The sequence below is a fragment of the Halovenus amylolytica genome (genome assembly GCA_004015825.1).
In the GTDB taxonomy this organism is placed as follows: domain Archaea; phylum Halobacteriota; class Halobacteria; order Halobacteriales; family Haloarculaceae; genus Halovenus; species Halovenus amylolytica.
Map to the genome: position 1 here is coordinate 1 of SAYS01000006.1, position 54,847 is coordinate 54,847.

Genomic DNA, 54,847 nt, shown 5'->3' on the forward strand with positions numbered 1-54,847 from the left:
CCGGTTCGCCCCCGCCTGTGGGCCGACGACGGCAAAGCCGTTCGACGGCTCCGCAAAACCTACTTCACCGCCAAGAGACGCCTTCAGAAGCGTGGCAGTGAACGAATCGCAGAATCATACGGTGACGAACTGTGGGATCAGATTGACGATGTGTTCCACCGTGTGACCCGCGAGGTCGTGGAGTACGCCGAGTCCGTCGAGAATCCAGTGCTGGTGCTGGAAGACCTGACGTACATCCGTGAGAACATGGACTACGGCGAGTACATGAACCGGCGGTTGCACGGATGGGGGTTTGCCAAGCTCCACGCACAGATTCGCTACAAAGCCACCGAAAAGGGGATTCCCGTCGCGACGGTGAATCCCCGGAACACGTCGAAGGCGTGCCACGCTTGCGGTGAACACGGCTACCGGCCACGACAGGCAACGTTCAGATGCTCGAACGACGGCTGTTGGGTCGGTGAGTATCAAGCCGATGTAAACGGGGCGATAAACATTGCAGACCGCTACCGTAGTGGAGAGAGTCACCGCCGAAGCGACCGGACTTCCCGGCAGAAGGCCGGTGACGATGTCGAGAAAAATCAAAGATTTTTCGACCGTTGGAAATCTCCGATTTCCAAGAACTCGGCTACGGATGGGGCCTCTTTGACCGGGCCACAAGACAGCCACGCCGATGCTGAAACCCAGCAGACGACGCTTGGAACGTATGCGTCTTGAGACCAACAGGCCGCTACACTCGGCCTGAAATCCCGTGGTGGGATTCCTCCGCGTTCACGCGGAGGAGGAGGTCAATTACAGTAATATCACTCCGTCATACGTACGATAATCGAACGGCCTTTCTTGCGTCGTGCCAACCTCCGGTATGGACGTACTCGTCGCTCGCGACGTGTTCCGGCAGTACGGCGAGACGGTTGCAGTCGACGGTGTCTCGCTCGCTGTCGGTGCTGGAGAGATATTCGGGCTCGTCGGCCCGAACGGGGCTGGCAAAACGACTCTCGTTCGTGCACTGACTGGCACGACCGACGCCGAGGGAACCGTCGAGTTGTTCGGTAACCCACCCCGGGCAGTCGACGAGGAACGACTCGGCCTCCTGCCCCAGGATTTCGATCCACCAGCACGGCTGACCGCCAGAGAGCTGATCGAGTACTACGGCGGGCTCTACGACGAGGCTCGGGACACCGACCAGCTGCTGGCCGACGTGGGGATGACCGACAGTGCAGACGTCTACTACGAGAATCTCTCCGGCGGGCAGCAACGCCGGACCTGCGTCGCGACGGCGCTGATCAACGACCCCGACCTGCTCGTGCTCGACGAGCCGACGACCGGGATCGATCCCGCGGGACGGCGACAGCTCTGGGGGCTGTTGACCGACCTCGCAGACGCCGGGACGACGATTTTCATCACGACACACTACATGGAGGAAGCACAGCAGCTCGCAGACCGTGTCGGGCTACTCGCCGACGGTGAACTCGTGGCACTGGCGACGCCCGACCAACTGATCGAAACCTACGGCGGCGATAGTCTCCTCTATATCGACGGCGAATTCACAGACGACGCGACGACACTCTTCGATCATGAGGTCACCGTCGACGACGGCCGGCTCACGATCCGTAACGTCTCGCCCGAACAGATCGCCGAGATCACGAACACACTCGACGCCGAGGGTGTCAGCTACGACTCGCTGACCTGGACCGAGCCCGACCTCGAAGATGTCTATCTCGAACTCACCGGGCACGCCGTCACGGCCGACGGCCGGATCCGGACGGAGGTGGAGGTATGAGCCGTCGATGCCTGCAGGGGGGGCAGCGATGAGCCGCATCCGCCGTATCCTCGCATCGACGCGGGCAGGCTGGCACAGCTTCCTGCGCCGCCGGACGGCAGTCTTTTTCACCTTCTTTTTTCCGGCGATCATCGTCGTCATCTTCGGCCTGCTGGTCGAGACGCAGCCGACCGACGGCGGGCTGTTCACCGAACCTGCGGGCTGGTACGTCGCCGGCTATCTCGCGGTCGTCGTCCTCTTTACGCCACTCTCCCGGGTCGGTAGCGAGGTCGCGCGCCACCGCACAGGCAGCCAGTTCGAGAAACTGGCGACCACACCACTGAAACGCTGGGAGTGGCTGCTCGCCCAGACGATCGTCAACACGGCGATTATCGGGCTGGCGTCGATCCTGCTTCTGGGGTTGCTCTTCGGCGCGACCAGTGCAACGCTCGCCATCTCGGCGGAACTCCTCCTCGTCATCCCCTTCGTCGCGGTCGGTGTCGCACTGTTCTGTGCTGTCGGGGCGATCCTCGGCAGTCTCGTCGACTCACAGGACGGGGTGATCGCCGCGAGTAACGGGATCGCGATCCCGCTGCTCTTTCTCTCGGAGGCGTTCGTCCAGCAGGAACTGCTGCCGGGCTGGCTCCCGCTCGAACTGTCGCCGCTAACCTACTTCACCCGTGGCGTCCGTGCGGTCACGTACACCCACACCGCCGACGGCGCGTTGATCCTCGCACGGTTCCCGGAACCGACGCCGGTTCTGGATCTGCTCGTTCTCTCCGGGTTCGCGGTCGTCGCCTTCGTCGTCTCGGCCCGTCTTATTCCGCGGACGGACTGATTGTTCCACTCGTTCTAGTATTCCTTCGAAGGTATCGATGGGCTACAGTGGTGCACCGACGAGTACGAGCCTCGCGCGCTCGTCGCCGGTGTTGTGGATCTTCCGGGTCTCGGACGGATCGAGCCTGATCGCTTCGTCCGGACCGAGCGCAACTGTTTTTGCGCCGACCGAGACCTCGACGCTCCCCTCGACGACGTAGTAGATCTCTTCCTGTCCACTCTCACTTTCGTCGTGTTCTTTCCCCGTGCCGCCCGGCTCCAGTTCCAGTACTGTGAGACCGATAGTGTTCGCCTCCAGTGACTCTTTGAGAAACCACATGCCGCCGAACTCTTCTGGAATCACTGACTCTGCATCTGTTTTCGCCGCGATATCGTATCCCATACTGCTAGTTCGACTGCCAGCCTGAAAATTACTGCCACGATCGTGGGGGCGCTGTTACGGAGACAGAGTTCAAATGCCCGGGCTGTCGGAGTGTTTTTGCGTCGACAGCGAGTACCAGTCGTTGATGAACAGCAAGGGGTTCGATCGGCAACTTCTCGGGTATCTCGGTGGTGTGCTGGCTCTCGCCGGGGCCGTCGTCTGCATGCTCGTCTGGCTGTTTTTCGCCCGCGTCCCGGCGTTTACCGATGCGGTTGTCCGGAACCCAGTTGCAGCGGTACAGGAGTTTCCGATCGCGGTGCTATCGCTCGTCGGTGTGTTCGTCGGCACACTCCTGTTGATCGGCCTCGTCGTCGGATTTGGTGCCCGGTACGGAGCCGACGACTCCTGGTCTGAATCCGGCGAGAAACAGTAGATCTTTGCGCGCGCTTTCCCTAGCTGTCTCCGTGCAAATTGTCGGCTACGAGACGGCGGCTGGCGCTGAGCGAGACCAGCCTGCGCTGTTGGTAGCCGGCGACGGAGCGATCGAGCGTGAGTCACTGGCTCCGGGCCGTCAGCTCGGTTACAGCCTCGGTCGGCGCCACTGTGCCGGGACGATCGACGACACGGGGCACACAAGCTGTGAGGCCGACGGCGCACCGTACTGTCCGACACACACCAAACGGTGGGCCTGTGCGCGGTGCCGGGGCGACTGTGACCGCCCGTTGCCGTCCTGTCACGAGGAACACGCCGTCTATCTCGCCGCCTTCGCGCCGGCGACGTTCAAGGTCGGCGTCACCCGTTCGTGGCGACTGGAAACACGGCTTCGCGAGCAGGGTGCCGACCGGGCGGCACATCTACGGACCGTCGCCGATGGGAAGATCGCCCGCCAGATCGAGGCCGAGATCGCTGCCGACGTCGGTGATCAGGTCCGGGTCCCGACGAAAATTCGTGGTCTCCATCAGGGCGTCTCGACGGAGGCCTGGGAGACACTCCTCTCGGAGTACGACCTTCTCTCGACGTACTCGTTCGACTACGGGCTGTCCCTACAGGAGCGACCGGTCGCAGAGACGATGTTGACCGGCACTGTTCGTGGGGCCCAGGGCCGGGTGCTGGTACTCGAACGCAATGGGACAGTCTACGCGGTGGATCTGCGTGATCTCGTCGGCCACGAACTCACGGACGGTAGCACAGACCGTGCGCTGCAGTCCAGTCTGGCGTCGTTCGAGTAGTCAGGTCTCGCGTTCGATCACGAACATCGTGAAATCACGGAGATACTGCTCCTGTTCGTCGGCCAGATCCAGATCGTCGAGCTGGTGTTGCGCACTCTCCGAGAGTTCGTGTGCCCGCTCGCGGGCGTACTCGACCGCGTCGACGCGTTCCATGATCTCGATGGCTTCCCGGATCTCGTCTTCGGTGTTGTCGTCGGCCCAGAGGATCTCTTCCAGTCGGGCGACCGCCTCGGGATCGGCGTGCTGGGCCGTGTAGATGACCATCAGCGTCTTCTTTCCTTCCCGGATGTCGTTACCGAACTCCTTGCCGAACTCGCCAGCCTGGTCCAAGGTGTTCTCGATATCGAGGATGTCGTCGCCGATCTGGAAGGCTATCGAAAGCTCCTCGGCGTAGCGGGCGAGTTGCTGTTCCACGTCGTCGGGCTGGCCGGTGACGATCGCTGCCAGCCGGGCGACGATCCGGGCGAGACAGCCCGTCTTGCAGGCACACATCTCGTAGTATCTGTCCTCGTCGACGGTGACTTGCTTCTGGTTGTGCCAGCAGATGTCCATCCCCTGGCCGAGGTGTGTCCTGTTGAGTTCGTGAGTGAGCATCTCGTAGGCCGCGAGTCGCTGGCTGTCGTCGATCTTGCCGTACTCGCGGTTGATGACCTTCAGCGGGATGAAGTACATCGCGTTGCCCGCGTTGAGCGCGATATCCGTCCCGTGGGCGTGATGGAGCGCGTCGCCGCCGCGGCGCATCCGCGCTTCGTCTTCGACATCGTCGACGATGATCGTCCCGTTGTGGAGAATCTCCGGCACGCAGGCGTACGGGAGATACTCGTCTGGGTCCTCACCGAGCGCTTCCACGATGATCAAAAAGAGGACTGCCCGCCAGCGTTTCCCCCCACGATCTAGCAACGTCCAGATCGGGTCTGCGAGTGCTTGCTGGATTGCCTCGGGCTGGTACCGGTACGATGGCTCGCCAAAGAAATCGATCAGATAGTCGTCGTCGATCCGACGTGGCAACAGCTCCTCGATGGTCTCGTCGATGAGCGGTCGCCACTCGGCCAGTACGTCCCGCATATGCGGATTCTCGACGCCAGCAACCAAAAAACCACCCATACTGTTGCTGTCAACTGACCCGGACTCACACCGCGCGCTGTCCCAGAAACTGGGGTCTACCATCTAATACCATTTGCTACCATCAGATGGTATCAAACGTAACATTTATGTTCTCGAGGGTAGTATACAGAAGTAGAGGCAAATCACAATGGCAGACTACACAACACCACTCGAAGCAACGTTCGAACTACAGCGACAGACACTCAAGCAGGGCCACGACGCACTCGTCCAGGGCGTCGACTTCCAGAAGCGGTTCAGCAACGCAGTCCTCGACACACTCGACACGCAGGAACAGCTCCAGCGACGCGTCGTCGAACTCCACCGCGAGACCGTTCACAACACCCTCGACGCAGTCGAAGGGCTCCCAGCTGCGGAACTCGCAGCTGACGACGTCCGTGCGAACATCGACGACGGCTACGACGAACTCCTCGACGGCCACGCGGAAGCCTTCGAAACTGTCGCCGCCGAGTTCGAGAACAACGTCGAATCCTACGACGAGCTGACCGACGAATATCTCGCCGCAGTCGAGGAACAGCTCGACGCGCTGGTCGAGGCACACGAAGAACTCGAAGCCCAGTCAGTCGAGGCAACCGAAGAGGTCGCCGGCCAGGTCGAAGAGCTGCAGGATCAGGTCGAAGAAGTGCAGGAGCAGATCCAGCACGTCTCCGAAGAAGCCGCCGCAGCCGTCGAAGCCTAACTGACCTCCCCACGCACCAACGTATCCCCTCATTTCCCCACTGCGGTTTTCTCTTCTCTTTTCCTGTTGACTACGCCCCCTAGTCCTCACTCACCGTCGACAGCCGCGGCCGTCTCCCGGAACAGTCCGTCGAGAATCTCCGGCGTCGTCGGATGGTAGGCCCGATCCGGAATCTCGCGGACGTCGAGTCCGAGTTCGACGATGACCTGGAGTGTCTTCGCCATCGCATCGGCGTGGAAATGCAGCCCCTGGTAGCCGAGCACTGTCCCGTCGTTTCTGTCGACGACCAGTTTTGCGAGTCCTGCTGCGACGTCTTTTGCCTCGAAAACGCCGTCGTCGCTGGCCTGCCGTGTTGCGGTGACGACGTCGTAGCCCGCTTCCTGCGCGGTCGTCTCGGTGTGGCCGACACGAGCGAACGGATAGACACCCAGCCCCGAGAAGATGACGTGGTGGTGGACGTTCTCGTACTCCTCCAGGGCGTCACCGGCAGCATCCGCGAGAATATTTTCGGCGGTCAGAAACCCCTGTTCTTTGGCGACGTGGAGGATCGGTTCCTTGGCGTTCGCGTCGCCTGGCACGAAGATGTGGTCGCTGTCGCGGGCCTGCATCGTCTCTTCGACCCACTCCCCCGTCGGATCGATTGCCGTCTGTTCCAGTCCGACACGGTGGATCGACGGCTTGCGGCCGGTGAAACAGAACAGCTGGTCAGCCTCGACGATCTGGTCGGTGCCGTTCTCGTCTTCGAGATAGAGCCGGACACCACCATCGTCGGTCCGTTCGAGCTGTTTTTCGTAGACTCTGGTGGGGACTGTAACGTCGAACTCCTCACGGTACAGTTCGAGTGCAGCGTCGCCAAACGGTGGCGCTGCCTCGTCGATCGGCCGGCTGTCGTGCTCGACGACGGTCAGCTCCATCCCACCCGCCTCCGAGAGATACGGCACCAGCTCCATCCCGACGTAGCCAAAGCCCATGACGATCCCCGTCTCTGGGAACTCCGTCGCGTCGAGGACGTCGGCGCTGGTCATGTAATCTACTTCGTCGATGCCGGGTGTCTGCGGGATGTTCACGCTCGATCCGGTCGCGACGACGACGTAGTCGGGCTCGTACTGCTCGCTACCCGCCTCGATTCGCCGGTCGTCGATGAAGCGCGCCGTCTCCCTGACGAAGGTCACGTCCTCCCGTTCGGCCAGCTCGTCGATACTCTCGCGGCGGTGGCCTGCCCAGCTCAGAGTGTGTTCGTCTTTCCGTTCGACCACCCGTTCGAGGTCGATATCCGGGACCTCTCCGACGAGCCGGTCGTCGTGGCGCGCCTGGTATCTGTGTGCACCTGCAGATAATATCTCCTTCGAAGGCATACAACCTCGAAGGATGCAGAGCCCGCCGCCGGGTTCGCCGTCGTCGAACAGGAGGAGTTCGACGTCGGGGTGGTCGACGAGCTCGCCGGCGACGGCACTGCCGGCACTCCCGTACGCACCGATGATCGCGACCTGAAGACTCATATCGGTGGGTGTAGCCGTGTACAAATAACAATACCGGGCAGTTGTCCAGCCAGGTTCAGACCGGTGGCTCATAGTAATTATTGCGGTAATTTTCGGCACGGCTACGAAAACTACGATTCTCCGGCTCTGACAGAGTGGATTTCTCTCTACCCGGCGGTAAAGACTCGCAATAATCACTATCAGCCGGGATGGCGACCGATGTTCTGAAACGCCTCTTCGAGGCTGTCGAACTCGTCGAGCAGATCGGACATCTCCGCTTCGAGTTCGTCTGCACGGTCGCGTAACCGTGCCAGCTGGTCGTTGTCTTCGAGCTCTTGGGGCGGTAGCTCGGATTCCAGCAAGGCGAGTTTCGAGGTTACCTCGAAATACTCCGAGAGTTGCTCGTCGTGCTCCTGGATCTTGAGCTGTTGGTCGATCGCGGAGACGAGATCTTCCTTCTCGACCGGTTTACAGAGGTAATCGTCGAAACCCATCTCGAGGATATCCAGCCCCGGATCGACCGCAGTGAGCATGATAACACGACAGTCGTAGCCTTTCTCGCGGATCTTCGCGAGCACTTCGTCACCCGAGAGATCCGGCATCCGGCGGTCGAGCAACACCACGTCGACGTCGACGTCGATCGTTTCGAGTGCGTCTTCGCCGCCGTATGCGACTCGTGTATCGTACGCTGTCTGGAGTCGCAGTGCGTAGACATCTGCTACCTCCTCCTCGTCGTCGACCAGTAGTACTGTCGCTCTATCGCTACCCGATGACACGTATGAACCTCGGTACCCCGTTCCTAATAAGTCTGTAGGAAGCTGTGGTACACCACGGCAAACTTAATCAGTCCCCAGTGTAACTGTTCGGTATGGCTGGTGCGGTCCGGGGGATTACTGATGAGTGACGAGACACCCGACGACGATGTGGACTGGTTCGAACAGGGGCTCTCGGACGACGAGAGTGACGAAGCCGATTCTGATGCGTCGTTCGAGCTCGATACTGACGACAGCGACGAAGCGTCACCGTTCGACACTGACGATGACGGTGTGTTCGGGACTGGCGGTGACGAGGGTGGTGCGTTCGGCGAGGACAGCGACGACCCCTTTGGCGGCGGGGGCGGCGAGAGTCTCTTCGACGACGAGGGGTTCGCGAGTGCGTTCGAGGGTGACAGCGACTCGGAGTTCGAAGACGAGGATTTCGACTCGGAGATCCCGCGGATCGATCTCGGGATCGAGGGACTCGACAATATGATACAGGGTGGTGTCCCGGAGCGCCACCTGATGGTGACCATCGGGGGTGCCGGCACCGGGAAGACGACCTTCGGCCTGCAGTTTCTCAACCACGGGCTCGAACAGGGTGAAAAAGCCGTCTTCATCACGCTCGAACAGAGCCACGAGGCGATCCTGGCGACGGCAAACGAGTTCGGCTGGGACTTCCAGGAGTTCGAGGACCAAAACCGTCTCGCTGTCGTCGATCTGGACCCCGTCGAGATGGCAAACAGCCTCGACAACATCCAGGCGGAACTCCCCGAACTGATCCGGGATTTCGGTGCCGACCGACTCGTCCTCGACTCGGTATCGCTGCTCGAAATGATGTACGACAACCAGTCGAAACGCCGGACAGAGGTGTTCGATTTCACCCGGTCGCTAAAAAAGGCAGGCGTCACGACATTCCTCACGAGCGAGGCCAGCGAGGCCAGCCAGTACGCCTCCCGCCACGGGATTATCGAGTATCTCACCGACGCTGTGTTCGTCCTCCAGTACGTCCGCGGGGAAACCCAGGAGACCCGCCTCGCTGTCGAGATCCAGAAGATCCGAAACGCCAACCACTCCCGGGAGAAGAAACCCTACGAGATGACCGAGGGTGGACTCTCCGTGTATCAGCAGGCGAATATCTTCTAGACCCGACAAACGTCGAGATTCAGCAGTTGGATCGAGACGTTTTTTCACTCTCAGCCCCAACTGCGTGATATGACGATCCGAGCGGGTGTAGTAGCTGTCCAGGGTGATGTGAGCGAACACGCCGTGGCGATCGAGCGAGCAGCAGCCAGACACGGAACCGAGGCCGACGTCGTCGAGATCCGCGAGTCGGGGCTGGTCGAAGACTGTGACGTGTTGCTGTTGCCCGGCGGTGAATCGACGACCATCTCACGGCTCGTCCACCGCGAGGGGATCGCCGACGAGATCGCGGCCCACGTGGCGGCCGGTAAACCCCTGCTCGCGACCTGTGCTGGACTGATCCTCGTCAGTATGGACTCGGGGGATGGTCGTGTCGAGACGCTGAATCTCCTCGATGTCACCGTCGAGCGCAACGCCTTCGGCAGGCAACGCGACAGTTTCGAGGCCCCGCTTCCGGTGACGGGACTGGACGAACCGTTCCCATCTGTGTTCATCCGCGCGCCGGCCATCGACGAGGTCGGGGACGATGTCGACGTGCTCGCCGAGTGGGATGGCAAACCGGTCGCCGTCCGGCAGGGCCCGATCGTGGGGCTGTCCTTCCATCCGGAACTCACCGACGACTCGCGGATCCACGATCTCGCACTTTTCGACGCGCTGAAAAGCGTCCGGGCTGACACTCAGCCATGACCGACGAACCCGAATCGGCGTCGACGGACGAAATTCTCGACGAACTCTTTGCTGTTATCGAGGATCGCAAGGAGACACTGCCCGAAGAGTCCTACACTGCCTCGCTTTTCACCCACGAGAAAGGCGACAACGCCGCCCTCGAAAAACTCGGCGAGGAGACGACCGAGTTCCTGCTCGCGGCCAAAGACGAGGACGAAACGGAGATGGCTCACGAGGCCGCCGACATCGTCTATCACCTGCTCGTCGTCCTCTCGATGAAGGGGTTGACAGTCGAAGAGTTGCGCGAGGAACTGGCGAAACGCCGCGGGTGACCGTCGATCTCGCCACAGCAACCCGTTAGACTGGCACGGCCTCGATTTCCGTGACGTCGACTGCCTGTTCTTTCTGCTCGATCTCGGCGAGGAGTGTCTCATACTGTTCGTCCCCGCTCGTCGGTGAGCCTGCATTTTCGATAGCTGCCCGCTTCGCTTCGAGTGCAGCGTACTCTCGGATCTCGTCGCTGTATGTCTGTATTCTGGCCTGCCGTTCGATCGTCTCGGTGAGTTCACTCGGACCGACCGGCTTCTGGAGATAGCCGTCGATTTCGAGTGGAACGATATCGGCCCCTGGAACGACCGCAGAACAGAGTACGACCTGGCAGTCGACGCCCTGGTCTCGGATCTCCGAGAGAATCTCTTCGCCTGACTGTTCTGGCAGCCGCCGATCGAGCAGGACGACGTCCGTCTCGGGGCTCAGTTCCGCGAGTGCGTCCTCGCCGGTTGCTGCGGTTCTTACCTGGTAGTCCATCGAGAGCATCGCCGCGTAGGCTTCGAGCAACGCATCTTCGTCGTCGACGACGAGAACCTCTATCGACTCACTGTCTGTCATGCCAGAGTGTAGGAGTTGCCTGGATAGGAGTGCTGTCCATAACTAGTTAGTATATCGTCTGTAAAATATAGGAAACTGAGGAGTAGTGTCGGGTCGCTGCATCGGCAACGAACGGTCTTTTACCTGCTGGGGCTGTAGAGAGGGCTAATGAGCCAGCCATTCGAATCTCTTCCGACGACGCCCCGGAGCGAGGAGCTGATCGATCAGGCCTTCTCGCGTGCGGCGCGCTCGGGTCGGGCCAAATCCGGCACCGAGGCCCAGCAGTCGATGCTGATGACTGCCGCCAACATCGTCTCGGATAACCTGGAGAACGTCGTCACGGCGTGGCCGGATTTCGACCGTCTCGATCCCTTCTACTACGGACTTGCCGACGCCATCGTCGACGCCGACGAACTCCGCCAGCACCTCAGCGAGATCGGGTGGGCGAGCAGCAAGGCGACGGATATCCGCCACGAGTACGAACCCCGCCTCTCCGGCGACGCCGACACCGCACGGAAGTTCCGCAAGCAGGCCTTTGCCCGGATCGCAGACGTGGTCGAAGAGGTCGAAGACGACCTGCTCGCCGTCGCCGACGCCCGCGAACAGCTCCGCGGTCTGCCGGATATCCGCCCCGACGAGCCGACGATCGTCGTCGCCGGCTATCCCAACGTCGGGAAATCTTCCTTCGTCAACGCCGTCACTCGTGCGAGTAATGACGAGGCCTCCTACCCCTTCACGACGACGCAGATCCACGTCGGCCACGTCGAGCGCAACCACATCCGCTACCAGCTCGTGGACACGCCGGGGCTGCTCGATCGACCTCAGGCAGAGCGAAACGACTCCGAGTCACAGGCCGTCAGCGCGCTGGAACACGCCGCCGATGCCGTGCTCGTCTTGCTCGATCCCACTGGTGAATGCGGCTATCCACTCGATGTCCAGCGAGCACTTCGAGACGACATCGAGGATCGGTTCGAGGTCCCAGTCATAACTGTGTACAACAAGATGGACCGGTTCGACGGCGAGCAAGCCGACCTCGACGACGGTGAGCATTTCATGAGTGTCGTCGAGGGCGACAACGTCGATTCGGTGCTCGGTGCGATGATCGATGCGGTGGATTACGAACCAGGGCTGCCGATCGACGAGAACCGGTAGTGTCGGTCTCCCTTCACTGATTCAGAGATCACAGCCTTCTTCGCAGTGAAATCAAAAAAGGTTCGAGTTACTGTTTCGCCTTGGCGGCCAGTTCGTCGAGGTTCTCGCCGCGTGCGACGAGCACCAGGAGGACAGCAACGGCGGCCGTAGCGAGGATACCGACGAGCTGGATCACTGCGACGACTCCGCCTTGGGCGGTCGACCAGGGCTGTCCGAGTACCATTCCGACGACGGTGAACAGAATATACGCGCCGACGAGTACCCCGAGGAGTTCGAGTCTGTCCTCGACTGTGGGGACGTTCATACACAGGCCCATGTGAGCTATTGTAGTAAAGTGTGCGGTTTTCGGTCAGTTCCGGACGTTCGCGAATGTGATTCGTGACGCAATACCACAGCAAGAACGATCGGCCCCTTTGAAAGAGGCGAGGCGGCTCTGTTACGACCATCCGGCTTCGACGGGCGAGCTGCATACAGGGCACCTGTGTCGTATCCGGGCCACCAGTTTCCACATACCGAGAATTTCAACCAAACTATATATTGAGGCATGATCAATCATTATATATGGAGGAAAACTTCCTGGTTCCGGTAGACGGTTCAGACCCGGCGATCGACGCACTTGACTACGCAGTCGAGAACTATCCCGATGCCAGCATCACGGCGTTGCACGTCGTTGATCCCTCGGAGTTCAGCAGTGCGTCAAGCATCGAGGGGGCCGCCACGTACGCGGACATGGTTGAGAGTTACGAGAGCACGGCCGAGGACCTCCTTGAGGAGATGAGTAAACGGGCCGCCGAAGACGGTGTGAGCATCGAGACGGATCACGTCGTCGGGAAGGTTGCTCGATCGATCGTGGACTACATCGACGAACACGATATCGACCACGTCATCATTGGAAGCCACGGCCGGAGCGGGGCAACTCGTGTGCTGTTGGGGAGTGTCGCCGAGTCGGTCACCCGCCGTTCGCAAGTGCCCGTGACGGTCATCCGGTGAGTGGCCGACCAGACCAATCAGCGTCGTTCCCGAACGCAGCAGAAGGTGACATCTGACTATCGTGGCGTGCTGAATCTGTGCTCTGTATTCCGCACGCCGATCCTCTCTCTTTTTTGAGGCTTGCTACGAGTTTGTCTCGGGGCTTTCTTGCTGTTTGGAGCTGTGGTCTCGAATTCACGCAATCAAACACCCAGATAGTACCCTGCAATCAAACATAACCATTCCACGGCGCCGTAGATTTATACGAATCCACCACTTATCACTCGATTGTGAGTGATCGCACGGCTGCCCTCGATGCAGTTATTTTTGGCGTCGACATCCAGAGTGGGGACGTCCGTGGTGATGCGCCCTCGTATGCTCTCGTCAAATTCGACGGCGAGGAGCTCGAACGCGACGTCGTGACCTACCGGAAACTCCGGCGGCTGATCGACGACGAACAGCCGGCGATAATCGCGACCGACAACATGTACGAGCTGGCCGAGAACAAGGACGCTCTCATCCATTTCCTCGGCTCGCTTCCGGCCGGGACACGACTCGTCCAGGTAACCGGCGGCCACGAACCCGAACCGCTCTCCCGGGTCGCCTCCCGCCACGGCGTTCCATACGGGAAAGATCCGATGAAAGAGGCCGAGGCCGCCGCCCGACTCGCAGCCGCAAACGTCGGACAGGTGGTGAGTGCTTTCACCGATACGACGGAGCTGAAAGTCGCTCGCGGGCGCTCGACCGGCAGCGGCGGCTGGAGTGAAGACCGCTATACCCGGCGGATCCACGGCTCCGTGAAACGCCGGGCCCGCGAGGTCGAATCCGAACTCGACGACGCCGGTCTCTCCTACGAACGAGACGCGACGGAGAAGTACGGCGGGTTTTCGAACGCCATCTTCACTATCGAGGGCCGCCCCGAGGATATCCCCGTCTCGACGGAGCGATCCGGTGACGTCCGGATCGAGATCGAACGCCAGCGACGCGACGGGGTCGAGTTCGAACCGCTGGCGAAACGCCGCGATCACGTCATCGTCGGCATCGATCCCGGCACCACGACTGCTGTCGCTATCGTCGGCGTCGAGGGAACCGTCTTCGACGTGTTGAGCACCCGGACGGCGGACACGGCCGAGATCATCGAGTGGATCATCGAGCGCGGTCGGCCGCTGATCGTCGCGGCGGACGTGACGCCGATGCCCGAGACTGTCGAGAAGATCCGCCGGAGCTTCGACGCTGCAGACTGGGTTCCGGACCGGGATCTGCCGGTGGATGTCAAACAGCACCGAACCCGCGAGGAGGCCTACGACAACGACCACGAACGCGACGCGATGGCTGCCGCGCTCGGTGCATTCGACGCCCACAGAGACCAGTTCGAGCGGATCGCGACCAAGGTGCCCCCGCGGCAGGATCTCGGCCCCGTGCTCGCACGCGTCATCGGCGAGGAAGAGTCAGTGGAGACGGTCCTCGCCGACCTGTCCGAGGACGACAGCACAGAGGACGAGGAGCACGAACACGTCGAGCGGGAGTTGACCGAGGACGAGCGACGCATCCGTCAGCTGGAAGGGCAGGTCGAACGCCTCCAGGATCACGTCGAAACGCTGGAAGGGACGATCCAGCAGAAAGACGACCGGATCGAGGAGTTCGAGGAGAAACTCTCCGAGGCCAGAAGCGAACAGCGCCGGAAAGCCAGGCAGAACCGCGAGGTGACGCGGCTCGAACGCGAAAACAACCGACTCAAGCGTGAGATCGACCAGAAAGACGAGAAAATCGAAGATCTGGAGGGAACACTCGAACGGCTGAAAGCCCTCTGGAAGCTCGACCACTCGAATTTCGCCGACGTCTCCGAAAAGAAGGCCGGACTGGTTCCGGTGAAAGTTATCGAGCAGTTCACGAAGGGTGCGATCAAGACCGCCGACGAGAAGTTCGGGCTCGCGGAGGACGACGTCATCTTCCTCCGGGATGCGAGCGGTGCCGGGCGGTCGACGGCACAGCTACTCGCCGATGTCGACCCCAAAGTCGTCCTCCGGAACGGTCAGTTCTCGGAGATGGCCGATCAGGTCCTCTTCAGTAACGGGATTCCGGTCGCGCCAGCCGATCTGGTCACGATTCAGGAGGTCGACGAGCTGGCGGTCGCTCGCGAGTCCGAGGTCGAGGATGCGATCGTGGACTGGGAGCGCCGCGCCGACGAGCGCGAGCGCCAGCAGAGTGCGGAGATGGTCGATCGGTTGATCAGCGAACACCGTGCGAACCGGCCGGAGGATATGCAGAACTCCTAGACCTGCGGTGGCCCCATCAGTCCCATCGACTGCATGAATCCCGAGACGAGCCCGTAGATTATCATTCCCAGGCCAGCGACGACGAGTGCCAGCCCTGCCGCGATGATTGGTTCGACGACCGCGACGAGTGCGACACCACCGAGCAAGAAGAGGATGCCGAGGATGCCGACGACACCGAGTTTCTGGAGCATAGCTACCAGTTTCTGCGGGGTGAATAAAACCTCGGTGACTTCGTTCGATGGTGTGTGGGATCTGGTTGGTAGCTTGATAGTAACACCTCAATTTTGTGCTCTCGTGGGATTCCTGCGGTTGCAGACACTCTCATATACCGCTCAGATTTTCTCGCAGCAGTTATACGTCTCCCAGACAAACTGGCGGATATGAGCGACAACGAGGGACGCAAGGACCTCCGAATGCCCGATGACGACGAGGTGTTCGCCGTCGTTACCAATATGCTCGGAGCCAACCGCGTCCGCGTTCGCTGTATGGATGGTGTCGAACGAACCGCCCGGATCCCTGGCAAGATGCAAAAACGCATCTGGATCCGCGAGGACGATGTCGTCCTCGTCGAACCGTGGGACTGGCAAGACGAGAAGGCTGATATTGCCTGGCGCTACGAGAAACAGGAAGCCGATCAGCTCCGCGAAGAAGGCCACATCCAAGAATAGTACCGTTTTGTACCTCGGGTTTCCTCGCTTCGCTCGGAACCGCTCGGTACAAAAATCTACGCTAAAAAGGCTGCCTCCGCGGGCTCCGCCCGCTCCGGCAGTGAACCGCTCGCTTCGCTCGCGGATGCTTGTTTTACTTTTTACGAGCGTATCATGGAACGCTACGCAGACTCTGTCGATCCACGTCTTGTCTGGCATTCTGTGCAAGATAGAAAACGCGTATCTTGTGTAGAGTTGCGATTAGTGTCCGCCAGATCGATTCGGCAGTACTGGCTGCCACACAACTCTTCAATTATCAGATATATCCAGCTGTACTGAACTGACCACCGCTGAAACCGATGGATACATTCGCTTTCAGCTGGAATCTGTTAATCCAAAAACTATTATTAATCTGATAAACACTTATATGCTTAGTAGCATACCACTTGTATGAATGGATCGCACTCATACTGTCGGCCGACGAAGATTCATAGCAGGGTTGGCGACAACATCGACAATTACAGTAGCTGGATGTAACGGAGATGATACCAGTAGTCTTGCACCGGATGAAAATGCCAATCCAGAGGAGTTACTCCCTGATCCACCAGAGGGTTGGGAAATGACATTTTCTCAGGAGCAAGCCGCCGGTATGGTCGGTGCTGAAGCTGGATATGCAGCAGACTACGAAGATCCAGATGGCAATCAATACGATGTAGAAATCCTTCGATGGGGTTCAGAACGTGAAGCAGAGAACGACGAGTACCCGAGTCAATGGTCAGTGCATGTCGCAACTGGAAACTTCACGTTTGCTGGAAAGGGGTCAGATATTAATAAACTAACAATGCTCCTGTCTAATACTTCTTCACTGACTGAAGAATATATCAGAAAGAATAATAACCAATAATAGTATGGGTATCTCAGTTGTTTTCCAACTGTAGAACTGATCGATTTTCACTCCAGATGTGCCCGCAGTGCCTCGTTCATCGCGTCGACCGGCGCATCTTCGCCCGTCCAGCGCTCGAACGCCTCCACACCCTGATACAGCAGCATCCACGCGCCGTCGACCGTCGTTGCACCGGCAGCGGCTGCCTCCCGGAGGAGTCGTGTCTCGATGGGTGAGTAGACCGCATCGAGGACTGCCAGATCGCCGTGGAGCGCGTCCTCGGGGACTGGCGAGCGGTCCTCTTCCATCCCGACGCTCGTGGCGTTGACGAGCACGTCTGCATCGGCGAGTAGCTCCGACAACGTATCGAGGGCATGTCCCGATGCTGTGCCGTCGACTGCCGACTCCGTCACGTCGGCGGCGAGATCGACTCCCTTCTCGACGGTCCGGTTCGCGATGCCGACGGTCATCCCCTCGTCTGCGAGCGCGAAGGCTGCGGCGCGGCCGGCACCGCCAGCGCCGACGAGCACCGCTTGCCCCTCCAGCGAGACACCGTGGTGTTCGAACGCTCGAACGAGTCCAGCGGCGTCGGTGTTGTAGCCCGTCGGCGGATCGGTCGAGAAATCGATCGTATTCACTGCGCCGATCCGTGCCGCGATATCGTCCGGTTCGACAGCGTCGAGTACGTCCTGTTTGAACGGGATCGTCACGTTGAGTCCGGAGACGCCGAGCATCGCCGCGCTCTCGACAGCCTCGGCTCCTTTCTCGACGGGTGGTTCGAAGGTGACATAGCGTGCGTCGATATCCAGTTTCTCGTAGCCGGCCTCGTGCATCGGCGGCGACAGCGAGTGGCCGACCGGATTGCCGAGCAGTCCGTAGACGTCCATATTCCCAGTCTCGGTTCCGGCATACAAACATCGACCGGTCCTAGTTGTCTGGGGTGGTGTCTGAGTAATAGCTGGCTTCGGAGTTGGTCTCGGGAACAGCAAGAAAGCCCCGAGGGTCTGAACTCCCACGACTCGCTGCGCGCGCTCACTCCGTTCGCGTGCTTACGTCGTCGGGGTTCGTTCAGACCCTCGCCCCTTTCAGTCCCGCCCGGCCTGGAAAGCTACATAGGGCGGACTGAAAGGGGCGAGGCTGTCGAGGAAGGCGGGCGACGCAAGCACCTGCGGAGCGCAGCGAGCCCCCCGACTCGACAGCCTCGGGGCTTTCTTGCTGTTCGAAGCAGTGGTCTTGAGTTCGCCGTCTCGTAGGACTTTCCTGCTGTTTGCACTGATATTTCGCACCGTCACAACCCAAATCCCACAGAAACAATCACCCGCTGTAGGAACTCGATACGACCTCCCGAATTCGCTCGGCAGTCACCGGGCCGATACCCTCCACTTCCAGCAACGCCTCTTCGTCGGCGGTCATCACCGCCTCCACGCTGCCGAGGTCCGAGAGCAACGCCCGGGCAGTCACCGGTCCGACCTCGGCAATCGAGGCGACGACGTACTCCTGCTGTTCGGTGAGTGTCTTCGACTGTTTCTCACCGTGGACGCTGACCTCCCGATCCTCCTGTTCCTGTTCGCGTGTCGCGATCACTTCCAGCAGATCTGCAGTCTCCGCTTCGTCTGCACTCTGCATCACGCTCGCGCCGAAATCGATGGCCAGGGAGGCCAGCGCGCCGTGGATCGCCTTCGGATGGACGTTGCGCTCGCCGTAGAGATCGCCGCCCTCGACGATCACGACCGGGCGGCTGTAGTTCCGCGCGGCGTCACCGACCTGCTCGAACATCGACCGATCGCCGCCGGTCAGCGTATCCAGGAAGTCCTCGACGGTCTTGCGCTCGACGACGACCCGATCCGAGAGGACGTAATCCCCGACTGCGAGCGTTTCGAGTCGCGTCTCGATCCCTTCCCGTGTCGAGAGGTCCCGGGCGATCGTCGAATCCAGTTCCCGCTGATCCGCGACGATTTCGACGTTCTCCCCGTCTGCGTCGCCGGCTTCGGCGACGACTTCTTCCTCGCGTTCGTCGTCTTCGTCCTCGGAGTCTGCCGTTTCTTCTGCTGTGTCGTCCGCTTTCGCGTCGCTTTCCTCTGTCGCACGGTCGTCTTTCTCTGATCCTGCGAAGGCATCGAGCCCGGTCTGTCCGTCGGACTCCTCGCCATTCGCTTCGGCGCCGGAATCGTCTGATCCGGCGGCTCCTGACTCACCGTCGCCATCTGAATCCACCTCGACAGCATCGAGTTCGACCTGCTGGCTCAGTGCGGATTCGATCTCCCCGACGGACTCTTTGAGTCCCCGGAGTTCCTGTTTCATCTTCTTTTGATCCTGCCGGGCTTTCCAGAAGTAGGCCTCGTCGCGGGTATCCTCGGCCAGCAACACCGTCACTGCGCCCTCGGTCTGGCGACCGGTCCGGCCCTTCCGCTGGATCGCCCGGATCGCCGTCGGCACTGGCTCGTAGAAGAGTACCAGATCGACCTCGGGGACGTCCAGCCCCTCCTCGGCGACGGAGGTGGAGACGAGCACCTCGAACTCGCCACTTCGAAACCGCGCCAGTGTATCCTGTTGTTCGGTCTGAGTCATCCCGTCACTTCCGTCGGTGTCGGACTGGCCGACGAACCGCTCGGCGGTGAAATGGTCATCGAGGAATTCTGTCAGGGTCTCCGCGGTATCGCGGGACTCGGTGAAGACAATCACGCGCTCGCCGTCGTTGATGCCGAGCGTCTCGGCGATGCGCATCCGGGCCCGCCTGAATTTCGGGTGGAGATCGTCGTACTCCTCGGCCTTTCTGGTCGCTCGCTTCACGTTCGGGTCGGAGACCATCCGCTGGTCGGCCTTCGATGCGCCCGAGGAGCGGGCAGCCTCGTACTGGCGGTCCATGTACCGCCGGAAGGATTCGACACTCTGGGTCTCGATGTAGGTCATCGCTGTCCGGAGCTTCCGGACCTCGGCGAGGAAACTCATCCCCTGATACCCCGCCGAGTCGTCGCTGTTCATCAACTCCTGGACTTTGCCCTGGATCTTCTGGATCTCTCGCTCGGAAACGTCGGGCTGTGTCGTCCGCGTCACGCCGAGATCCTTGAGTTCGACCAGCCGATCCTGAATCACCTCCTCGATCAGGTCACGGATCTCTTCGACGGCCTCGGGGAGTTCGAGTCGCTCCCAGTCGACGGACGTCTCGTGTGTGTACGCGGAGACATCGGCGTCAGATTCGGTCATCACCTCCACGTTCCGAATGCCGAGATTCGCACAGACCTCCAGGATCGCCTCCTCGTCGTCGCCCGGTGAGGCGCTCATCCCGGTTACGAGGGGATCGGTCGCATCCTCGTGATACCGTTCTGCGATGTAGTTGTAGGCGTAGTCGCCGGTCGCACGGTGACACTCGTCGAACGTGCAGTGGGTCACGTCGGCGAGTGAGATCCGGTTGCCGACGAGGTCGTTCTCGACGACCTGCGGCGTCGCGAGGACGACCGTCGCATCCTCCCAGAGGTCGGCCCGGTCCTCGGGTGACGTTTCGCCGGTGAAGACGACGACCTCCTCGTCGGGGATCGTGAGCGCCTCCCGGTAGAAGTCGGCGTGCTGGGAGACCAGCGGCTTCGTCGGTGCGAGTAGTAACACTTTGCCGCCAACGTCGTGGAGCCGTCCCGCCGTAATCAGTAGCGAGACGGCCGTCTTGCCGAGTCCGGTGGGGAGACAGACCAGCGTGTGCGTGCCCGACGCCCGCTCCGCCAGCGTCGTCTGGTAGGAGCGGTCTTCGAGTAGCCCCTCCGTCAGGAGTGGCCCGTCGATCGTCTCTCCCCGCTCAGTCGCAGCCATTCGGCCCGATATTGCGCCTGGCTGGGGTTAAGCGTTCGTGTCCCGGAGTGAAAGTGGTCGAAATGGTTGCTGTGTCACACATATTTTTGAGGACTGTTCCCATACTGTGTACAAATGAGTCACTTTTCCCCTAGAATTCGTCGGGCACTCCCCACGGCACTGGCAGTCGCCTGCCTGCTCTGGGTCGTCTCCGGCAGCGCGCGAGCACACGAGCAGTACGTCGTCGACGGTGAACAGGATGTTTCGGTCAGCGAGTTTCTCTCGGCAGTGCTGTCCGATCCAGTGAGTGTGGCGCTCCTGGCCGGCGGGGCCGTCTCTGTCGGGCTGGTGATCGTCGGCTATCTGTTCGTCCAGCCCTTCGACGCGGATATCACGGCGTTCCGGCTCGCGATGCGTGAGTACGCCGAGTACGTCCCCTGGCTGTTGCGGATCTCTATCGGGATCCCGTTGATCGGTGCGGGGTTCAGCGGCTACTTCATCAGCCCGGCAGTCGGGGTCGAACTCCGCCTGGTCCAGGTTTTCCTCGGCTTTATGCTGCTGTTCGGGCTGGCGACACGGGTCGTTGCGGTTGCGACGTTCGCGGTCTACGCCATCGGTGCCGTCATCTATCCCGACCTCCTGCTCCAGCTCGAAGTCGCCGCCGGATCGGCCGTCATCGCCCTGATCGGCAGCGGGAAACCGAGCGCCGACCACGTGCTCTACCGACTCTCCGAGGCGAGGGGGACGGTGTACGGCCGCGTGGATTTCGTCCACGACTGGGCGCGGAAACAACAGGACAAGTTTCGGCACCTAGAACACTATGCGCCCACTGTCGGTCGCATCGGGCTCGGTCTCGGATTCATCTTCCTCGGTGTCTCCGAGAAGATGCTCAGCCCGGGGCTCGGAATGGAGGTCGTCGATCACTACGATCTCACGTCGGTCATCCCGGTCTCACCCGAACTCTGGGTGTTCGGGGCCGGAATTTCCGAGATTGCACTCGGGACGCTGTTGATTCTCGGGGCCTTCACCCGTGCGAGTGCGATGACGGCGATTTTCATGTTCACGCTGACGCTGTTTGCGCTCCCCGACGACCCTGTTCTCGCTCACGTCGGACTCTACGGCCTCGCATCGATGCTGATTATCACGGGCAGTGGCCCCTACGCCGTCGACCGACAGATCACGACTGTGCTCAACGACTGGAAACACCAGTTCCAAGCCAGAAATACAGCAGATTAATGTATTAGATGAAACCCCTGTCAGCGGATCTTTTTTTATATGAGTTGATGAATCCTTCCGTTCAGACCCCGCTCACCCGCGCTCGGAGACTGGCAAAAAATGCCTTCAGATACTATACGATTCAAGTAGTTATTTCGACAATTATTTCTTATTCAACGAATCGGAACGAGTTTAATTTCGTTTCCCTCGCAGTATCCTCCTTCACTCTCGTCGTTTTTAATTTGTCAAAAGGTGGGTTTCGTGTGCCAAAACCGACTACCCCCTCAATTACTCAAATACCCCATACTACTTGATTATATAATACAGTTAACCAATTCGTCTGATTTTAATCCTTCCCCTCTAAAAACCTAAAACGCTGAAGTTGAGGCTTCAAGCTCGTAACGTGCGATCTCTTCAGCGTCTGTAAGGACAGGAATCTCGAACCCCCACCGTTCACCATCTGGCAAGTCAGTCGTGTTTGTGAAAAAGTCATCAACACGTACATCATCTTCGTCGTAAACCGTTGATTTAACCTCAACATATGACTGTTCTTCTCCTGTGTCATTCAAGAGTATTCCCTCAATCTGTACTGAGAATTCATCTTCAACTAGTTCGTGTTCTTCAATAACTAATCCCTCGCCGCTGTCATCGCTTCCACTGTCATCATCGCTTCCACTGTCATCTCCGTTGCCTCCATCATCGGAAGACGTAGTAGTTGTTTCTTCTTCTCCACATCCAGCAATTGATATGGTACTTGCCCCAACCATAGCTGCTATGAACTTTCTTCGATTCATCCATAAGACATTACAGAAAAGGTGGTTAAAAAAGTATCTACATATATCTTACTCTCTACGTAATTTAAATTCCCTCGGAAGAACCCTCTCCGCTGTCTACTATTTGTTGTATTTATGGGGTTCTAGCAATTTAAATCTTTCGATTTTGTCATAATTTCTAGTATGTTAGATATCCAATCATTTGCAAGCTAGCGGTTATGCGGCGACGAGTATTGTCAAATTGAGAACTTGCGAGATTCCTCAACGTAATCTTCTTCTGCGATTTTCAGATATATCTCGGTGTTGCTCAAATCCTCGTGCCCCATTAATTTCTGCAAGGAGCGTAGATTAATTCCCGACTTAATCGCTTGGACAGCATACGAGTGTCGGAGAACGTGAGCCGAGATCTTGTGTCCCTGCCTTCCGTCAGAATACTCGTGTGTATCTTCTTGGAGACCAGCATTCTCTGCAGCTTGAGTAACAATCTGATTTACCTGCTTACCAGAGATATGCTCTCTCGTGTCAGTCGGAAACAAGTAATCAGAGTCATGCTCTCTGGCGTAGAATACTGCGTCTCTGTAACCAGCGTCAAGCCATTCGTCCAACATGAATCCCACGTACATTGGACTGTACGTTACCTTTCTTGGTTCTTTCGATTTAATTGCCGGAATATTAATCGTCTGTGAATTCCTATCTAGATTGTCAAGGTGAATTGACGCAAGCTCTCCTCGACGTAGCCCACAGTTGTACAAAATTTTCACGATTAAAGAATTTCTCGTCTTTGGAGCAGGCACGTTGTCCACCAGTTTCCGAATGTCGGAAGACTCTAAGTAGTAGATACCACCCCGTGACTTAATCTCTTCAGATTGAGATTTCTTGGTCTCCGTACTCCACGATTGATTCAGCTCTACGGCTGGATTCCCTTCAATCGAAAAATCCATCTCGTAATCTTCACAAACCTCTCTGCCAAGTTGGAAGAATTGGGAGAGTGCCGCCCTCTTGCGTTTAATCGTTGAGCCAGAGTACGGTCCTCTGTCCCTCGACGGTGTTGCCAACTCTTCCAATCGGATTCGAATGTCAGAGATAGTTGCCTCATGCAAATCGCTCTCACGGTCCTTCGAGAGCCAGTCGTCAAATTTTGAGATCTCCGTCAAGTATCGTTCAGCCGTATTCTCTGAATTACCTCTCGACAGGACTTTTTGAACAAATTTCTCTTCGAAGAACTCACTGATTACAGGACGGCTCATGGCTCTCTCCAGAAATACGCCGTACCGTCACTCGTCGTATGAGTCGCAACCTGCGGGTGATTCTCTGACACTGCAATCAGCGCGTTGAGTACCTCTTCAGGATTCCCGTCAATCTGATTGGCAACAGCGCCAGCAGTCAGTAAATCTTCAGCCCTCTCTCGTACGAGATTCTCCTTCGGCGGAACAGCCACCTCTGGCAAGAGACGTAGGACAACCTTCTGTAAATTCACTGTCTCCGATTCACTCGAAACACGGGACTGCTCTTCAATTCGACGCATACGCTCCTCTACGTCTTCGAGAGACGATTGAATCGAATTAAGGGCTCTCTGCACATCTTCAGATTGAACCGCGTGAGCGCCCTGCTGTGTCGATCGAGTAGGATTATGGTGTCCTTCGAGTTCTCGATTGACTGACGTTCTGATTAATTCGCTGACAGATTGAGCAACTGCCTCGTCTTCGACTGCTCTGAACCAATCCTCGTATGTCGATTCTGGCACGGTAATGTTCAATCTCTTCGAGTCTGCCATATCTTGAGCATTGGTGCCCCAATACATTAAACTTATGTATTCTGAATTTGGAAACACCAGTTTCAGGAGCGCAGACGAACTACCAGCGGGAGCGACTGAGCACGACGACGCGCTCGCCAATTACCAGTTTTCCCCGGAAAGTAGTTGTACGTAAGAGGGGATTTTATGACCTATTACATCGTATATCTCCCTGGGTGCTACCAATGAGCAAAGACATCCTGATGATCGTCGGTGATTTCGGCGAGGATTACGAGATAATGGTACCGTTCCAGGCACTGGAGATGGTGGGACACAACGTCGACGCCGTCTGTCCCGACAAAGAAGCTGGGGAGACGATCAAGACGGCGATCCACGACTTCCGTGGTGACCAGACCTACATGGAGTCCCGTGGTCACAACTTCGAACTGAACGCGACGATGGACGAGATCGATCCGAGCGACTACGACGCGCTCTGCGTTCCCGGGGGCAGGGCACCGGAGTATCTCCGGACACACGACGAAGTGATCGAGGCCGTACAGCACTTCTTCGAGGAAGACAAGCCGGTCGCCTCGATCTGTCACGGGCCACAGATCCTGGCTGCCGCCGACGTCCTCGATGGCTACGAGATAACCGCCTATCCGGCCGTCCAGGCAGAGGTCGAGGCCGCCGGCTGTTCGTGGGTCGACGGGGTCGTCCGGGACGGCAACCTCGTCACTGGACAGGCCTGGCCGGACCATCCGGAGTGGCTCGCCGAGTTCATGGAACTGCTCGGTGACGATATCAGCCACGGCGAACCGGTCCCAGCCGACGACTAACGCGGTCCGTGACCTGTTTGCCGGATCAGCAACGCTGACCCGGCCTGGCACTGATGTGACCACCTCCACATTCATCTAATTCTGATCACATATCGTGGGACAGTACGATATTCTTACCTGTTTCATACGCTGACTACCCCGAGACGGGCGCTCGACTGGTCCGGCTGTTGTGTTACAATCAGGTCCCGCTTCAGTTCCGGTTCGAACTGGTCATCGAACTAGTCGGTGGCCTGCAATAATTAAGTACTCCGCTACGTAACAGTTCGAACATGAAGGCGCTAACGCGAATGATCAGGAGTCTTTTCGGTCTCTCTTCGGACGAGACAGAGACTGAATCTGGGCCCCAGAAAAGCGAGATTACAGTCGAGCGCGAACCCAACACTGCGAGCGAGGATGCAGTCAAGGGGACGGCGACCGATGCCGGGGACAGTGATGTCGCCGAGTCGTCCGAGGTGTCCGAGCCGGGGACCGGGTCCGTGTCGGATGCCGACACCGCAGACTCAGAGACCGAAATGGTGGACGAGGTACCGGACGAAGAAGTGGCATTCGAGGAAGAGGAGGAGTCGGTCGCCGACGAAGGAGACGACGAGTCGGTTGCAGAATCCGAAGACGAGTCCGTAGACCAACCAGACGCGGAATCCGAAACCGAGGAGACGGCTGAACCCGTCGACCAGATCAGCGGTATCGGGCCGACCTACAGCGACCGCCTCGGTAGCGCCGGAATCGAGACCGTCGCGGATCTCGCAGACAGCGATCCCGAAACTATTGCAGATGCGGCCCAGGTGTCCGAATCGCGCGCCTCGGACTGGATCGACAGGGCCCAGAATTTCGCCTGATCTGTTTTTGCGAGTGCCTCCCCGATCGCTGACCAGTTCCAGCGACAGCTATCCGGCGTCGAATCGCAAAACCGTTTAAACCTCTCACTCCTTCTCTCCTCTATGGATCCGGAGGTCGTCACAACTCCCTCGGCATTCGCGGCGACAGCCGCCGACGTGCCAGCGGGCGGGCGTGTCCCCGTCGAAGTCCGCGTTCCCGTCGACGATCCGTTTCTCGCCTACCGGCGGGCACGCGAGGGCACTGGTGGTGCCTACCTCGCGACGACTGGCGGCCAGTCCGGCTGGGGATATTTCGGTGTCGAACCGACGGCCGTCAGAGAGCACGACCCCGCGGACGGATCGACGCTTTCTGTCCTCGCAGACCTCGTCGACTCCGAACAGCTCCACCGCGGCGACTGCAAAATTCCCTACCCCTGCGGTGCGATCGGCTGGCTCTCCTACGACGTGGCTCGCGAACTCGAAGACATCCCGACGCTCGCGACCGACGACCGCACTCTCCCGAATCTCCAGATCGCGACCTACGATACAGTTGCCTCGTGGGAAGAACCCCGCGAGGGTGACGTCGAGTTACGTATCACGGCCTGCCCCCGGATCGACGATCCAGCGGACCCCGAGCAGGCGTACGAACAGGCAAGAGAGATGGCACTCGATCTGGCCCGGCGGGCTATCGACGGTGATCCGTCGATCGGCGCACCGCCCGTCGACGCCACGACGGCCGAGTTCGAAAGCGACTGCGGCCGCGAGGCCTTCGCCGAACGCGTCCGGCGGGTCAAACAGTACATCCGCGACGGTGATACCTTCCAGGCGAACATCTCACAGCGACTGCGCGCCCCCGCGGCTGTCCACCCGGTCGCGGCCTTCGACGCGCTCCGGGAGGTCAATCCAGCGCCGTACTCCGCACTGCTCGAATTCCCGGGTGTGGATCTCGTCAGCGCCAGCCCCGAACTGCTGCTCGAACGCGATGGGGACCGTCTCCTCACAGAACCGATCGCAGGCACACGGCCACGGGGTGCGACCGAGAGCGAGGACGACCGCCTCGAAACAGACCTCCGTACCGACGAGAAGGAGCGGGCCGAACACGCGATGCTGGTCGATCTCGAACGCAACGACCTCGGCAAAGTCTCCGAGTTCGGTTCGGTCTCCGTCCCGGAGTACCGCCGCGTGGATCGGTACTCGGAGGTGATGCATCTCGTCTCACTCGTCGAGGGCGAACTCGGTCCGGAGTTCGATCTCGAAGACGCCATCGCGGCGGTGTTCCCGGGTGGAACGATCACAGGCGCGCCGAAACCCCGGACGATGGAGATCATCGAGGAGATGGAGGCGACCCGCCGGGGCCCCTACACCGGCAGCATCGGCATCTTCGGTTTCGACGACCGTGCGACGTTGAATATCATCATCCGAACGCTCGTCCGGTACGAGGACGAGTATCATCTCCGTGTCGGGGCGGGGATCGTCCACGACTCCGACCCAGGGCGGGAGTACGCCGAAACACTCGACAAGGGACGGGCGCTCGTCACTGCCGTCGACCGGGCACTCGGTGACCGGGCAGACCTCCGCGTCGAGAACCCATCACAACAATGAGCTCCGAACCGTCAGCCGCTGTCCGTGCCCGCGGCCAGCGCGTCCTCGTCGTGGACAACTACGACTCCTTCGCGTACAATCTCGTCCAGTACGTCGGGTCGGTCGTCACTGGTCGGACTGGTGATACAGGCGGCGAGTCCGAGGCTGGTGACGGAAGCGGCGACCCCGAGGCTGGCGAGGTGATCGTCCGCCGCAACGATCGGATCGATCTGGCCGGCGTCGATACACTCGATCCGGACGCAGTCGTGATCTCGCCGGGGCCCGGTACCCCTGCCGAGGCAGGTATCTCGATCCCGCTGTTCGCGGAGCGAACCTACCCGACACTCGGTGTCTGCCTCGGCCACCAGGCACTGTGTTCGGCCCACGGCGCGCCGGTTGGCCACGCCGACTCGGTCGTCCACGGCAAACCCTCGACGATTACCCACGACGGCCGTGGCGTCTTCGATGGCTTCCCTGGCCAGTTCGATGTCGGGCGATACCACTCGCTTGCCGTCGAACGCGAGGATCTGCCCGATATTTTGACAGAGACTGCCCAGACGGACGACGAGGCGACCGTCGTGATGGGTGTTCGCCACGACTCCCTGCCCCACGTCGGCGTCCAGTTTCACCCCGAGAGCATTCTGACCGAGGACGGAATCGATCTCGTCGCGAACTTCCTCGCGATGGCAGCCGAACACCGTGAGTGACCAACACAAGCCACGATGACCGACCAGTACCACGTTAACGGCGAACTCGTCCCCGCCGACGAGGCGACGGTGAACGTCCGGGATCGGGGGTTCATGTACGGCGACGGGGCCTTCGAAACGCTGCGGATCTACGCCGGTGAGCCCTTCGAGTGGGACGCTCACGCCGAGCGTCTGCAGCGAAGCTGTGAGACACTCGGGTTCGGTGACGCGCTCCCGCCAGCGAGTGATCTCCGTGAGCGCGTCGACGAGACGCTGGCTGCGAACGACCTCTTCGATTCGTATCTCAAGCTCTCCGTGACTCGTGGTGTCCAGCCCGGCAAGCTCACACCCGGCGAGGACGTCGATCCGACGATCGTCATCTACGTCTCTGAACTGCCGCGGGCAGGTGTCGACGGTGAGCGTGTCTGGGATGGCCCCGCCTCAGTGGGGACTGTCGAGCGAGAGCGCGTATCCGACGAAGCGATTCCAGCCGACGCGAAGACGCACAACTATCTGAACGGGATTCTCGCGCGACTGGAACTGCGCAATAGCGACCACGACGAGGCGATCATGTGTTCGTCGGATGGCTACCTCGCGGAGGGTGCAACGAGTAACCTCTTTTTCGTCAGCGGTGGAACGCTGCGGACGCCGACAGCAGCGTTGCCGCTGCTTCCAGGGATAACGCGGGACGTGGTTCTCTCACTCGCCGAGGAGGCCGGCATTTCGGTCGAGACCGGCCGGTACGACCCCGAAATCTTGCGGCAGGCCAGCGAGGTGTTCGTCACGAACTCGACGTGGGAGATCAGACCGGTCACGCGTGTCGACGACGAACCAGTCGCCGTTGGTCCGGTGACGAGGGATCTACAGGAGCGGTTCGACAAACTGGTCGAGTCGTTCTATTAGCCGGTCTACCCGGTGCCCCGGGGATAGCCGAGTAGCACCGGTCAGCAGTGAGTCGTATTTTTCCGACACGTTCAAGCGGATACGTCCACCACAGTTACACAACGAATGGACGAGGACAGCCGAATCGCGTCGCTGGACGAGGTGCCGGCAGACAGCAGTCTTCTCTTTACGATCCGCGATGGATTCGACACAGAAGAGGCGATTCTCCTCGACCTCTCTGATGGCGTCATCGCGTTGAAAAACTACTGTCCCCACTGGACGGACGTCCGGTTCGATTCTGGCAGCGGCGCGACAGTCCGTGACGACGAACTCGTCTGCACGAAACACGGTGCAACTTTCGAGACGACGACGGGTGACTGCACGCACGGCCCCTGCGAGGGTGCGACCATCGACGAGGTCGGGGTGACTGTCCACGATGGCGCGGTGTATCTGACCGACGAGAGCTACGAGTTCGAGAATCTCGGCCCCTCCGGCGACCACGATCTCTCCTCGCGTGGCCGGATTGGATTTTCTGGAAACTGACTAGGAGATTTTGGATATGCGTAGACGGTTGTTGGTGCTGTGAACAGTACGAACGTCCCAAGTGGAGAGACTGTACCAAACGACAGTACTGCGACCAGCAAGAAAGCCCCGAGGCTGTCGGGGAAGGCGGACCCATCAAGCGTCGGGAGGCTCCGTCTCCCGGGCCCGCGGGTGTGACCCGCGGCCACCAACTGGAGCGCAGATGGGTCCCCCGAGTTCAGAGCCTCGGGGCTTTCTTGCTGTTTGGAATGTCAGTCCCAGTTACCGACTCCCATTTTGAAGCGTTCGAGCCGTTTCCACCAGAACCACTTGTTGCTCACTCCACTCGGAAGGCAGGCTCTTCGATACTCTCCGATTTACACTCCGGACAGCGACTCGGCCGGTTGATCAGGTCGTCGAACTCCTCGAAGCCACACTCGCGGCATGTCGGCGGAGCCACGAGTAGCTGTTCGCCCGTACTGTCGAGTGATTTCGCGATATGTTCGACGTGTGTGAGCCCATCGGCGGCCGTAATCTCGAACTCCCGTGCGATATCGCTGACTGCAAGTGGTTGTTCGCGCAGTCGGTCGGTGATTCGCTCGCGTGTCGTCCGACTCCCCTCGCTCATACCCGCAGTTAGACCGCTACCGGCAAGCAGTTTTCGACCACTGACTCTCATCTCGGTTACTCACGCTTGGATAGTTTTATTTATCAGTTGGGAATACACCGAGGTGACATGTCCTACGGACGAACACAACCATCGGCAGGCCCCGTGGAGGGTGCAATCCACGGCGCAGTCGTCTACCTCGGGTTGAGTCTCGGATTGTTTCTGACAACGACTCTTTCGCTGGTTCTGGGAGAAGACTCACTCGCCGTCTCGGGTTCCAGTAATAAACTCTTCTTCGCGGCCCAGTTCGGATTCGAACAGCTGCTGGTCCTCGCCCCGCTGCTTGCCGTCGGGCTCGCAGTGTACTACGTGGCGTCGGACCGTGGCGAACCTGCCTTCGTTACCACAGCAGTCGCCGGCGCTGTCGGGACACTGCTGGCTGGACTCGTCATGCTGATTCTGATGATCGCCCTGGCACCGGATCTCGTCGATGTCAGTCTCGGCGACGAACTCCCGGTTCTTCTCGCATACGTCCTCGGCTCCGCCATCGCTGGTGGCGTGAGTGCGATCGGGCTCGATATCGTCTAGCGGAGTCGCGTCTTACTCGTCTGCGAGATACTCGTCCTGAACTTCGATAACCTCTGTCGAGTCTTCACAGGCTGCGTACCGTTCGAGCGGCTCGGCGTTGAGTTCGAGAAACGTATGCCCCCAGCTGAACTTCGAGAGGATCTCCTCTGCCTGCTCGCGCTCGCCGAGGATCACGAGCGCACCCGCGAAGGCCTCGACGGTGTTGAGCTGGAACGGTGTCCCGTAGTTGACCGGGTTCGATGCGACGAGGAAGGGCAGCGAGCGGTGAACACCGCCGATATCGAACGCCTCCTGCTCGGCGGTCTCCCAGGAACAGTCGAGCGCGACGAGGCGGTCGCCGGCCCCGGTTCGATCCGCGGGTGAGAGTGCCTGCTCCGCGAAGGGGTTGAGGACGATCCCCGGGGGCGTCGCCCGCGTCGTCTTGTGGAGCGTCGCGAGATCGAATTTCGCGAGCCTGCGGGCTGTGCACTTCTTCGGGTCGTCGTCGCCCTCGTATCTGACGTGCAGGTCCACACCTGTCCTACACGCTCGGCGTGTTTCTGTGTTTTCTCTGTGCGATAACACAGCCACAGTATTAAGTACGAATACGCGATATCTCGTATACAATGATCGAAAAGGGGGAGACAGCGCCGATATTTACCCTCCCCGGTGTCCGAGACGGCGAGATAACAGCGATCCACGGCGACGAATTTCTTGGGGAGGATATCGTCGTGCTCGCCTTCTACCCTGGTGATTTCAACCCCTCCTGTGCCGACGGAGAGACGGGCCTGGACGAACTCGACCTCTTTACGATGCAGAAGGATGTCAGCGTTCTCGCGCTCTCCGGCGACAGCGTCCACAGCCACCTCGCCTTCGCCGAGGAGTACAACCTGCATATGCCGCTCCTCTCTGATACCGACGGCAGTGTCGCTGTCGAGTACGGCGTCGCCGTCGACGACGAGATGGCGGGCTATCTCACCCAGCGAGCAGTCGTCGTCGTCGACCACGCGGGAGTCGTCCAGTTCACCTGGGTCGGTGCGCGGCCGGGAGCAGTCCCGAACGCCGAGCAGATCCGCGCAGCGATCAAAGAGATCGGTGACGAGGACACCGCACAGTCCAGATATCGGGTCGGCTATGCCCGCTATATGGAGGCGCGGCGGGCCTTCACCAGCGCGATGAAGGCCTTCGAAACGGACGAGTGGATGATCGCACAGACGGATTTCACACAGGCTGCCGCGGAGTTCGACGAGGCAGGCGACGAGTTCGACACTGCCATCCGGTTCGCCGAGGCAGAGGAGAGCCGGAAGTACTTCGAGCGCGCAGAGAAGAAGGCAGAATCGCTCTGGCGGGCCGCCGACTGGTTGGGCCAGTCTTCGAACGCCTTTTCGAGTGGTGATGGGGCCAGAGGCCAGTCACTCCGCAGTGATGCCGAATCCCCGATCGAGACGGCCCGCGAGATCCACGAGCCACCGGACCCGGACGATTTCCCGCCGGAGACCGATCCAGCCGAGGAGGAAGACGAGCAACCGGAGCATTTCGTCCCACAGGAAGAGGACGATCCGGATGCCTCTCTGGATGCCGACCTCGATGTGGCAGTCGAGGCGCAGGCTGATCTCGCCTCGTCGGCCAACGAGACAGGAGCCGAACAGCCAGTCGCGACGGTTCCAACCTACGGTGGCGGTGAGCGCACCAGATCACGACGAGAGTCACACACGACCACTCCGGGTCGACGGCCGCGGTCGTATCCTGAAGAGTCCCCGAACAGGACAGAGCAGGTGACCGACACGGGGACTGACGAGGACGATTCGGAGATCGACGACGAGGAACTCGAAGCGATCACAGCGGAACTCGAACAACAGTCCGAGTCGACCACGAAGGACGACGAGCCGGAAATTAACGACAGAAGTGTCGTCCCGGGCGAAATCAAGCTCGAAACCCCCGACAGCGGAGGCGACGAGCTGGACGGTGCGCTTGCACCGAGGACAGCGGTCGACGGCGAGGATGCCGACACCGAAGAGACTGTTCTCGAAGAAGACCGCCCCGAGGCCGACGACGCAGTGGCTGACGAGGCCGATTCCGGAGGTGTCAGCACCGACGATGCGGACATCGATGTGGCCAGCGCGGCGCCGGCTCGGGCCGACGGGACAGCAGACGACGGCATCGCTGCTGACACTGTGGATCCCTCTGCGGACGACGAAATCGCTGACGACGGCACGGAGTCGACAGATCGGTCGTCCGAAAGCACCGACGATGCAACCGACAGCGTCGTCGACGATGTGTACACCGGTGTCGTGGATGTGAGTACCGACGTCGTCACGCAGGTCGGCGGCGAGTTCGTCGAGGGTGACAGCGAGCAGTCCGAGCAGATAGACGGGGAGCAGACAGACGGAGAGGCTGATGGGACTGTCGAGGAGGATGTCGAACTCGATCTGACCGAACCGGAGACCGAGAAACAGGACGACGAGGGCGAGGAGTCAGAAGGCAACCACGGTGTCCCGGATTCGCTATGACCGGTGAGCACGAGGCGACCGCCGAGTTTCGTTCGACAGCACGGGCGTACTACGACGCACTCGACAGCCACGACTACGACCGACTCGAATCGCTGCTCGCCCCCGACTTCGTCCACGACCGCCCGGAGATGACCCTCGACGGTCGCGAGCGGTTCGTCCAGTTCATGCGCGAGGAGCGGCCGGAGACCGAGACCAGCCATCCGATCGATCGGATCTACCGGACAGGCGAGGCAGACGAGCTTGCTATCCGGGGGAGACTGGTCGAGAAAGACGGCAGGACGCTCACCGGATTCGTCGATGTCTTCTCGTTCGGTTCTGATGGGATCGTCCGGATAGAGACCTACACCGACTGAGTTCGCGCGTTCTGCGAAATCGGTGTTTCTATTCTTTCTCGCCGGCACCGACCGCCGCCTCGCCGACTGGTTCGTGGCCCTCGATGAGCTCCTGGCCACCCAGGTACGGACGGAGCGGTTCGGGGATCGTCACCGTCCCGTCCTCGTTCTGGTAGTACTCCAGCAGCGCGACCATCAGCCGGGGCAGCGCCACACCGGAGGCGTTCAGCGTGTGGAGGTACTCGGCGGATTCGTGGCGTTCCGGCCGGTATCGCAGCCCGATGCGCCGGGCCTGGAACGTCTCGAAATTCGAGGCGCTGGAGACCTCCAGCCACCGTCCACCGCGGTCGGGGCCGTGTTCCATGTCGTCGGCCGGTGCCCAGATCTCGATGTCGTAGGTACGCGCGGAGGCGAAGGTGAGGTCACCGCCACAGAGGAGGACGACCCGGTAGGGGAGCCCGAGTCGTTCGAGAACTTCCTCGGCCTCGCCGACCAGTTCGTCCAGCCGTTCGTCGCTTTCCTCTGGCTCGACGAAATTGACGAGTTCGACCTTGTTGAACTGGTGGACGCGCGCGAGCCCCCGCGTCTCGGTGCCGTGTTCGCCGGCCTCGCGCCGGAAGTTCGGAGTGTAAGCCTGGTGTTTCAGCGGGAGGTCGTCGGAGAGCAGGATCTCGTCGCGGTACATGTTGGTGACGGGGACCTCCGCGGTCGGACAGAGCCACAGATCGTCGTCGTCGTAGGGGTCGTCGTTGTGGCCGCCGATGCGGTAGGCGTCGTCGGCGAACTTCGGCAGCTGGCTCGTCCCGGTCATCGACTCGCTGTTGATCGCGATCGGCGGGAACACCTCAGAGTAGCCCTGCTCGCGGTGAACGTCCCGCATGAACTGGATGAGTGCGTGTTCCAGCCGTGCCGCGTCGCCTTTCAGAAAGTAGAAGCCGCCGCCGGTAACTTTCGCGCCGCGCTCGAAATCCAGAATATCGAGCTCCTCGCCCAGATCGTAGTGAGGGACCACTTCCTCCGGCAGCTCCCGGAGGTCGTCGAAGCCGACTCTGCGGACCTCCTCGTTGTCCTGTTCGGTCTCACCCGGCGGGATGTCGTCCTGCGGGATGTTCGGGAGTTCGAGCAGTCGGTCTTCGAGTTCGGCGTCGAGTTCGTCGGCCTCGTCCTCGATTGCTTCGAGTTCGTCTTTGAGTTCCTGCGAGCGCTGGATCGCCTCCTCGGCCTCCTCGTCTTTGCCTTCCTGCTTGAGGTCGCCGATACGGTCACTGACCTTGTTGCGTTCGTGCCTGAGATCGTCACCGCGGGATTTGAGATCACGCCACTCCTGTTCGATGTCCAGAATCTCCGCCAGATCGACGTCGTCGATCCCCCGGAGATCGAGTGCCTCCGCGACCTCGTCGGGGTTCTCTCGGACGAACTGCCTGCTTAGCATGCCCAAACCTTTGCGTGGCGGGTGGAAAACCGTTATTGTTCCGTGTTCTCGTCTCAACTTCCATGGGTGGATTCCCGTCTCGACACTGTGTGACACTATCTGTACTGCATGCTATTCGCACGCGATATTTCTGATATTTGGTCTATATAGTGCTATATTCTTGCATAATTGTCCACAGAAAATCGGAATAATTATTACAAAATGGGTTTTTACGTCTGCAGGTCCTACTATCAGATGCAATGAAAGCACGCAACTACGAACTTACCGATTCGGTCGCAGGCTTCGAAGAAGGTGACATCCTGGATGTCACGGCGCGGTTTGGCGACTGGCACGACTACGCACTGAAACTCGAACCGGCCTCCGGCCGCAGCAGCCGGACGGTCGTCGTCACGCAGTCCGAAGCAGGATTCAGCGAGGAAGAGATCCTCTGCCCGACTGCCCGCATCGGCGACTGGCACGAGTACGAGCTGAAGTTCGATCCTGGTCGCTCCTCGGAAGAGAACACGACCTCCGGCCGTGTGAAACTCACGATGGACGAACTCGAAGCGATCGCGAAACCCGTTGGCGCATCGGCGTAACTCCGACGCCCTCCACTCATTTTTTGACGCAGCGTACTGATTGTGCAGTGACAACTCCGGGATAGTCGACGCAAACTACTTATAACCCTCCGGCTTACTCACGTTAGAGTAGCAATCGTATAATTCTATTTAACATATAGTATATTCGATGTTACTGTATACAACATGATACCAACAGCCACTGGAAAGCTACAGCACTGTGTAGAGAAGACTGGACGGAACTGCGGTAGTTCTGATCGCCAGTGTCAGCCGGTTCCGCTCGAGAACCGACAGCGAGTCGATCCGGTAGCGATCAGTGGCTGGTATCATTCGGCGGCGACGCCGGACCGCGAGCGGTGGTTCCGATGAGCGAGGAGCCTCCGTTTTCGCGGCGGCGTCTGCTGCAAACGTTGGGCGCCGGCGGTGCAATCGCCCTGGCTGGCTGTCTCCACGACGACGATGACGACTGTCTTGATCTCACGATCGATCTGGCCACCGGAACGACGAACGGAACGGTGGATTCGTTTGGCACTCCCGACCCCGACTGGCATGTCGCCAGTTCGCCCGACGGGACGACCGGCCAGGCTGTGAGTATCCAGCCAGTGTCCCAGTGGGCCACGGTCCCGACGGCAAACTGGATCGATTCCAACGGCAGCGGCGGCTGGCCCGCCCCGTCGGATCCGATCGGTGACTACGTCTACGAGATCGATTTCGAGATCGAGGACACCTGGAGTGAGGAGGAGTGTGAGCTCCGAATTCACAGCTGGGCCGTCGACGACGATGCGACCCTCGAACTCGACGGCCCCGGTGGAACGACCACACTCACGCAGGGGTCCGGGTTCGCATCACTGATGGGACCGGTGACCGAGCCAGTCGGTCCCGGACAGTACACACTCCGTGCCAGAGTGGCAAACAACGCGACGATCACCGGGCTGTTGATCGACGCCGACGTCTACTGTGAGTGTTCCGACGAGCCGGTCGACGACAGCTGTGCGCTCTCGATAACGAAGGAGTACGCTGGTGACGACACACCGGTGGCTCCCGGCGATACAATGGCCTTCGAGATCACCGTCTGCAACGACGGCGACACCGCGTGTGAACAGAGCCCGGTGACTGTCGTCGACGAACTCCCGACGGGGACGACCTTCGTCGGCGACACTGGCAGCGGCTGGGACTGCACCGAAACCGGCGGCACGGTTACCTGCGAACACCCCAACTCGAACGGGCTGGCGGCCGGCGACTGCCTCCCGACGCTCACCCTCGAACTCGACGGGGACGCATACATGGACGCGATCAGAAACTGTGCCACCATCGAGGGAGGAGAAACGGCCGCCGACAACGACACCGACTGTGCGAGTGTTCCGGTGACTGTCGACGATGGCGAGTGTGACCTCTCGATCAGCAAAACGCACGATGGCGAGTTCATTACGCCGAACGAACCGACGCAGTTCGAACTCACCGTCTGCAACGACGGTGACAGTACCTGCGAGGGTCCGGTCACGGTCACCGACTCGCTCCCGAGCGGTGTGAGCTACGACGCCGGCAGCGGGACCGACTGGACGATCACCGCCAACGGGAGCGTCGTCACCTGCGAGCACCCGAACTCGAACGGGCTCGCAACTGGTGACTGCCTCCCGCCGATCACGATCGACGTCGACGTCGGATCGATCGACGAAACTGGCGACCAGATCGTCAACTGTGCGAGTCTCAAGTACGAAGATGTGAACACGGAGAACAACCGCGACTGCATCACGCTGCCCGTCCAGCCCGTGGAAGACGACTGTAACCTCGGTATCACCAAACGACACGACGGCGACGTCGTGACGGCCGGCGAGAACACCACCTTCGAGATTACCGTCTGCAACAACGGTGACGGGGACTGTCCCGATCCGGTGACGGTTACGGATGCACTCCCTGCCGGTGTCACCTTCGTCAATGAAACCGGCACTGGCTGGAGCTGCACAGACAACGGTGGGACGGTCACCTGCACGCATCCAAACGGCAACGGGCTGGCACTCGGTGAGTGTCTCCCGCCGCTCGTCCTGGAGGTCGCGATCGGTTCGATCGACGAGACAGGCGACCAGATCACGAACTGCGCGCGTCTCGACGGGACCGATCAGGATTCGAGCGACGACAGCGACTGTGTGACTGTCGCGGTCGTCGAGTCGGACACCGGCTGTAGCGGGCTCAACGTCGAGAAATCGGTCGGCCAGCAGTTCCGCTACGGCGCGCAGGGGACCTACGAGATCGAGGTCTGTAACTACGTCGAGCAGACCTGTAACGGCGCGATCGAGGTCACCGACACGCTCGCACCTGGGCTCACGTACGTCTCGCACTCGGGCAGTGGCTGGAGTGTGTCAGTCGCCGGTAGCACGGTGACGGCAACCCACGCCAACAGCGGCGGCCTCACCGCAGGCCAGTGTCTCCCCGTGCTGACGCTGACCGTCGCCGTCGACTCGGCGAGTACCTTCCCCGGCGGTTCGGACGCTGTCACCAACTGTGTGCAGGTGTCTGCTGACGGCACGCTCGTCGACGAGGACTGCATCACCCACGTGATCACCAACGAGTGATACTGGTAGCGACAAGAAACTGGCTGATTTCGACCCCGCGGTTGTACGATATTACAATCACCACTTCGAGCCGGAACCGGCTGTGGACGGCTGCAGTGGCTGCCTGGCTGTGACTCGGATCGTCCAGGCTACCCGCTGGTATACCCGATATCTGATGGCGTTATAAAAAGACTCCCCGTCGTTCGTGTCAGTTCTCTGCTTCCTGTAACAGCTGTTTGATCTCACCGAGTCTGAGGTAGGCTGCGAGACCGAGGATCGTCGCTGGCCAGAGACCGACGAACTGTCCGCGCTGTTTGTCGCCACGGACGTAATAATAAAAAAGCGCCAGCGCGACCGAGGCAATCGAGGCCCACGCCGCGAGACCGAACCCGGTCTCGTCGATTGTATCCAGTACTTCTTCTGCTGTCTCTTCTGTTGTCTCGCTCACATTATCTGTTACGGCCACAGCGGTATATCTGTTGGTGTTGTAACTCTGTCATTACGTTCGGTGTGTGTTTCTCCGGCACGGTTGGACCAGTACAATTTTGACGTTGCCAGTCCTCGGTTGGAATATGAATTACCTGGAAGTCGACGGTGCACGCGAGTACGTCGCACGCCTCGAACACGGCAAGGACTGGCGGGGGCAGATCGAGGACTTTGCCGCCGAGGAGGGGATCGACGCGGCGTTCTTCATGGGACTGGGGGCAGTCAAAGACGCCGAACTGCTCTACTACGACCAGGACGACCAGGAGTACGTTACCGAAGTGTTCGACGAACCCCTGGAGATGACGCCAGCGATCGGGAACATCTCCTGGCTGTACGACGACCGCTTTGCACACACCCACGTCGTTCTCTCGCGGAAAGACGGCAGCGCCGTCGCGGGCCATCTCGACAAAGCGACGACCTTCGCGGGCGAACTCTACGTCCGGGAGTTCGATACGAAACTCGAACGGGAACACGACGAGGTCACCGACCTGGATCTCTGGCCGCTGTGATCGTCGCCTGCTGCAGACTACGGAGTGATGAATGAGACCTGAAGACGAACGCTACTTCGAACGGCTGGAATCAGAACTCGACGAGGCGTTGAGCATCGCGAACACTGCGCGCGAGCGTGGCGGCGACCCCAAGAAGGAAGTCGAGATCCCCGTCGCGAAAGATATGGCCGACCGCGTCGAGAATATTCTCGGCATCGACGGCGTCGCCGAACGCGTCAGGGAACTCGAAGGCGAGATGTCACGCGAGGAGGCAGCCCTGGAACTGGTCGACGACTTCGTGGAGGGCACAGTCGGGGACTTCGACTCCCGTGCCGGCAAGATCGAGGGTGCGGTCCGGACGGCAGTCGCCTTGCTGACCGAAGGTGTCGTCGCGGCCCCGATCGAGGGGATCGACCGCGTCGAGATCCTCTCGAACGACGACGGCAGCGAGTTCATCAACATCTACTACGCCGGCCCGATCCGCTCCGCGGGTGGGACTGCACAGGCCCTGTCCGTGCTGGTCGCCGACTACGCCCGGACGTTGCTCGGTATCGACGAGTACAAACCCAGAACTGACGAGATCAACCGCTACGCCGAGGAGGTCGCACTGTACGACGACGAGACCGGACTGCAGTACGCACCCAAGGAGAAGGAGGCGCAGTTCATCGCCAAACACATGCCGATCATGCTCGACGGCGAGGCGACCGGTGACGAGGAGGTGTCGGGCTTCCGTGATCTCGAACGGGTCGATACCAACTCCGCACGCGGGGGGATGTGTCTGGTCTTCGGTGAAGGGATCGCACTCAAAGCGCCCAAAATCCAGCGGTACACCCGGAGTCTCGACGAGGTCGACTGGCCGTGGCTGCAGGATCTCATTGACGGCAACTACGGCGAGTCGGCCGGCGACAGCGGTGGGGACGACAGTGTGGACGACGACGAAGAGTCCGAAGCGGCAGCCGACGAGGACACTGCAGACGACAGCGACGAGATCGAGGGGCCTCCGCGCGCAGACAAATCCAAGAAGTATCTCCAGGATCTGATCGCCGGCCGCCCGGTCTTCTCCCATCCCAGCGAGGCGGGTGGGTTCCGACTCCGGTACGGCCGTGCCCGCAACCACGGTCACGCGACGGCGGGTATCCACCCGGCGACGATGCATCTCGTCGACGACTTCCTCGCGGCGGGGACACAGGCCAAGACCGAACGCCCAGGCAAGGCGGCGGGGATCGTCCCCGTCGACTCGATCGAGGGGCCGACGGTCCGACTCGCGAACGGTGATGTCCGCCAGATCAGCGACGTCGACGAGGCACTCGAACTCCGCAACGGTGTGGAGCGGATCATCGACCTCGGCGAGTATCTCGTCAACTACGGCGAGTTCGTCGAGAACAACCACCCGCTCGCACCCGCCTCCTACGTCTACGAGTGGTGGGTGCAGGATTTCGAGGCCGCCGGTGCGCCCGTCCAGGCGATGCAGGACGGCGTCGACGTGAATCTCGAACATCCCACCCCGGAGACGGCACTGGAGTGGACCAACGAGTACGACGCACCGCTCCATCCCGAGTACACCTACCTCTGGCACGACGTCAGCGTCGAACAGGTCGACTGGCTCACCAATGCCATTGCTGGCGGGGAGATCGCCGCGACAGACGGCGCGACGCAGGGTGTCCAGTCGAGTGGTCCGGGGAGCGAGGAGATGCTGGTCGTCGAACGAACCGACGAGATACAGGATACACTCGAAGCACTGCTGGTCGAACACAGCCAGTACGACGACCGGATCGAGATTCCGGTCTGGCGCCCGCTCTGTCGAACACTCGGCTTCGGTGACGACCTGACGCGGACGTGGACGCTCGCGGATCTAACCGACGACGCCAGCACCTACGACGACGGCGAGAACGCGATCCGCGCGATCAACGAGATCGCGCCCTTCGAGGTGCGCGAACGCGCACCGACGCGGATCGGGAATCGGATGGGTCGTCCGGAAAAATCCGAGCAGCGCGAACTCTCGCCTGCCGTCCACACGCTGTTCCCGATCGGCGAGGCTGGCGGCAACCAGCGCTCGGTCGGTGACGCCGCACAGCACGGTGACTCCGTCGACGGCACACAGGGTGACGTCGAGGTCGAGGTCGGCCGCCGGAAGTGTGTGAGCTGTGGAACAGAGGGACACATGCCGCGCTGTCCCGACTGTGGCGATCTCGCCGAAGCAGTGTATCTCTGCCCGGACTGTGACAGCCGGATCGAACCCGACGAGTCGGGCCGTGCGGAGTGTTCACACTGCGAGACCCTCGCGCGACCGACCCGGACGAAGACCATCGACGTCCACGAAGAGTTTCGCGACGCACTCTCCAACGTCGGCGAGCGTCCCTCTGCCTTCGAGAAACTGAAGGCTGTCAAGGGACTCTCCTCGAAGGAGAAGACGCCGGAGCCGCTCGAAAAAGGGATCTTGCGCGCGAAACACGACGTTTCGGCGTTCAAAGATGGGACCGTCCGCTACGATATGACCGACCTGCCTGTCACGTCGGTCCGTCCATCGGAGTTGGACGTGACCGTCGAGGACTTCCGCGAGTTGGGGTACACCGAGGATATCCGTGGCGACCCGCTCCGTCACGAGGACCAGCTCGTCGAACTCAACGTGCAGGACGTGGTGCTCTCCGATGGCGCTGCCGAGCACATGCTCAGGACTGCCGACTTCGTCGACGATCTGCTCACGCAGTACTACGGCCTCGACCCGTACTACGAACTCGACACCCGGGAGGATCTGATCGGGGAGCTCGTCTTCGGGATGGCACCGCACACCAGTGCCGCAACTGTCGGGAGAGTGATTGGTTTTACCTCGGCTGCCGTCGGATACGCGCATCCGTACTTTCACGCCGCGAAACGGCGGAACTGTTTCCATCCAGAAACTAAAATCTGGCACGAAAACGAGGCGGGCGACTGGAAGCACGAGAATATCGAGACTGTCGTCGAAGACAGACTGACCGATCCGGATACGGACGACTTTGGAACAGCATTTCAGGAATCGGATATCGATCTGTCCGTTCCATCGTTGACTGGCGAGGGTGAAATGACGACCAAACCAGTCGAAGCAGTCTCAAAGCACCCTGCGCCGGACCATCTAGTTGAGATCGAAACCCGTGCTGGCCGTTCATTGACTGTCACACCGGACCATGAACTGGTCCGATACAACGACGGCCCCGAACGTATTCCTGCAACAGAACTACGCAGCGGAGATACACTCCCATCGCCGAAAGAACTCTCTTACGAGGGAGAGCCCTTGGAACTCGATCTGCTCGACGAATTCATCCGCGTAGAATCAGTTCCAAATAAGGAGCTGATGGTTAGAGGGATTGGATCTGAAAATATCAAACACCTGTTCCGGGAGTACACACCTGGTGATGAGTACGTTGGTCCCTGTGCAGATAGATTCGATGTGAGCACTTCGACTGTGTACAGCTGGGTCAGTCGAGATAGTGTTCCCGTGGAAAAACTTCTCCAGCTCATGGATCGAGACGAGCTTGTTTCCACCCTCCCGGATGATGTACTGCTTGCAGTACGTCGGGATACAGCAGAGGTCGACCGGCAATTCCGGATTGACCAGAAGTTTGCAAATCTTCTCGGATACTATATCTCTGAAGGATTCACTCGTCGGACGCAGGGATCGCTCTACCAGACCACGATATGCACTCAGGAAGAATCCGTACGCGACCGCCTGATCCAAACATTCCAACAACAGCTGGGTGTCGACGCCTACGAAGAAAATGAGTGGAAAATCACGGTCTCAAGTCGACTTGTAGCAACCTTGTTCACCGACATTCTCGATGCAGGAGCTAGTGCAGAAACAAAACGAATTCCAGACTGTCTATTCAGTGCACCGAAGCCACAGCTTCGTGTCTTTCTTTCGGCTTACTTCTCCGGAGACGGAAGCACCTCATCAGAACGGATTGACGTACGCGCACACACCGTCAGTGACGAGCTCAAAACTGATCTCCGGAGTGCTCTCAAACGGTTCGGTATCAGCAGTAAAACGTACAAAGAGAAACGGACGTACGACTCTGGGGCAATCGATGAATACTACGACGGCGAGCCAACGTTCGAGACGTGGGTCCTGAAAATAACGTCCGAGAACGCTTCGCGGTTTGCTTCCCGGATTGGATTCGATCTGTCTCGAAAGCAAACGCAGCTAGAGGCAGTACTGAATGATATTGAGACTCGACCACAACGTCTGCTCGGGGACGGCGGCGATGTCTGGTTGGACGAAGTCGTCTCGGTCGATTACGTCGAATCCGATCTATCGCATACCTACTGTCTCACCGTCCAAGACACTAACACACTCGTTGCAAATGATCTCGTAACCGCGCAATGCGACGGTGACGAGGATTGTGTGATGCTCCTTCTGGACGGGCTATTGAACTTTAGTATCAAGTTCCTGCCAAATCAACGAGGTGGTAGAATGGACGCACCGTTGGTGATGTCCTCGCGGATCGATCCGTCGGAGATCGACGACGAGGCCCACAACATCGACATCATGCGGGAGTACCCGCGGGAGTTCTACGAGAAGACGAGAGAACTCGCCGAGACCGGCGAGGTCGAGGATATCATGACCATCGCAGAGGAGACGCTGGGAACCGACCAGGAGTACACCGGCTTCGACCACACTCACGACACGTCGAATCTCGCTGCCGGGCCGGATCTGTCCGCGTACAAGACGCTGGGCTCGATGCAGGAGAAGATGGACGCCCAGCTCGCCCTCTCGCGGAAGCTCCGCGCGGTCGACGAATCCGACGTGGCAGAGCGGATCATCGAGTTCCACTTCCTGCCGGATCTGCTTGGCAACCTCAAAGCGTTCTCCAGTCAGGAGTTCCGGTGTCTGAGCTGTGGCGAGAAGTACCGCCGCGCACCGCTTTCGGGTGACTGTCGGGAGTGTGGCGGCGACATCAATCTGACCGTCCACGAGGGGTCGGTGAACAAGTACATGGATACCGCGATCCACGTCGCGGAGGAGTTCGGCGCGGACGAGTACACGAAACAGCGCCTCCAGATCCTCGAAAAGCGTATCGAGCGGGTTTTCGAGAATGACAACAACAAACAGTCCGGGATTGCTGACTTTATGTAAGCCGACCTTTTTCTGCGTCGGGTGCGCTCGAAGAGCGCACCTCTCCTTGAAAAACGTCGATGAAAAAGGCTCGGCGCTCACTCCGTTCGCGCCGAGGGAAACGCCTCGCTCCGCTCGGCGTATGTTACGAACTGGACCGCTCACCAGCGTTTACTTCCTGAGGCGACTACCGACACACCCTCACTGTGGGACAGTACAGGGTCGTTTTCGGGTTCGTCGAAGCCGTTCGCCTCGAATAGCTCGTTTTCTCTGACCTCCCAGCGCCCCTCTCGGAGTGTCCAGGGTTCGTGCTCGATATCCGCATAGTGGAGCTGTCCGTCCTGTGCCTCGGTGAAGTACCGGTATCGCTCGACGAGGAACTGCTCGACCGTTCCGGCGTCGGGCTGGAAGGACTCGCCTGTTGATCCGTAGGTCGCGTCGAACGCGAGTGGCCGCGCGCCGGGTGTCCGGCGACGACTCCGGAATCGGGTTTCCGTTCCGGGTTCGTATCGCATATCCGCGTAGTAGTACGGGAGTTTGTTGAACAGGCGTGCCCCGATCACACCGAGCAGGTCGCCGGCGTCGAGATTGAAAAAGTAGATCCCGGGCTGGCCGTCGCAGGTGACATAGGTCCGGAGATTGAGTTCCGGTGTGGTCAGCCCCACAGCGGCGGGCAGCCCCTTCGGTCGAATATCGCCGATCACGAACGGGACGACCGAGAGGTAGGCGTCGCCCTCGAACGTATCCACGTCGAGTCGATCCGGCACCTGCGGAGAGACGATCTCGGGGGAGACCGGGTAGCTCGCGAAAAACACGTCTCGCCACTCCATTTCGAAGGCTGGCATCAGAAGCACTAGGTCCACGCGACACTGAAATGCGTCGAAATCGCTCTCTACAGAAAAACAGGCAGAGTGCCTCGGGGCTTGACCCCGAGGGCGAATGCCGTCACAATATAACACAAATCAAGTACTTCGAGTTATAACACACAGACAACGACCAGAAACAAACTGTTCAAAGTATGGAGATGAAGACCTCATTTCCGTTGCTGGTCGTTGGATTGGAAATGCGACTCCTCTCAAAACCGTCCATTGGGCGTGAGACGGGAGTTGTCGGGCGGTGGTGGAGCCGCCGACCTTCACGGACCCTTCGTGGTTCGGGTGTAAATTCCAGCCGACTCCGCACGGAGAAAGTCGAAGGGAATTAAATTCGCCTGCGGGTGCGGTGCGGTTCCAAGACGGTGAAGCCTCGGGGCCTGACCCCGAGGTACTTCACTCGTCCGTTCGCAGTCCCTTCACCCGGTCGACGTACCGCCTTGCCGTCTGGAAGAGTCGGCTGTCCTCGTCGAGGTCGTCCTTGATCGTCTCCGCCGGGGCACCGCCAGCCATCGTCAACGTGGGAATCGTCTGCTCCTCCAGGACGAGTGCATCCGCGGCGACTGCGCTGTAGGGTTCGAGTACTGCCTCGTCGAGTACTGTCGATCCCATACCGACGAGCGAGTGCTCGCCGATCGTCGCGTTGTGGACGATGGCGTTGTGGCCGACGGCGGCGTTTTCTTCGAGACGGACCTCCGGTACTGCGCCGTCGGCGTGGATCGTGACGTTGTCCTGGACGTTTGCTTTCGTTTCGAGAACGATCTTCCCGCCGTCGGCACGGAGCACTGCACCCGGAAGAATCGTCGCGTCCTCGCCGATTCGCACGTCGCCGATAACTGTTGCTTCCGGGTCGACGTACGCCGACTGTGCGATCTCCGGCTCTCTGTCTTCGTAGCGTCTGATCATGGTGAATCGTCGGCTGGTGTGGTGAAAATGGTGGTGTTGTCTTCGCCGACGCAGCTTACTGTTCGGAGTGCATCTTTCGCTGGCGGACGATCGCATTCCGGAGTGTCGGCACGTAGTTGACGAGATCCGATGTCGTCAGTATTCCGACGAGGGCTCCGTCGTCGACGACGGGCAGGCGGAGAATGGAGTGGGCTTTCATCGTCGCTGCTGCTTCGTGAATACACTCGGTGCTCGGGGTCGTAACGACGGGCGCGGCCATGAACTCCTCGACCTGCTGGGTCGTGAGATCCGCATCGGCGACGATCTGTTTCATGATGTCTGATTCGGTAACGATACCACACAGCTCTTCGGAGTCGGGGTCGGTGACGACTGCAGAGCCGATCCCGTGCTCGGCGAACAACCTCGCAACCTCCGCTGTCGTCGTCTCGGGGGTGATCGTCTGGACCGACCGCGTCATCACGGCCCCGACTGCTTGCTTAATCATGATGGATATCTCTCTCGACGTTGCTTAACGTTGCTGGGCAATAGATTGGATAGTAGCAATCCCGAAGCGGTGGCTATCTCGTCAAGTTCGGTTCTACCGTCGTTCGACCTCGTGGCGACCGAAGCCGTACCGAAGCCGATTCGCGAGTCGCCGCGAGAACCGATCGTTTCGACTGCCGAAGCGTTCGGCGAGTGCCTGATAGATGAGCGGTAGCGGGACTTCCTGTTCCAGACTCTCCTGGACGGTCCAGGTTCCCGTCGACCCGCCGGCGACATGATCCGCAACGTCTCCGAGATCGGTTCCCTCCTCGTGGAAGGCTTCCTCACAGAGTTCGAGCAGCCAGGAGCGGATCACAGCCCCGTTGTTCCAGGTGTTGGCGACCGCTTCCAGATCGAGGTCGTACCGGCCCTCGTGGAGCAACTCGAAGCCTTCACCGTAGGCCTGCATCAGCGCGTACTCGACGCCGTTGTGGACCATCTTCACGTAGTGACCCGAGCCACTCTCGCCCATCCGACCGTGGCCGTCAGGTCCGGTGGCGACGGCATCGAACACCGGCGTACACTCTTCGTAGGCCCACTCCGGGCCGCCGATCATCAGCGAGAAACCCAGTTCCGCGCCCGCAGGGCCGCCGCTGGTCCCACAGTCCAGATAGGCCGCGTCGGTCTCCTCGGTCCGGCGGATCGAATCGTGGAAGTTGGAGTTCCCGCCGTCGATCACGATGTCGTCCTCGTCGAGGTACGCCGACAGTTCGTCGAGTGCTGCATCGACTGGATCGCCCGCGGGGACCATCAGCCAGATGCGTTTCTCCTCGCCCAGTTCCCTCGCGAGTTCGTCGAGCGAGTCTGCTGGTCGTGCGCCTTCTTCGGCGATCGCGGCAGTCGCTTCCGCGTCGATGTCGTAGGCGACGATATCGTGGCCCGCGTCCAGACTTCGTTCGGCGACGATCTGTCCCATCCGCCCAAGTCCAACAATACCGAGTTCCATACCTGCAGGTCAGGCGGCGGGCACCTATCGATTGTGTTTTCAGTTCATCTGCTCTTCCCGGATCGCACTCAAGATTTCCGACAGGCGTTTCCTGATAATCTTCGCGGCTTCCTGCAGATACTGGTCGGAGTCGTCGCCCTCGTTCAGTTCTTTCTCGTCTTCGAGGAAGTGTTCCGTTTCGAGCAGCAACGCTCCGAGCGCGAAGGCGACGACGGCTTCGTCGTCGTCCGGATTGAGATCCGCCTGTGCGAGCCACTCCTCTTTGAACTGGTCGATGTGTTTGATGAGAAAATCCAGCTCGTTTTCGACGTGGCCCCTGATCTCGTCGGGCAACTCGATATCGATCATCGGACACTCGGAGGTTCGGCAGACAACAGTAGTTGCTTGCCGGCGTGGCTCAGGCTCGTTTCTCTGTTGTGGACTGGTCGGGCTCGGTCTCGTCGGTATCCGGGCCGTCGTCGCCGTAGAACACCTTCGCGTCCTCGATCGATTCAGTTTCGAGCAGTCGCTCGACCTTGTTCTCGAAGGTGATCTCGTCGATCTCTCCTGCCGCGTACTGTTCCCGGAGCGTCGCCAGCTTTCCGCCGGCTCCTGTCTGTCGAACTGTCTCGGTTTGCTTGCGTTTGGCCTCCTGCCAGCCGGCGATCGCCGTCGCCGCGGGCAACACCCCGCCGAATCCGATCGGGAACGCGATCCAGAAATATGGCCAGCCGACAGCGAGCAACCCAAACGCCGTCACCAGCGTGAGCATCGTGACCACTGACGCGACGACGCTCGTCAGATGCGTGCTGTCGTCGTCAGCGAGCCCCGCTTCCTCGGACATAGCTAATCATACGTACGCCACAAAAAGTAACTGACGCACCGAGTGACCAGTATCAGTTGATCTGGGACTGCAAGTCGAGCAGCTCGTGGTAGCGGTTCCGGATCGTCACTTCGGAGATGTCCGCCACGTCGCTGACCTGGCTCTGTGTGACCTTCTCGTTGGTGAGCAGTGAGGCAGCGTAGATCGCCGCGGCCGCGAGGCCGACGGGCGATTTCCCGCTCATCACTTCGGTCCCGCGGGCTGCATCGAGCAGTTCACGCGCCTGCCGTTCGACCTCGTCGGAGAGGCCGAGTTCAGAGGTAAAGCGCGGGATGTAGCTTTTCGGATCCGCGGGCTTGACTTCGAGGCCGAGCTCCCGGATCACGTAGCGGTAGGTTCGGGTCAGCTCCATCCGGTCGACACGGGAGACACGCTCGATCTCGTCGAGCGAACGCGGGTTCCCGGCCTGTCGCGCCGCAGCGTACAGTGATGCGGTCGCGACACCCTCGATGGAGCGTCCCGGGAGGAGGTCCTCTTCGAGCGCGCGGCGGTAGATGACACTCGCGGTTTCGCGGACGTTCTCCGGCAGTCCGAGTGCGGAGGCCATCCGGTCGATCTCGCCGAGTGCCTGCTTGAGGTTGCGCTCCTTGGAGTCACGCGTGCGGAATCGCTCGTTCCAGGTGCGCAGGCGCTGCATCTTCTCTCGCTGTCGACTGGAGAGGGCGTTGCCGTAGGCGTCTTTGTCCTGCCAGCCGATGTTCGTCGACAGCCCCTTGTCGTGCATCATCTTCGTCGTTGGCGCACCGACGCGGGACTTCTGGTCCTGTTCGCTGGAGTCGAACGCTCGCCACTCCGGCCCGGGATCGATCTCGTTTTCTTCGACGACGAGCCCACAGTCCCCACAGACTGTCTCGCCGTGTTCTGCGTCGTTGACGAGGTTGCCGCCACACTCCGGACAGACGTCGACTGTCTCCTGTTCTGTCTCCTGTTCTGTCGTCTGCTCGGCCACTCGTTCTCGGGGTCCCGTTCGTTGTGATTCGCTCATGATGGTGTTGGTCTCTGTTTGCCGAAGAAGCAATGTATAAAACCCTTGCCCCGGCTTTGTTAATACTTAGTTAGTCTCGAAGACATATAAATGAATCGATTATGAGTTACCTAAATATAAGCTTTACCCGGTATCTGGGCCGTTTTTCCGGAATTTGGCCGTTTTACTGCTTCCGAAGGGTATATGTGCACGTGGTAGACAATACCTGTCAGATACTCAATTACTTGCCAGATAATTATATTTATTCACCAGTCTATTTTATATTAAACTATGTTAATTACTTTCTAACCGGTATCTTTTTATATTGGAATTTCGATCTGCTCGGGTCAGGACTGATACCGCCCACGTCCTTCGATTTCACGGAGAGTAATAACAACATTACCGTCTCCCACGTCGCGGTAAGAGTCGATTGCCACCTCGCGGAGGCGGTCCGCGTCGTCGTCGGTTCCAGTCAGGCTCTGTCCGAGGACGTGGAGGTCCATCGCGTAATCTTCCGGGTCGTCGCTGTAGTAACCCAGGCCAAAATCGATCAGGAAGGTGGTGTCGCCGTCCACCCGAACGTTCCGCGTCGTCGGGTCGCCGTGGACGACCCCGGCCTCGTGCAGCGTGGCCAGATGGCGAGCGACGGCCCTGACTCGCTGTTCTGTGAGTGTGTCACGGAGATCCTCGTCCCCGACGTACTGGAGTGTCAACTCCGCGTCGGCGGTATCGATATCGCGGACCACCGGTGTCGGTACGCCAGCACGGCGGGCCTGGCTCGTGAGTCGTGCTTCCGTGCGCGTCCGCTCGCGCCTGAGTCGCTCGTCGAGTTCCGGATGGCGGTAGGCTCGCTCGTGACGCCGTTTGACGACGCGATTGCCCTCGAACCGGACCTGTGATTCCGCGCCCTGAACGAGATCGTCTGTCTTCCGTCCGACCGCCGTCTCCGACTCGCGCCAGGTCACCGGCACTTCGTCCGGCCGGAAATCGGAATCGACTGCCGAATCCGCGATCGAAACGGTATCACCTGCCTCGTACATCTTCGCGCCGAGGACGGCGATCATCCCGGCGTTGTCGCGGAGAAATCGATTCTCGGGAGCGAAAAACGACGCACCGCGCTGCTCACACATCGAGGTGAGCATCGACTGCAGGCGGTCGTTCTGGCCGACCCCACCGCCGAGGACGAGTTCGTCGCTGCCTGTCAGGGCGAGCGCTCGCTCCGAGACCTCGGTCAACATCGCGAAGATCGTCTCCTGGAGTCCACAGCAGATGTCTTCGACTGGTGTTCCCGCGTCGAACTCCTGTTTTGCTGCGGACATGATCCCCGAAAAGGAGAAGTCCATCCCCTTGACGACGTAGGGGAACTCGACGTACTGGCCGTCTTTCGCGGCTGCTTCGACTTTCGGCCCGCCGGGGTGTGACCAGCCGACGTGGCGCGTGAATTTGTCGATCGCGTTGCCGACGCCGGTGTCCATCGTCTCCCCCAGCACGCGATACCGGCCGTTGCGGTAGCCGAGAATGTGTGCGTTCGCACCGCTGGCGTTCAGACAGACTGGCGACGTAAAGCCCGAGAGATGCCGACCGATCTCCAGGTGGGCGACCATGTGGTTGACGCCGACCAGTGGCACGTCCAGCCGCTGGGCGAGGGCGCGGGCGCTCGTCCCCGCGAGTCGTAGACATGGCCCGAGCCCCGGGCCACGCGAGAAGGCGACACAGTCGACCGGCGGATCGCTGTCGGCCGTCTCCCCGGCCCGGTCGAGTATCCGTTCGACGACGGCCGGGATCTGCTCGGCCATGTGTTCGGCGGCCTCTCGTGGGTGGATGCCGCCGCTGTCCGGAAGATACGCCTCCGTCTCGATCTCCACAGTTTCGGTGCCAGCGTCGTACAGTGCTGCACTCGCTGCCCAGGCGGTCCCCTCGATGCCGAGGACGCGAACGCTGCCATCAGTCTCGGTACCCATCTACAGCGGACTCGTGTGGCGACGGAAAAGACGACTTCGGTCTGGAAAAATAACCGCGACGGCAGTTACTGCTCTTGTCTCACTGTGACGACTGGTACGTCGGAGAGTCGGACGACCTTCTCGGTGACGCTCCCGAGCAGGTACCGCTCGACACCTGTCCTGCCGTGGGTCCCCATCACGATGAGGTCTATCCCGTCGTCGGCATACTCCAGGATCTGCTGGTGTGGTTCCCCGTGTTCGATTACCGTTTCCACGTCGAGACCGTCCAGCTGACGGGCTGTCTCCTCGACGACTTCTTCTGCCTGCTCGGTCTGCTGTTGCTGAATCTGTGGCCCAGTTTGCTGCTCACTGGCCATTCCTCTGCCCTCTCCTTTCGGGTTGCTACTCAGCCCGGAACTGTCGACGTTCCGTTGGTCGTCGGCCATTCCCCCGCTGATCGTCGGTGTCTCGACGACGTACATCACGTGGACTGTCGCATCGTACTTCTCTGCAAGGTCGCGGGTATGTTCCAGGGCTGCCTGTGCACCATCGCTCCCGTCTGTCGGGTGCAGGATATTTCTGTACATGGCTATCCCCCAGTCTTCCTGGGGTTGAGACTACGGGTCATGCTCGGGAAAAGTTACCGATTAGTAATTAAATTCTTCTTATACCCACTCGGTGTAGCCACACTTTCCACAGTGAAGTCGGTCACCGTGGTCCGCGAGGAAGGAGTCGCCACAGCGGGTACACTGTTCACGGTCGGTCGAGCCGTCCTCGTCGTAGAGTTCGTAGCGTGCCATCGTCAGGCCTCCTCGGCTTCTGCGTCAGTGTCGTCGCCGACGATCTTGTTCCGTTCGAGCATGTGGTCTTGCTCGACGTCCTGGGCGTGCTCGGGTGACTCGTAGACCTTCGCGTGGCCGACTGTCTTCCGCATCCCGTATTTCGTATCGAGTGTCCGGATGACGACCTCCTCGGCGTCCTTGTTCAGTTTCGCAGCCAGTGAGTCACGAACGGAGAGTCGCGACGGCGTCGCCTCCTCGTGGATCATTTCGAATTTGACGTCCGTCCTGTGCAACATGGGATTTTCGTCTTCGTCGATGATATCGATATCCATGGTCTTGTGTTATCTTGCCGCCGAATCGCGTAAAAGCATTTCGAAGCGACCGACAGGGAAAGTCGGTCGGCTTTTTATTGGCGCTCCCGCAGTACAGACATGAACGTCTTCGCTGTCGAAGGGCTCCCGGAGTTTCAGCCGGGAGACGATATCGCCGACCACATCTCCAGGCAGGTGGATCTCCAGCCCGGCGACGTGGTCTGTGTCGCGAGTACGATCGTCTCGAAAGCGGCGGGCCGGCAGGCCGACCTCGCCGACTTCGAGGCCGGCGACCAGGCCCGCGAGATCGCCGACCGGATCGGCGAGCTGGCCGGTGAGGAGAAAGATCCACGCTTCGCGCAGGCTGTCATCGAGGAAAGCGAAGAGCTTCTCATGGAGTTTCCGATCATGCTCGCGGTGACCCACTTCGGCCACATCACTGTCAACGCGGGGATCGACCGGTCGAACGTCCCCGACGCTGATCTGCTGCTGTTGCCCGAGGATCCGACCGCCCACGCCGACCGACTCCACGCGCAACTCGGCGTGCCGGTGATTGTCACCGACACCTCCGGTCGGCCCTTCCGCCACGGCCAGCGCGGTGTCGCCATCGGCTGGGCGGGGATGCCGGCAGCCCGGGACTGGCGCGGCGAGTCCGACCGCAACGGGAAAGAACTCGAAGCCACCGTACAGGCTGTCGTCGACGAACTCGCCGCGGCGGCGAATCTCGTGACCGGTGAGGGTGGCGGTGGGACGCCCGTCGCGGTCGTCCGGGACTGGGAGTTTGGCGAGTTTGCAGGCAACGACGACCTCTTTAGAGCGGAGGCCGACGACCTCATACGGCCCGCACTCACGGAGTACTCTCATGTTGGGAATTGAACTCACGCCGGAGCATCCGACCTCGGAGCTCTCTACGCTCGCAGCACAGGCAGAAGGGGAGGGGTTCGACACCGTCTTTGTCAGCCACCACTACAACAACCGCGACGAGTTCGTCGTGCTCGCGGATATCGCACGCGAGACCGAGTCCGTCGCTCTGGGGCCGGGGATCACCAACCCCTACGAGTCCCACCCTGTGACGCTCGCGTCCCGTATCGCGACGATCGACGAACTATCCGACGGCCGCGCTGTGTACGGTATCGGGCCGGGCGACAGATCGACACTGGCGAATCTGGGTTACAGCCAGGACGACGCGCTCCGGCGCGTCCTCGAAACGATGCAGGTGACCCGCCGCCTCCACGACGGAGAGCGGGTCACCCACGACGGGACCTTCGAGGCCGAGGATGCGGGGCTCAACTACGAGACCGAGCAACTGCCGATCTACGTCGGTGCACAGGGGCCACACATGACCCGCATGTCGGCGAAATATGCCGACGGCATCCTCTACAACGGCTCGCACCCCAAGGACGTCGCCTGGGCCGGTGAGCGTGTTTCCGAGGGACTGGCCGAGCGCGACGAGGACCGCGGCGAGTTCGATTTCGCTGCGTACGCGAGTGTTAGCCTGGCAGACGACGAGGAGGCGGCTCGCGAGGCTGCCCGGCCGCCAGTCGCGTTCATCGCCGGCGGTGCGCCACCGCCAGTGCTCGAACGTCACGGACTCGATCAGGAACTCGCAGGCGAAATCAGTGATGCGATCGCCTCGGGTTCGTTCAGCGAGGCGTTCGGACTCGTCAGCGAGGAGATGATCGACGCCTTCGCGGTTGCAGGGACGCCTGCGACAGTCAGCGAGCGTATCGAAGCGATCCTGGAAAATGCAGACAGTCTGGTGATGGGCTCACCGCTCGGGCCGGATCTGGCCGAGGCCATCTCACTTATGGGTGCGGTCGCGGACGACCTCGGCTTTCAGGGGTAGGACGCACCGAACGATTCCGGTGTGACCAGATCGACAGCTGCACCGAGGAGGAGGTAGGTAAACAGGACGAGCGGCAGGCCGACGAGGATCGCGCCCGACAGGACCAGAATCGCCTCGACCGGCCCCTGCAGTGCGACGTCGGCGAATTCGCCTGGCATATCGATAATGCTCTGGATAAGCTCTGAGAGTACGCTCATATCTGAGCATTTGTGAGGATCTACTTGTGTGTTCCTGTTGGGGTGAGAGTGGTCGGTAGTTCAGGAGACAGAGTGGGAAAACGTACTGGCAGTAACGAACCCGAAAATATCGCCTCGAACAGCAGGAAGCGAACAGAATCGTCCGCCCGCTCTCCAGATACGTCGGCGGGACCGACCGGTCGTGGACGCCACTGGCCGAGCGGGAAGTGTGAGCTGCGCTCGCTAGAACTGATATATGCCCGGCCCGAGTGAGTCTGTATATGGACGACGCCTCACTCGACGAGTTCCTCGACACTGGATCGGACGCCGAGGAGGACACAGCCGCCACTGAGAGCGAAAAACTCGAACCGGTGGACGAGGACGCGGACACCGATGACTCTGACAGCGACGGCGCGGCTGAAACACAGTCTGCAGCGACTGTCGACACGGATACTGTCGAACCA

Annotated in this window: 59 protein-coding genes (1 of these 59 cut by a window edge); 31 read left to right on the top strand and 28 right to left on the bottom strand. The window is 60.2% G+C overall.

From position 1 onward, the window contains the following. The 3 genes from EOW68_RS05945 to EOW68_RS05955 all read left to right on the top strand — a co-directional run. On the top strand, positions 1 to 714 hold a 714-nt coding region (locus EOW68_RS05945), incomplete at its 5' end, for an RNA-guided endonuclease TnpB family protein (RefSeq protein ID WP_152035118.1). A 145-nt stretch (positions 715 to 859) separates the two neighbouring features. Next, positions 860 to 1,777, top strand: a complete 918-nt coding sequence (locus EOW68_RS05950) for an ABC transporter ATP-binding protein (RefSeq protein ID WP_128224246.1) — start codon at positions 860 to 862, stop codon at positions 1,775 to 1,777. A 28-nt stretch (positions 1,778 to 1,805) separates the two neighbouring features. Continuing rightward, the gene (locus EOW68_RS05955) at positions 1,806 to 2,594 is read left to right on the top strand and encodes an ABC transporter permease (RefSeq protein ID WP_128224456.1); all 789 of its coding nucleotides are present in this window, start codon (positions 1,806 to 1,808) and stop codon (positions 2,592 to 2,594) included. Between the two features lie 42 nt (positions 2,595 to 2,636). Here the strand turns inward: EOW68_RS05955 and EOW68_RS05960 are convergent, their stop codons facing one another. Beyond that, positions 2,637 to 2,975, bottom strand: a complete 339-nt coding sequence (locus tag EOW68_RS05960) for a cupin domain-containing protein (protein WP_128224247.1) — start codon at positions 2,973 to 2,975, stop codon at positions 2,637 to 2,639. Positions 2,976 to 3,048: 73 nt separating this feature from the next. Here EOW68_RS05960 and EOW68_RS05965 point away from each other — a divergent pair, with 73 nt between their 5' ends. After that, the gene (locus EOW68_RS05965) at positions 3,049 to 3,387 is read left to right on the top strand and encodes a hypothetical protein (protein ID WP_128224248.1); all 339 of its coding nucleotides are present in this window, start codon (positions 3,049 to 3,051) and stop codon (positions 3,385 to 3,387) included. Positions 3,388 to 3,418: 31 nt separating this feature from the next. Further along, positions 3,419 to 4,183, top strand: a complete 765-nt coding sequence (locus EOW68_RS05970) for a DUF2797 domain-containing protein (protein WP_128224249.1) — start codon at positions 3,419 to 3,421, stop codon at positions 4,181 to 4,183. Here the strand turns inward: EOW68_RS05970 and EOW68_RS05975 are convergent, their stop codons facing one another. After that, positions 4,184 to 5,248, bottom strand: a complete 1,065-nt coding sequence (locus EOW68_RS05975) for a polyprenyl synthetase family protein (protein ID WP_128224250.1) — start codon at positions 5,246 to 5,248, stop codon at positions 4,184 to 4,186. It lies immediately after the preceding gene. Between the two features lie 187 nt (positions 5,249 to 5,435). On the opposite strand from EOW68_RS05975, the gene EOW68_RS05980 reads away from it, so the two are divergent. Next, a complete protein-coding gene (locus tag EOW68_RS05980; protein WP_128224251.1) occupies positions 5,436 to 5,984 on the top strand; it encodes a hypothetical protein in 549 nt (182 codons plus the stop codon). Positions 5,985 to 6,070: 86 nt separating this feature from the next. Here EOW68_RS05980 and EOW68_RS05985 read toward each other — a convergent pair whose 3' ends face one another. Then, positions 6,071 to 7,483 (bottom strand): FAD-dependent oxidoreductase, encoded by a 1,413-nt coding sequence (locus EOW68_RS05985; protein WP_128224252.1) that lies wholly within the window; start codon positions 7,481 to 7,483, stop codon positions 6,071 to 6,073. 179 nt (positions 7,484 to 7,662) lie between these two features. Beyond that, entirely contained in the window at positions 7,663 to 8,238 is a 576-nt protein-coding gene (locus EOW68_RS05990; RefSeq protein ID WP_128224253.1) for a response regulator transcription factor, read from the bottom strand. A 120-nt stretch (positions 8,239 to 8,358) separates the two neighbouring features. On the opposite strand from EOW68_RS05990, the gene EOW68_RS05995 reads away from it, so the two are divergent. The 3 genes from EOW68_RS05995 (at position 8,359) to hisE (ending at position 10,358) form a co-directional block, all read left to right on the top strand. Further along, on the top strand, positions 8,359 to 9,363 hold the full coding sequence (locus EOW68_RS05995) for a KaiC domain-containing protein (protein WP_128224254.1): 1,005 nt from the start codon (positions 8,359 to 8,361) through the stop codon (positions 9,361 to 9,363). Between the two features lie 69 nt (positions 9,364 to 9,432). Beyond that, positions 9,433 to 10,047 carry a pyridoxal 5'-phosphate synthase glutaminase subunit PdxT gene (gene pdxT, locus EOW68_RS06000; protein ID WP_128224255.1) on the top strand — a complete coding sequence of 205 codons (615 nt, stop codon included), beginning with the start codon at positions 9,433 to 9,435 and terminating at the stop codon, positions 10,045 to 10,047. Beyond that, a complete protein-coding gene (gene hisE / locus EOW68_RS06005; protein WP_128224256.1) occupies positions 10,044 to 10,358 on the top strand; it encodes a phosphoribosyl-ATP diphosphatase in 315 nt (104 codons plus the stop codon). The genes pdxT and hisE overlap by 4 nt, the downstream gene beginning before the upstream one ends. Positions 10,359 to 10,383: 25 nt before the next feature. Here hisE and EOW68_RS06010 read toward each other — a convergent pair whose 3' ends face one another. Then, a complete protein-coding gene (locus EOW68_RS06010; protein WP_128224257.1) occupies positions 10,384 to 10,914 on the bottom strand; it encodes a response regulator transcription factor in 531 nt (176 codons plus the stop codon). 147 nt (positions 10,915 to 11,061) lie between these two features. Between EOW68_RS06010 and EOW68_RS06015 the strand changes: the two genes are divergently transcribed. Then, positions 11,062 to 12,045, top strand: a complete 984-nt coding sequence (locus tag EOW68_RS06015) for an NOG1 family protein (RefSeq protein WP_128224258.1) — start codon at positions 11,062 to 11,064, stop codon at positions 12,043 to 12,045. A 67-nt stretch (positions 12,046 to 12,112) separates the two neighbouring features. Here EOW68_RS06015 and EOW68_RS06020 read toward each other — a convergent pair whose 3' ends face one another. Then, a complete protein-coding gene (locus EOW68_RS06020) occupies positions 12,113 to 12,349 on the bottom strand; it encodes a DUF8123 family protein (RefSeq protein WP_128224259.1) in 237 nt (78 codons plus the stop codon). A 257-nt stretch (positions 12,350 to 12,606) separates the two neighbouring features. On the opposite strand from EOW68_RS06020, the gene EOW68_RS06025 reads away from it, so the two are divergent. Together EOW68_RS06025 and EOW68_RS06030 are read left to right on the top strand one after the other, a co-directional pair. Continuing rightward, the gene (locus EOW68_RS06025) at positions 12,607 to 13,035 is read left to right on the top strand and encodes a universal stress protein (protein WP_128224260.1); all 429 of its coding nucleotides are present in this window, start codon (positions 12,607 to 12,609) and stop codon (positions 13,033 to 13,035) included. A 269-nt stretch (positions 13,036 to 13,304) separates the two neighbouring features. Next, positions 13,305 to 15,290 (top strand): DUF460 domain-containing protein, encoded by a 1,986-nt coding sequence (locus EOW68_RS06030; protein ID WP_128224261.1) that lies wholly within the window; start codon positions 13,305 to 13,307, stop codon positions 15,288 to 15,290. Here the strand turns inward: EOW68_RS06030 and EOW68_RS06035 are convergent. Continuing rightward, positions 15,287 to 15,481: a DUF7470 family protein gene (locus tag EOW68_RS06035; RefSeq protein ID WP_128224262.1), complete on the bottom strand. Its 195-nt coding sequence runs from the start codon at positions 15,479 to 15,481 to the stop codon at positions 15,287 to 15,289. The genes EOW68_RS06030 and EOW68_RS06035 overlap by 4 nt on opposite strands. Positions 15,482 to 15,670: 189 nt before the next feature. Here EOW68_RS06035 and eif1A point away from each other — a divergent pair, with 189 nt between their 5' ends. Beyond that, positions 15,671 to 15,958, top strand: a complete 288-nt coding sequence (gene eif1A / locus EOW68_RS06040) for a translation initiation factor eIF-1A (protein WP_128224263.1) — start codon at positions 15,671 to 15,673, stop codon at positions 15,956 to 15,958. A 433-nt stretch (positions 15,959 to 16,391) separates the two neighbouring features. Continuing rightward, the gene (locus tag EOW68_RS06045) at positions 16,392 to 16,841 is read left to right on the top strand and encodes a hypothetical protein (protein ID WP_128224264.1); all 450 of its coding nucleotides are present in this window, start codon (positions 16,392 to 16,394) and stop codon (positions 16,839 to 16,841) included. A 47-nt stretch (positions 16,842 to 16,888) separates the two neighbouring features. Here EOW68_RS06045 and aroE read toward each other — a convergent pair whose 3' ends face one another. Together aroE and EOW68_RS06055 are read right to left on the bottom strand one after the other, a co-directional pair. Further along, positions 16,889 to 17,707 (bottom strand): shikimate dehydrogenase, encoded by an 819-nt coding sequence (aroE, locus tag EOW68_RS06050; RefSeq protein ID WP_128224265.1) that lies wholly within the window; start codon positions 17,705 to 17,707, stop codon positions 16,889 to 16,891. Positions 17,708 to 18,134: 427 nt separating this feature from the next. Then, on the bottom strand, positions 18,135 to 20,621 hold the full coding sequence (locus EOW68_RS06055; RefSeq protein WP_128224266.1) for a DEAD/DEAH box helicase: 2,487 nt from the start codon (positions 20,619 to 20,621) through the stop codon (positions 18,135 to 18,137). 114 nt (positions 20,622 to 20,735) lie between these two features. Between EOW68_RS06055 and EOW68_RS06060 the strand changes: the two genes are divergently transcribed. After that, positions 20,736 to 21,836 (top strand): DoxX family protein, encoded by a 1,101-nt coding sequence (locus EOW68_RS06060; RefSeq protein WP_128224267.1) that lies wholly within the window; start codon positions 20,736 to 20,738, stop codon positions 21,834 to 21,836. 347 nt (positions 21,837 to 22,183) lie between these two features. Here the strand turns inward: EOW68_RS06060 and EOW68_RS06065 are convergent, their stop codons facing one another. From EOW68_RS06065 to EOW68_RS06075, 3 genes are all read right to left on the bottom strand, one after another. Next, positions 22,184 to 22,609 carry an FxLYD domain-containing protein gene (locus EOW68_RS06065; RefSeq protein WP_128224268.1) on the bottom strand — a complete coding sequence of 142 codons (426 nt, stop codon included), beginning with the start codon at positions 22,607 to 22,609 and terminating at the stop codon, positions 22,184 to 22,186. Positions 22,610 to 22,824: 215 nt separating this feature from the next. Beyond that, positions 22,825 to 23,835, bottom strand: a complete 1,011-nt coding sequence (locus tag EOW68_RS06070; protein WP_128224269.1) for a tyrosine-type recombinase/integrase — start codon at positions 23,833 to 23,835, stop codon at positions 22,825 to 22,827. After that, positions 23,832 to 24,362: a hypothetical protein gene (locus tag EOW68_RS06075; RefSeq protein WP_128224270.1), complete on the bottom strand. Its 531-nt coding sequence runs from the start codon at positions 24,360 to 24,362 to the stop codon at positions 23,832 to 23,834. The genes EOW68_RS06070 and EOW68_RS06075 overlap by 4 nt, the downstream gene beginning before the upstream one ends. A gap of 203 nt (positions 24,363 to 24,565) precedes the next feature. Between EOW68_RS06075 and EOW68_RS06080 the strand changes: the two genes are divergently transcribed. The 6 genes from EOW68_RS06080 (at position 24,566) to EOW68_RS06105 (ending at position 29,663) form a co-directional block, all read left to right on the top strand. Beyond that, complete coding sequence (locus EOW68_RS06080) at positions 24,566 to 25,156, top strand: DJ-1/PfpI family protein (RefSeq protein WP_128224271.1); 591 nt, start codon at positions 24,566 to 24,568, stop codon at positions 25,154 to 25,156. Between the two features lie 269 nt (positions 25,157 to 25,425). Further along, positions 25,426 to 25,992: a helix-hairpin-helix domain-containing protein gene (locus tag EOW68_RS06085; RefSeq protein WP_128224272.1), complete on the top strand. Its 567-nt coding sequence runs from the start codon at positions 25,426 to 25,428 to the stop codon at positions 25,990 to 25,992. 102 nt (positions 25,993 to 26,094) lie between these two features. Then, positions 26,095 to 27,573: an aminodeoxychorismate synthase, component I gene (pabB, locus tag EOW68_RS06090; RefSeq protein WP_128224273.1), complete on the top strand. Its 1,479-nt coding sequence runs from the start codon at positions 26,095 to 26,097 to the stop codon at positions 27,571 to 27,573. Further along, positions 27,570 to 28,259 carry an anthranilate synthase component II gene (locus EOW68_RS06095; RefSeq protein ID WP_128224274.1) on the top strand — a complete coding sequence of 230 codons (690 nt, stop codon included), beginning with the start codon at positions 27,570 to 27,572 and terminating at the stop codon, positions 28,257 to 28,259. Before pabB ends, EOW68_RS06095 begins: the two co-directional genes overlap by 4 nt. Positions 28,260 to 28,274: 15 nt before the next feature. Next, the gene (locus EOW68_RS06100; protein ID WP_128224275.1) at positions 28,275 to 29,141 is read left to right on the top strand and encodes an aminotransferase class IV; all 867 of its coding nucleotides are present in this window, start codon (positions 28,275 to 28,277) and stop codon (positions 29,139 to 29,141) included. 105 nt (positions 29,142 to 29,246) lie between these two features. Further along, positions 29,247 to 29,663 carry a Rieske (2Fe-2S) protein gene (locus EOW68_RS06105; RefSeq protein WP_128224276.1) on the top strand — a complete coding sequence of 139 codons (417 nt, stop codon included), beginning with the start codon at positions 29,247 to 29,249 and terminating at the stop codon, positions 29,661 to 29,663. A 316-nt stretch (positions 29,664 to 29,979) separates the two neighbouring features. Here the strand turns inward: EOW68_RS06105 and EOW68_RS06110 are convergent, their stop codons facing one another. Beyond that, the gene (locus EOW68_RS06110) at positions 29,980 to 30,270 is read right to left on the bottom strand and encodes a transcriptional regulator (RefSeq protein WP_128224277.1); all 291 of its coding nucleotides are present in this window, start codon (positions 30,268 to 30,270) and stop codon (positions 29,980 to 29,982) included. Between the two features lie 108 nt (positions 30,271 to 30,378). Here EOW68_RS06110 and EOW68_RS06115 point away from each other — a divergent pair, with 108 nt between their 5' ends. After that, positions 30,379 to 30,837, top strand: coding sequence for a hypothetical protein (locus EOW68_RS06115; RefSeq protein ID WP_128224278.1), 459 nt, complete (start codon positions 30,379 to 30,381; stop codon positions 30,835 to 30,837). A gap of 12 nt (positions 30,838 to 30,849) precedes the next feature. Here EOW68_RS06115 and EOW68_RS06120 read toward each other — a convergent pair whose 3' ends face one another. Further along, positions 30,850 to 31,350, bottom strand: a complete 501-nt coding sequence (locus EOW68_RS06120) for a DUF367 family protein (protein ID WP_128224279.1) — start codon at positions 31,348 to 31,350, stop codon at positions 30,850 to 30,852. Positions 31,351 to 31,442: 92 nt separating this feature from the next. On the opposite strand from EOW68_RS06120, the gene EOW68_RS06125 reads away from it, so the two are divergent. Both EOW68_RS06125 and EOW68_RS06130 read left to right on the top strand, forming a co-directional pair. Beyond that, on the top strand, positions 31,443 to 33,326 hold the full coding sequence (locus EOW68_RS06125) for a redoxin domain-containing protein (RefSeq protein WP_128224280.1): 1,884 nt from the start codon (positions 31,443 to 31,445) through the stop codon (positions 33,324 to 33,326). Continuing rightward, a complete protein-coding gene (locus tag EOW68_RS06130) occupies positions 33,323 to 33,679 on the top strand; it encodes a nuclear transport factor 2 family protein (RefSeq protein ID WP_128224281.1) in 357 nt (118 codons plus the stop codon). Before EOW68_RS06125 ends, EOW68_RS06130 begins: the two co-directional genes overlap by 4 nt. Positions 33,680 to 33,707: 28 nt before the next feature. Here the strand turns inward: EOW68_RS06130 and serS are convergent, their stop codons facing one another. After that, a complete protein-coding gene (gene serS, locus EOW68_RS06135) occupies positions 33,708 to 35,090 on the bottom strand; it encodes a serine--tRNA ligase (RefSeq protein WP_128224282.1) in 1,383 nt (460 codons plus the stop codon). A 239-nt stretch (positions 35,091 to 35,329) separates the two neighbouring features. Here serS and EOW68_RS06140 point away from each other — a divergent pair, with 239 nt between their 5' ends. Next, positions 35,330 to 35,668 carry a hypothetical protein gene (locus tag EOW68_RS06140; RefSeq protein WP_128224283.1) on the top strand — a complete coding sequence of 113 codons (339 nt, stop codon included), beginning with the start codon at positions 35,330 to 35,332 and terminating at the stop codon, positions 35,666 to 35,668. A gap of 344 nt (positions 35,669 to 36,012) precedes the next feature. Then, positions 36,013 to 38,217 (top strand): DUF11 domain-containing protein, encoded by a 2,205-nt coding sequence (locus EOW68_RS06145; RefSeq protein WP_128224284.1) that lies wholly within the window; start codon positions 36,013 to 36,015, stop codon positions 38,215 to 38,217. A 187-nt stretch (positions 38,218 to 38,404) separates the two neighbouring features. On the opposite strand, the gene EOW68_RS06150 is transcribed toward EOW68_RS06145, so the two are convergent. Next, positions 38,405 to 38,644 (bottom strand): hypothetical protein, encoded by a 240-nt coding sequence (locus EOW68_RS06150; protein WP_431358771.1) that lies wholly within the window; start codon positions 38,642 to 38,644, stop codon positions 38,405 to 38,407. Between the two features lie 124 nt (positions 38,645 to 38,768). Between EOW68_RS06150 and EOW68_RS06155 the strand changes: the two genes are divergently transcribed. Both EOW68_RS06155 and EOW68_RS06160 read left to right on the top strand, forming a co-directional pair. Continuing rightward, positions 38,769 to 39,191, top strand: coding sequence for a PPC domain-containing DNA-binding protein (locus EOW68_RS06155; RefSeq protein WP_128224285.1), 423 nt, complete (start codon positions 38,769 to 38,771; stop codon positions 39,189 to 39,191). 31 nt (positions 39,192 to 39,222) lie between these two features. Then, positions 39,223 to 44,277, top strand: coding sequence for a DNA polymerase II large subunit (locus EOW68_RS06160; protein WP_128224286.1), 5,055 nt, complete (start codon positions 39,223 to 39,225; stop codon positions 44,275 to 44,277). Positions 44,278 to 44,417: 140 nt separating this feature from the next. On the opposite strand, the gene EOW68_RS06165 is transcribed toward EOW68_RS06160, so the two are convergent. The 11 genes from EOW68_RS06165 to EOW68_RS06215 form a co-directional block, all read right to left on the bottom strand. Further along, positions 44,418 to 45,101, bottom strand: a complete 684-nt coding sequence (locus EOW68_RS06165) for a YqjF family protein (protein ID WP_431358772.1) — start codon at positions 45,099 to 45,101, stop codon at positions 44,418 to 44,420. Positions 45,102 to 45,524: 423 nt separating this feature from the next. Beyond that, positions 45,525 to 46,034 carry a gamma carbonic anhydrase family protein gene (locus EOW68_RS06170; RefSeq protein ID WP_128224287.1) on the bottom strand — a complete coding sequence of 170 codons (510 nt, stop codon included), beginning with the start codon at positions 46,032 to 46,034 and terminating at the stop codon, positions 45,525 to 45,527. 55 nt (positions 46,035 to 46,089) lie between these two features. Then, positions 46,090 to 46,518 carry a CBS domain-containing protein gene (locus tag EOW68_RS06175; RefSeq protein ID WP_431358773.1) on the bottom strand — a complete coding sequence of 143 codons (429 nt, stop codon included), beginning with the start codon at positions 46,516 to 46,518 and terminating at the stop codon, positions 46,090 to 46,092. A 93-nt stretch (positions 46,519 to 46,611) separates the two neighbouring features. Then, complete coding sequence (gnd, locus tag EOW68_RS06180; protein ID WP_128224288.1) at positions 46,612 to 47,502, bottom strand: phosphogluconate dehydrogenase (NAD(+)-dependent, decarboxylating); 891 nt, start codon at positions 47,500 to 47,502, stop codon at positions 46,612 to 46,614. A 39-nt stretch (positions 47,503 to 47,541) separates the two neighbouring features. After that, the gene (locus EOW68_RS06185; RefSeq protein ID WP_128224289.1) at positions 47,542 to 47,850 is read right to left on the bottom strand and encodes a hypothetical protein; all 309 of its coding nucleotides are present in this window, start codon (positions 47,848 to 47,850) and stop codon (positions 47,542 to 47,544) included. A 49-nt stretch (positions 47,851 to 47,899) separates the two neighbouring features. Beyond that, positions 47,900 to 48,325, bottom strand: a complete 426-nt coding sequence (locus EOW68_RS06190) for an SHOCT domain-containing protein (protein WP_431358774.1) — start codon at positions 48,323 to 48,325, stop codon at positions 47,900 to 47,902. Between the two features lie 52 nt (positions 48,326 to 48,377). Further along, a complete protein-coding gene (locus EOW68_RS06195; protein ID WP_128224290.1) occupies positions 48,378 to 49,349 on the bottom strand; it encodes a transcription initiation factor IIB in 972 nt (323 codons plus the stop codon). Positions 49,350 to 49,675: 326 nt separating this feature from the next. Further along, positions 49,676 to 51,289 carry a bifunctional N(6)-L-threonylcarbamoyladenine synthase/serine/threonine protein kinase gene (locus tag EOW68_RS06200; RefSeq protein WP_128224291.1) on the bottom strand — a complete coding sequence of 538 codons (1,614 nt, stop codon included), beginning with the start codon at positions 51,287 to 51,289 and terminating at the stop codon, positions 49,676 to 49,678. A 65-nt stretch (positions 51,290 to 51,354) separates the two neighbouring features. After that, a complete protein-coding gene (locus tag EOW68_RS06205; protein WP_128224292.1) occupies positions 51,355 to 51,855 on the bottom strand; it encodes a universal stress protein in 501 nt (166 codons plus the stop codon). 78 nt (positions 51,856 to 51,933) lie between these two features. Then, the gene (locus EOW68_RS06210; protein WP_128224293.1) at positions 51,934 to 52,068 is read right to left on the bottom strand and encodes a 30S ribosomal protein S27ae; all 135 of its coding nucleotides are present in this window, start codon (positions 52,066 to 52,068) and stop codon (positions 51,934 to 51,936) included. A gap of 2 nt (positions 52,069 to 52,070) precedes the next feature. Beyond that, a complete protein-coding gene (locus EOW68_RS06215; protein WP_128224294.1) occupies positions 52,071 to 52,382 on the bottom strand; it encodes a 30S ribosomal protein S24e in 312 nt (103 codons plus the stop codon). Positions 52,383 to 52,481: 99 nt separating this feature from the next. Here EOW68_RS06215 and EOW68_RS06220 point away from each other — a divergent pair, with 99 nt between their 5' ends. Then, on the top strand, positions 52,482 to 53,237 hold the full coding sequence (locus tag EOW68_RS06220) for a coenzyme F420-0:L-glutamate ligase (RefSeq protein WP_128224295.1): 756 nt from the start codon (positions 52,482 to 52,484) through the stop codon (positions 53,235 to 53,237). Then, positions 53,224 to 54,207, top strand: a complete 984-nt coding sequence (locus EOW68_RS06225) for a 5,10-methylenetetrahydromethanopterin reductase (protein WP_128224296.1) — start codon at positions 53,224 to 53,226, stop codon at positions 54,205 to 54,207. Before EOW68_RS06220 ends, EOW68_RS06225 begins: the two co-directional genes overlap by 14 nt. On the opposite strand, the gene EOW68_RS06230 is transcribed toward EOW68_RS06225, so the two are convergent. Further along, positions 54,198 to 54,404, bottom strand: a complete 207-nt coding sequence (locus EOW68_RS06230) for a DUF8024 family protein (RefSeq protein ID WP_128224297.1) — start codon at positions 54,402 to 54,404, stop codon at positions 54,198 to 54,200. The two genes, EOW68_RS06225 and EOW68_RS06230, sit on opposite strands and share 10 nt — an antisense overlap. A 260-nt stretch (positions 54,405 to 54,664) precedes the next feature. Between EOW68_RS06230 and EOW68_RS06235 the strand changes: the two genes are divergently transcribed. Beyond that, positions 54,665 to 54,847: the 5' portion of a DUF7573 domain-containing protein gene (locus EOW68_RS06235; protein ID WP_128224298.1), read on the top strand. 120 nt of this gene lie beyond the right edge of the window; 183 of the gene's 303 nt are visible here — the first part of the coding sequence; its start codon is at positions 54,665 to 54,667; its stop codon lies beyond the right edge, outside the window.

Excerpts from the sequence above, each read along its gene's own strand:
- eif1A (WP_128224263.1), top strand. The coding sequence starts at position 15,671 with ATGAGCGACAACGAGGGACGCAAGGACCTCCGAATGCCCGATGACGAC.
- EOW68_RS06055 (WP_128224266.1), bottom strand. The coding sequence starts at position 20,621 with ATGGCTGCGACTGAGCGGGGAGAGACGATCGACGGGCCACTCCTGACG.
- EOW68_RS06060 (WP_128224267.1), top strand. The coding sequence starts at position 20,736 with ATGAGTCACTTTTCCCCTAGAATTCGTCGGGCACTCCCCACGGCACTG.
- EOW68_RS05950 (WP_128224246.1), top strand. The coding sequence starts at position 860 with ATGGACGTACTCGTCGCTCGCGACGTGTTCCGGCAGTACGGCGAGACG.
- pabB (WP_128224273.1), top strand. The coding sequence starts at position 26,095 with ATGGATCCGGAGGTCGTCACAACTCCCTCGGCATTCGCGGCGACAGCC.
- EOW68_RS06155 (WP_128224285.1), top strand. The coding sequence starts at position 38,769 with ATGAATTACCTGGAAGTCGACGGTGCACGCGAGTACGTCGCACGCCTC.
- EOW68_RS06095 (WP_128224274.1), top strand. The coding sequence starts at position 27,570 with ATGAGCTCCGAACCGTCAGCCGCTGTCCGTGCCCGCGGCCAGCGCGTC.
- EOW68_RS06020 (WP_128224259.1), bottom strand. The coding sequence starts at position 12,349 with ATGAACGTCCCCACAGTCGAGGACAGACTCGAACTCCTCGGGGTACTC.
- EOW68_RS06075 (WP_128224270.1), bottom strand. The coding sequence starts at position 24,362 with ATGGCAGACTCGAAGAGATTGAACATTACCGTGCCAGAATCGACATAC.
- EOW68_RS06205 (WP_128224292.1), bottom strand. The coding sequence starts at position 51,855 with ATGTACAGAAATATCCTGCACCCGACAGACGGGAGCGATGGTGCACAG.
- EOW68_RS06220 (WP_128224295.1), top strand. The coding sequence starts at position 52,482 with ATGAACGTCTTCGCTGTCGAAGGGCTCCCGGAGTTTCAGCCGGGAGAC.
- EOW68_RS06045 (WP_128224264.1), top strand. The coding sequence starts at position 16,392 with ATGGATCGCACTCATACTGTCGGCCGACGAAGATTCATAGCAGGGTTG.
- pdxT (WP_128224255.1), top strand. The coding sequence starts at position 9,433 with ATGACGATCCGAGCGGGTGTAGTAGCTGTCCAGGGTGATGTGAGCGAA.
- EOW68_RS06215 (WP_128224294.1), bottom strand. The coding sequence starts at position 52,382 with ATGGATATCGATATCATCGACGAAGACGAAAATCCCATGTTGCACAGG.
- EOW68_RS06010 (WP_128224257.1), bottom strand. The coding sequence starts at position 10,914 with ATGACAGACAGTGAGTCGATAGAGGTTCTCGTCGTCGACGACGAAGAT.
- EOW68_RS06085 (WP_128224272.1), top strand. The coding sequence starts at position 25,426 with ATGAAGGCGCTAACGCGAATGATCAGGAGTCTTTTCGGTCTCTCTTCG.
- EOW68_RS06125 (WP_128224280.1), top strand. The coding sequence starts at position 31,443 with ATGATCGAAAAGGGGGAGACAGCGCCGATATTTACCCTCCCCGGTGTC.
- EOW68_RS05965 (WP_128224248.1), top strand. The coding sequence starts at position 3,049 with ATGCCCGGGCTGTCGGAGTGTTTTTGCGTCGACAGCGAGTACCAGTCG.
- EOW68_RS05995 (WP_128224254.1), top strand. The coding sequence starts at position 8,359 with ATGAGTGACGAGACACCCGACGACGATGTGGACTGGTTCGAACAGGGG.
- EOW68_RS05960 (WP_128224247.1), bottom strand. The coding sequence starts at position 2,975 with ATGGGATACGATATCGCGGCGAAAACAGATGCAGAGTCAGTGATTCCA.
- EOW68_RS06230 (WP_128224297.1), bottom strand. The coding sequence starts at position 54,404 with ATGAGCGTACTCTCAGAGCTTATCCAGAGCATTATCGATATGCCAGGC.
- EOW68_RS05985 (WP_128224252.1), bottom strand. The coding sequence starts at position 7,483 with ATGAGTCTTCAGGTCGCGATCATCGGTGCGTACGGGAGTGCCGGCAGT.
- EOW68_RS06035 (WP_128224262.1), bottom strand. The coding sequence starts at position 15,481 with ATGCTCCAGAAACTCGGTGTCGTCGGCATCCTCGGCATCCTCTTCTTG.
- EOW68_RS06225 (WP_128224296.1), top strand. The coding sequence starts at position 53,224 with ATGTTGGGAATTGAACTCACGCCGGAGCATCCGACCTCGGAGCTCTCT.
- EOW68_RS06145 (WP_128224284.1), top strand. The coding sequence starts at position 36,013 with ATGAGCGAGGAGCCTCCGTTTTCGCGGCGGCGTCTGCTGCAAACGTTG.
- EOW68_RS06080 (WP_128224271.1), top strand. The coding sequence starts at position 24,566 with ATGAGCAAAGACATCCTGATGATCGTCGGTGATTTCGGCGAGGATTAC.
- aroE (WP_128224265.1), bottom strand. The coding sequence starts at position 17,707 with ATGGACGTCTACGGACTGCTCGGCAATCCGGTCGGCCACTCGCTGTCG.
- gnd (WP_128224288.1), bottom strand. The coding sequence starts at position 47,502 with ATGGAACTCGGTATTGTTGGACTTGGGCGGATGGGACAGATCGTCGCC.
- EOW68_RS06025 (WP_128224260.1), top strand. The coding sequence starts at position 12,607 with ATGGAGGAAAACTTCCTGGTTCCGGTAGACGGTTCAGACCCGGCGATC.
- EOW68_RS06165 (WP_431358772.1), bottom strand. The coding sequence starts at position 45,101 with ATGCCAGCCTTCGAAATGGAGTGGCGAGACGTGTTTTTCGCGAGCTAC.
- EOW68_RS05980 (WP_128224251.1), top strand. The coding sequence starts at position 5,436 with ATGGCAGACTACACAACACCACTCGAAGCAACGTTCGAACTACAGCGA.
- EOW68_RS06070 (WP_128224269.1), bottom strand. The coding sequence starts at position 23,835 with ATGAGCCGTCCTGTAATCAGTGAGTTCTTCGAAGAGAAATTTGTTCAA.
- EOW68_RS05955 (WP_128224456.1), top strand. The coding sequence starts at position 1,806 with ATGAGCCGCATCCGCCGTATCCTCGCATCGACGCGGGCAGGCTGGCAC.
- EOW68_RS06100 (WP_128224275.1), top strand. The coding sequence starts at position 28,275 with ATGACCGACCAGTACCACGTTAACGGCGAACTCGTCCCCGCCGACGAG.
- EOW68_RS05975 (WP_128224250.1), bottom strand. The coding sequence starts at position 5,248 with ATGCGGGACGTACTGGCCGAGTGGCGACCGCTCATCGACGAGACCATC.
- EOW68_RS06115 (WP_128224278.1), top strand. The coding sequence starts at position 30,379 with ATGTCCTACGGACGAACACAACCATCGGCAGGCCCCGTGGAGGGTGCA.
- EOW68_RS06140 (WP_128224283.1), top strand. The coding sequence starts at position 35,330 with ATGAAAGCACGCAACTACGAACTTACCGATTCGGTCGCAGGCTTCGAA.
- EOW68_RS06175 (WP_431358773.1), bottom strand. The coding sequence starts at position 46,518 with ATGATTAAGCAAGCAGTCGGGGCCGTGATGACGCGGTCGGTCCAGACG.
- serS (WP_128224282.1), bottom strand. The coding sequence starts at position 35,090 with ATGCTAAGCAGGCAGTTCGTCCGAGAGAACCCCGACGAGGTCGCGGAG.
- EOW68_RS06200 (WP_128224291.1), bottom strand. The coding sequence starts at position 51,289 with ATGGGTACCGAGACTGATGGCAGCGTTCGCGTCCTCGGCATCGAGGGG.
- EOW68_RS06130 (WP_128224281.1), top strand. The coding sequence starts at position 33,323 with ATGACCGGTGAGCACGAGGCGACCGCCGAGTTTCGTTCGACAGCACGG.
- EOW68_RS06015 (WP_128224258.1), top strand. The coding sequence starts at position 11,062 with ATGAGCCAGCCATTCGAATCTCTTCCGACGACGCCCCGGAGCGAGGAG.
- EOW68_RS06170 (WP_128224287.1), bottom strand. The coding sequence starts at position 46,034 with ATGATCAGACGCTACGAAGACAGAGAGCCGGAGATCGCACAGTCGGCG.
- EOW68_RS06160 (WP_128224286.1), top strand. The coding sequence starts at position 39,223 with ATGAGACCTGAAGACGAACGCTACTTCGAACGGCTGGAATCAGAACTC.
- EOW68_RS06185 (WP_128224289.1), bottom strand. The coding sequence starts at position 47,850 with ATGATCGATATCGAGTTGCCCGACGAGATCAGGGGCCACGTCGAAAAC.
- EOW68_RS06210 (WP_128224293.1), bottom strand. The coding sequence starts at position 52,068 with ATGGCACGCTACGAACTCTACGACGAGGACGGCTCGACCGACCGTGAA.
- hisE (WP_128224256.1), top strand. The coding sequence starts at position 10,044 with ATGACCGACGAACCCGAATCGGCGTCGACGGACGAAATTCTCGACGAA.
- EOW68_RS06195 (WP_128224290.1), bottom strand. The coding sequence starts at position 49,349 with ATGAGCGAATCACAACGAACGGGACCCCGAGAACGAGTGGCCGAGCAG.
- EOW68_RS06110 (WP_128224277.1), bottom strand. The coding sequence starts at position 30,270 with ATGAGCGAGGGGAGTCGGACGACACGCGAGCGAATCACCGACCGACTG.
- EOW68_RS06105 (WP_128224276.1), top strand. The coding sequence starts at position 29,247 with ATGGACGAGGACAGCCGAATCGCGTCGCTGGACGAGGTGCCGGCAGAC.
- EOW68_RS06065 (WP_128224268.1), bottom strand. The coding sequence starts at position 22,609 with ATGAATCGAAGAAAGTTCATAGCAGCTATGGTTGGGGCAAGTACCATA.
- EOW68_RS06190 (WP_431358774.1), bottom strand. The coding sequence starts at position 48,325 with ATGTCCGAGGAAGCGGGGCTCGCTGACGACGACAGCACGCATCTGACG.